Origin of the sequence: Haloprofundus halophilus, assembly GCF_003439925.1 — an archaeon.
GTDB lineage: Archaea > Halobacteriota > Halobacteria > Halobacteriales > Haloferacaceae > Haloprofundus > Haloprofundus halophilus.
In genome coordinates, this window is sequence record NZ_QQRR01000002.1 from 109,326 (window position 1) to 164,339 (window position 55,014).

Sequence of the window (55,014 nt, forward strand, 5' to 3'; positions counted from 1 at the left end):
TCAGACAGAACCGTGATTCCGGCCTTCGGCGATCTGAACCTGAACTACCTCGTCAGCGTCACCATCGTGTCGCTGTACGTGAGCACCGTCGCCGTCGGCATCAGCACGCTCGTCAGCCTCCCAGTCTCCGTCGGCGTCGCGTTCGGCGACTTCCCCGGAAAACGCCTCCTCACGACAATCATCAGCACCGGGATGGGCTTTCCGAGCGTCGTCGTCGGTCTCGTGGTCCTCCTGACGCTCTCGAACGCCGGCCCCCTCGGCGACCTCCAGTTGCTCTTTACGCCGCAGGCGATGATCATCTCACAGACGATTCTGGCGACACCCGTCGTCCTCAGCGTCTCCATCTCCGCCGTCGAGAGCGTCGGCGGCGACCTGCGCGACGCCGCCTTCGCCGCGGGCGGTACGAACACCGACGTGGGGCTACTCGTCCTCCGCGAGGCGCGCTACGGCATCGTCACCGCCGTCCTCGCGGGCTACGGCCGCGCCATCAGCGAAGTCGGTTCCGTGCTCATCGTCGGCGGCAACATCGTCTACCCGCCCGAGCAGACCTCCTTCACCCGGACGCTGACCACGGCCGTCACCGTCGAGGCCCGACGCGGGAACTACGAGACGGGGCTCGCGCTCGGCGCGGTGCTCCTCGTCCTCGTCCTCGTCGTCAACGCACTCGGCGGTCGCATCCGCGACGGAGGGCGGGCATGAGCGCGACGAAAGAAGCGACTGACCGCCTTCGCCTCGTCGCCGACGGCGTCTCTCACGGCTTCGACGGGAAGCCGGTCCTCGAAGACGTCTCGCTCACCGTTGAACCCGGCGAAGTGCTCGCCATCGTCGGCCCCTCCGGGACCGGAAAGACGACGCTGCTGCGACTCCTGGCGCTGTTCTCGCGGCCGAACGAGGGCCGAATCGCGCTCGACGACGCCCTCGGCGGAACCCACGGTGCGACCGACGGCGGCTCCGTCGCCACCGTTCGAGCGGACGGGCAGGCCGACGCATCGATGTCCGGGCAGGCCGACGCGTCGATGTCCGGGCAGGCCGACGCATCGATGTCCGGGCAGGCCGACGCATCGACGGACGGGCACGCCGACTCCGACGCCCGCGACGCGTGGTCGCTGTCGGACGAAGAGCGTCTCGGACTCCGGCGACGCATCGGCCTGGTCGCGCAGGACCGGTCGCTGTTCTCGGCGTCGGTCGGCTACAACGCCGCCTACGGCCTCGAAGTCAGGCGGTCGCGGTCGGCCCGGCTCCGCGCCTCGCTCGCGCGGACGGTCGGCGTCTGGTCGCCGCCGGACGCCGCGCTCGACGCGCTCGACACCGTCGGCATGGCAGACATGGTCGACAAACACGCGGAGTCGCTCTCGTCCGGCGAAGCCCAGCGCGTCGGCGTCGCGCGGGCGGTCGCGGTCGACCCCGACGTGCTCCTGCTCGACGAACCGACCTCGAATCTCGACCCGCGGAACACCGCCGTCATCGAGGACGCCGTGCGCGAGGCCAAAGCGCGCGGTATCGGCGTCGCGCTCGCCACGCACGACATGGCGCAGGCGCGCCGCGTCGCCGACAAAACGGCGGTCGTTCTCGACGGGACGTGCATCGAACACGGGCCCACCGAGCGCGTGTTCGAGTCGCCGCGCGACGACCGCGCCCGCCAGTTCGTCGCGGGCGAACTCGTCTACTGAGACCGAGGCGCTCGGGAGTGGTGGACTCATTACGGGGGCCCGCGAACGGGCGGTATGGACGGCGCGTTCGAGGCCTACCTCGCATCCGACGGCGTCACCTTCGGCGACGACGACGCCGACCTGCTCCGCGCGGTCGACGACTCCGGCTCCGTCAGCGCCGCTGCCGCCGCGCTCGGACGTTCCCGCGCCCGCGCGCTCTCTCGACTCGAAACGCTCGAAGGCGCCTTCGGCCCGCTCGTCGAGCGTCGACGCGGCGGGGCCGACGGCGGCGGGAGCGAACTCACCGACGGGGCCGGAGCGCTGCTCCACCGATTCGCGCGCCTCCGCGCGGCGCTCTCGGGGACGACGGGCGCGCGCGAAGCCGTGCTCTACGGCCGAGTCGCCGGCGTCGACGGCGAACTCGGCGTCGTCGACACCGACGCGGGACCGGTTCGCGCGCTCGTCGTCGGCGCCGACGGCCACGTGGCCGACGGGGTCGACCCACAGACGCCCGTGCAAGTGAGCGTCCGCGCCGACGCCGTGACGCTGCACGCGCCCGACGACGCGCCCCCGTCGGCGGCGACGAGCGCCCGCAACCGCTTCGAGGGCGTCGTCTCCGACCTCGACTCCGGCACCGCCGTCGCCACCGTCGCGGTCGATATCGGCGCGGACGTGCCGCTGTTCGCGCTCGTGACCGCAGAGAGCGTCGAACGGCTCGGATTGGGTGACGGTGTGCCCGTCGTCGCGTCGTTCAAGGCGACGGCGACGCGAGCGACGGTAGTCGACGACGAACGGTAGCGACTCCGTGGACTCGTCTTACAGTTCCGCGACGAGCGCTTCGAGCTCTTCCCGCGCCTCGTCGTCCACCGGTTGGTGCGGCGCACGGGCGTAGCCGGCGGGCGCGCCGCGGGCACGCATCGCCGCTTTCAGTCCGGGGACGCCGTGGACTGACGTCACCGCGCGGTTCAGTTCGACGAGACCGGCGTTCAACTCGCGGGCGCCCTCGGCGTCGCCCTCGCGGTGGCGTTCGTATATCTCGGCGCACGCTTCCGGGGCGACGTTCGCGAGGCCCAAGATGCCGCCGTCGGCCCCCGCGTCGAGCGCGTGCGCGGCGACGCTGCCGGCACCGACGAAGAACTCGAACTCGTCGCCGGCGAGTCGTCGGGTGCGGCCGAACGCTTCGAGGTTCCCGCTGGAGTCTTTCATCCCGGCGACGTTCGGGTGACCGGCGAGTCGACCCGCGGCGTCGGACGGGAGCGTGACGCCCGTGTACGCCGGGACGCTGTAGAGGTACACCGGAATCTCGGCGTCGTCGGCCACCTCGCGGTAGTGCGCTTCCAGCGCCGCCTCGTCGTGCGGGAAGTAAAACGGCGTGACGACGAGCGCGCCGTCGGCGCCCGCGTCGGCGGCCAACCGCGTCTGCCGCTTCGTCTCGCGCAGGCCGGGGTGGCCGGTTCCGGCGAGCACCGGCACGGAGGCCTCCTCGACGACGAGTTCGACGACCCGGGCGCGCTCTTCGACGCTCATCAGTTCGGCTTCGCTGTTCGACCCGCAGGGGACCAGAAAGTCGACGCCTCGGGCTTCGACCCAGGCGACGAGCGCTCTGAGCGCCTCCTCGTCGAGGTCGCCGTCTTCGTCGAACGGGGTCGCAAGCGGTGGTCCGATTCCTTCCATGGCGCCCGGTCACGCGCGGCGAAATTGTAGCTTTGGGTCGGGGTCGCACGGTCCGCTTTCTCCGTCGTCGCGGGCGGAAACGTGTCACACGTCTGAATGGCCGAATTCGGCGTCGTACAGCAGTCACACGTCCGTCTGACGCGGATTTAAGTCCGTCCACAGGCTCCGTTCATTCGGGCGCGTAGACGGCATCTGTTCCCATCCTCCCACCCGTTCGCGCCCGGATGCACGCCGAACCCCACCCGACTGCATCCGAGTTCGCTCCGGGCCGGCCGTCCCCCGCGACCGACCCCGGACCGACCACGTTTTCACGTACTCCGACTCGATTCCACTGCCGACTCGACTCCACTGCCGACTCGACTCCACTGCCGACTCGATTCAGGCGCTCTCGACCGCTGCGTCTCCGAGTAGTTGTCTGCGGACGTCTTCGAGTGACTCCTGCTCGACGATGAGCGCGACTCTGTCCCCGACTTCGACGGTCGTCTGCGGCAACGGAATCGTCATCGCCTCCCGGTCGTCGCCGTGAGCGTAGATGCGGGCGGTCGACGGCAGCGCTATCTCGCTGACTCGCTTGCCGACGACCGGCGAGCCGTCGGGGATGGTGACCGCCGACAGCTGGAGATTCTCGGTGAGCTCGCCGATGGCGTTGAAGTTCCCGCCCAAGAGAGCGGTTTTCGCGCCCGCCGCGCCGAGTCGCTCGGGGTAGATTATCTCGTCGACGTCCTCGGCGTACTCTTTGTATATCTCCTCGCGGTAGTCGGCGTCGATGCGGAGGACGGTCCGACAGCCGTACTCTTTGGCGATCATGCAGACCGCGTAGTTCGTGTTCAGGTCGCCCGTGATGCCGCCGACGGCGACGGCGTCGTCCAGTCCGGCGCGCTCCAAGACGGCCTCGTTGCTCCCGTCGCCCTCGATGACCTCGAACCCGGCCTCTCGGGCGCGTTCGACTTTGTCCCTGTCGTTCTCGACCAGAACGACTTCGTGGCCCTCTTCCGCGAGGATTCGCGCGGTTCGAGAGCCGACCCGACCGTACCCGACGATAACGAATCGCATGCCTCTGTATACCGCGCTCCGCCTCAAAAAGCTACGTCCCGTCCGCGACTCGTCGTCGCTCGTGTCTCGTCGTCGCTTCCGTCTTGTCGTTGCTCCCGTCTCGTCGTCGCTTCCGTCTCGCTGCCGCTCCCGTCTCGCTACCGCTCCCGTCTCGTCGCCGTTTCGTCTCGCCCTTGTCGCTCGTCGGTTCACCGTCCGCGCCGCTGTTCGAGTCGTCCGACGAGCGAGTCGACCGTCGCCGAGAGTCTGTGCGTACCGAACAGCGCGACGAGCGCCGCGCCGACGGCGTCGAAGACGAGGTCGGTCAGCGTGTCTTCGAGGCTGTACTGGACGAGAACCGCCTGGAGACCCAGCAGGTCGGTGACTCCGCGTACGCTGAACTCCAACACCTCCCAGAACACGCCGAAGGCGAGTGTCACGACGAGAACGAACACGGAGAGAAACGGCGGCGGGAAGTACACCACTCGCGTGTGCTCGTCGATGGCACGTACCGTCGCGTAGCCGACCCCGGCGACGACCGACGCCGACAGCGTGTGCGTGAGGCTGTCCCACCACGGTATCGCGGTGTAGAGACCGAGCATCCCGAGCGAGTGCAGCGAGACGGCGAGCGTCACCCAGAGCGTCACGCCCGCGCCGAGGCTGATGTCGGTGTCGCGTTCGAGCAGCGCCGGCAGAAACGTCACCGCGAGCGCCATCGCCGCGTTGACGACGACGCTGAGGTTGCGTCGGGCGACGCCGACGACCAGCGCCCCCGCGATGACGAGTTGGAGACCGCGGCTGAGTCGTCGTTGTCGACGCACCGACAGTGGGAACAACGCCATCGTACCGTGTTCTCGCTCCCCGGCTTAAACGGTGTTCCGTCGGCCGACGAGCGCGGTTTCCGGCGGAGACGCGGTCGTTCGCCCCCGCCGTATCGTGCGCCGCGTTCCCACGGTTCCCGACACGGTTTTTGTCTCGTACACCTTACTCGGGGGCGATGATGGCCACCACGCACGCCCTGATAGGGGTGGTGCTCGCGCTCGTCGTCGCTCCCGACGGCGGTCTCCTCCCGGTCGCAGCCGCCGGTCTCGGCGGACTGTTCCCCGACTTCGACCTCTACGTCGACCACCGAAAGACGCTCCACTTCCCGGTGTACTTCTCGCTCGCGGCGTTCGTCGCCGCCGTCGGCGCCGCGCTCGTCGCGTCGCCGGTCGCGCTCGCCGTCGCGCTGTTTCTGGCGGCGGCGGCGATCCACTCCGTGATGGACATCTTCGGCGGCGGCCTCGAACTCAAACCGTGGGAGGCCACCTCCGACCGCGCGGTGTACGACCACTTCAACGGGCGGTGGCTCGCGCCCAGGCGCTGGATTCGATACGACGGCGCACCCGAAGACTTCCTCCTGGGGGCCGTCTTCGGTATCCCGGCGCTCCTGGTGCTCTCGGGCACCGCGCAGACGGTCGTCGCCCTCGCGCTCGCCGTCTCGGCGGCGTACTCCCTGCTGCGGAAGGCGCTCGTCGAGGTGGCAGAGCGCCTCGTCGGCACAGCACCGCCGGAACTGCTCGTGTACGTCCCCGAACGCTTCGTCGAGGACTTCCGGTAGACGGTCGTCGATTACCCGATTTCGCGCTCGCAGAACGTGAACCGCCAGCGTTCGCCGTCCGAGAGCCGCCGTCCGCCGACCGTCCACTCGTCCACCGACTCGTCGGTGAGCGGCCGCGCGACGAGGTAGTTCGGACTCGTCACCCGCGAGAGCGGCCCCTCGTCGTTCCGGGCGAAGCCGTACTTGCCGAGCAGTCGCTCGGGGAGCGCTTCGCCGAACACCGACAGCAGGTCGGCGTCCTCGTTGTCGGCGACGACGCGCGCGAGCAGCGCGTCTACCGCGTCGACCCACGCCTCGCCGCCGGTGAGCGGAGCGACGTCCGTGACGTGGACGACGGCCGAATCGAGACCCAGCTGCGTGCCGACGACGAACGCGGCGACGGGACTGCCTCTCCGCTCGGCGAGGAGCGTCTCGTACTCGAACCGCGGGTTCGCGTACCGCCAGGCGTAGAACTCGGCGTCTCTGTCCGCGTGTACGTGCGAGAGCGGCGACGCGGCGACGAGGCCCGCCAACTCCTCGGCGGGGACGCCCGTCTCGCGGCGAACGCTCACGTCGGCGTCCGCGGGGGTGCCGGTCCGGAGCGAGAGATATCCCCGAGTCGCCGCCGTCGCGAGTTTGCCGAGCGTCTTCCCCGCTCGCTCCCCGCCGAGCGACGCCAGTGCGGTCGGGTTCTGCACGCGGTAGTACACCGGGAACTCGCGCGTGACGCCGCGGTGCAGCGACAGTCGCTCGCCCAGTTTGTCGAGCGCGCCGAGCACCGCCTCGTTGGGAAAGCCGATGGAGACCTGCGGCTCGCGGGTCGCGTAGTGGTCGTAGACGTGGGTCACCATCTTCGAGAACAGACCCCGCCGGCGGTGGTCGGGGTCGACCATCGGGTCGACCTGCACCACCGCGAGGACGCGCTCGTCGCCGGCGCGGAGCGGAATCGGGACGCTCGGGCGCGCGCCGACGATTTCGCCGTCGCTCTCGGTTTCGGCGACGGCGACGGGGGTCTCGTCGAGGTACGGGTTCTCGACGTAGCGCCAGTCGAACCAGTTCGGGTCGGTGCGGTCGAACACTGTCTCGTAGAGCGACAGTACCGCCTCTCGGTCCGTCGGTTCGTACTGCCGTACGCGGTAGCTCTCGCGCTCGTCGTCCTCGTCGTCCATCTCGTATCGCCCTTACGTCGACTGCTGACATAGTTGCACGGTGCGACTACCCTTTCTGTCCGAGAGTAGAGGCCCGCTACTGGCATAAATGTCAACTTTAACCCACTCCTTAGTTAGCGGACGCTCGCGGAATCCGTGTCGTAATCTCGTAACGGACATCGTTCTTTTACCCGACTTCGGCGAAACGAGGGTGTGATGCACCCTGGCGCGTTCTCCCCCGCTGCACGGTCCGGTAACGCGGCGCGCGTGTACGACGAAACCGCCGCCGAGCGCGGCGACGCACTCGCCCTCGAAACCGGGAACACGCGGTACAGCCACGCCGAACTCAGCGACCGGTCGGCGCGGCTCGCCGGGGCGCTACACGAACGCGGCCTCGACCCCGACGACCGGCTCGGTATCTTCCTCTCGAACCGTCCCGAACTCGTGCTCACGGCACTGGCCGCACTGAAGGCTGGACTGCCGTTCTCTCCGGCAAATCCGCAGTTCACGGCGTACGAACTCGCCTCGCAGTTGGACGACAGCGACGCCGAGGCGCTCGTCACCGAACCGTCGCTGCTCCCGAAGGTCGAAGACGCGCTCGACCGCCTCGACGCCGACCCGCTGGTGATTCTCGTCGGCGACGAGCAGCCGCCCGACGCCGGCGGAACCGGCGTCGACACCGTCGCCTTCTCGGCGCTCGACGCCGAGCCCACGATGGTCCACCGCGATGACGACGACGTGGCGATGCAACCGTACACCAGCGGGACCACCGGGGAGCCGAAGGGCGTACTGCTGACGCACCGAAACCTGCGCGCACAGTCGTTCATCGCCTTCGAGCGCTCGGCGCTCCGCGCCGACGAGGAGCGGTTCCTCTCGGTGTTGCCGCTGGCGCACATCGCGGGGTTCGTCAACCGGACGTGGCAACCGCTGATTCGCGGGGCGACCGTCTACCTGCGGGACCCGAGCGAGTGGGACCCCGAGGCGGCGATGGAAACCATCGAGCGCGAGCGGATCACGAAGTTCGGCGCGGTGACCGCGATGTACGTCGACCTCGTCAACCACGAGCGGTTCGGCGAGTACGACCTCTCCAGCCTCGAAGAGGTGATGGAGGGCGGCGACCGGATGCCGTCGGCGGTCCAGGAGCGCTTCGAGGCGACGGCGGGCGTCGAACTGTTCGAGGCGTACGGGCTGACCGAAACCGGCGGCGGGACCCACGTCGGTTTCGGGTCGACGTTCGGTCCGCGACTCGGCAGTATCGGTCAACCGCTTCGGGCGACCGACTGCAGGGTCGTCGACGACGAGGGCCGGGAGGTACCGCCGGGTGAGACGGGCGAACTGCTCGTCCGCGGCCCGCACGTGTTCGAAGGCTACTACGACCGGCCCGAGGAGACGGAGGCGGCGTTCACCGAGCACGGCTACTTCCGCACCGGCGACGTGGCCCGCCGCGATGCGGACAACTACTACGAGATCGTCGACCGGAAATCGGACGTCATCGTCACCGCGGGCTACACCGTCTACCCGCGCGAGGTGGAGAACGCGCTGTACGAACACCCGGACGTCGTCGCCGCCGCCGTCGTTGGCGTCTCGGACGAGCGCCGCACCGAGACGGTGAAAGCCTACGTCGTTCGCAGGCAGGGCTCGGCCGTCGACGCCGAAACGCTTCGGGAGTTCTGTCTCGAACGCGTTGCGCCGTACAAGCACCCGCGGACCGTCGAGTTCGTCGAGGAACTTCCCCGGACACACAACAGCAAAGTTCGGCGCGTAGAGCTGCGGGAGGGGACGTAGTTTGAGAGGCTCTCAAACTCACGCGTCACTCATCGCTGTCGTCCGTCTCGCGAGTTCGTGAGAAAAGCCTAGGCCGGGATTTGAACCCGGGCTCTCGTCCTTACCAAGGACGCGCTTTACCGCTAAGCTACCCAGGCGCTTGCTGCGCATTCAGTCGTTTGCCCGATTCGTCTTTAGGCGTTTCGATTCGGCTCAGCTATCGGTAGGCGATGCCACGGGGTCGTCTTCCCCGCTGCCGGTCGCCAACCGCTTGGCGGCCGTCTCGGACAGGGTAGAGGGAACGGGTGGAAACGCCGTTCCGTGTTCGGCGGCGAGTTCGTCGGCGTACGTCGAGAGCGACTCCGGCACCGACTGTCCGACCGCCGTCGCGCCGGCGAGCACCGCGAGGTCGAGTACGTCGGCCTCCAGTCGACGGTCGAATGTTTCGGTCTCGCGGTCGGACTCGCCGTCGTCGACGCTCGAAGCCGGTCGACGACCGAGCGTCTGGTCGCGTCCGAACGCGCGGACGGTGTCGACGGCGCGCGTCGCCGCCTCCGTCCGCGCGAGTACGAAGAAGCCGCGAGCGACGAGTACGTCGGCGGCGAGAACGAGCATATCCGCCTCGATACCCGCGATAAGGTCGCCAGCGCCGTTCTGTCGCGCCGAGACTCCGTCGGCCCACGGTTCCTCTCGGGCGAGGTCGCGAGTGAGACGGAGGCCCTCGTAGATCAGTTGGACACCGGCGGCGCGTTCGGCGAGCGCGTCGGCGTTCACGTCGGGGTCGAGCGCCCGCGCGCTCCCCAGTGCGAGCGCTCCCGGCAGCATCGAGGCGTCCGCCAGGCGCGCATCTAGCGCGTCTAACAGTTTCGGAGGGTCGATATCCGAGAGCGCTTCGCGCGCGGCATCGCGGGTCCGCACGGCGTCGTCCATCAGTGGACGGTAGCGACGGGAAAGGCAAAGACCTTTGGAAACTCCCCCGCAGAACCGGTATGGTTCGCTTCACCGACCGCGAGCGCCTCCGCGTGGTCACCCTCGACCGACCCGAGCGGCGCAACGCGCTCCGCCCCGAGGACCTGGACGCGCTGGAGGCCGCGGTCACCGGTGCCGACGCCGCCGACGTTCCGGTCGTCTACCTCCACGGCGAGGGACCGGCCTTCTGCGCCGGAGCAGATTTGGACGTGGTCGCCTCGCTCTCGGACCCCGAAGCGTTCGCCCGCCACGGTCAGCGCGTCGCAAACGCCATCGAAACCGCGGACTGTGTCGTCGTCGCCGGTATCGACGGTGCGGTCCGCGGCGGAGGTGTCGAACTCGCGTTGGCCTGCGACCTCCGCGTGGCGACGCCGGAGGCGACGTTCGCCGAACCCGGCGTCCGCTTCGGGCTGTTCGGCGCGTGGGGCGGGACGGTCCGTCTCCCGCGGGTGATGCGCGAGGGCGACGCGCTCGACTTCGCACTCTCGGGGCGCGCTATCGACGCCGAGGAAGCACTGCGGACGGGGTTAGTCTCTCGAATCGAGGAGGAACCGCTGGCGGTCGCCGAACGCCTCGCGGCCAACGAACCGGACGCACTGGCAGCGGTGAAAGCGCGGATGCGAGACCGGCGGGGGAGAGACGCACAGGAGGCCGCAGAGGCGGAGGCGTTCGGCGACCTCGTGCGGGCGCACGCCGCCGACATCGCGGCGGACAGAGGGTGAGATTACAACTCCAGCGCGTCGGGCGCGGGCGGCATCGACCGCTTGTGAGCGCTCTGAGCGACCAACTGTTCGACGCGCGCTATCTGTGATTCGGTCACGTCGAGGTGCCGCGCCGTCGCCGCCGTCGACAGCGGGCCGTCGACGTGCAGCGCGAGAATCGCGTCGAGCGCGTCGTAGCTGATGCCCATCTCCTCTTCGTCAGTTTGTTCGAGCCACATCTCGGCGGAGGGCGTCTTCGTCACGAGGTCCTCGGGGACGCCGACGTGGGCGGCGAGCTGGCGAACCTGCTGTTTGTATAGGTTGCCGATGGGGTTGCAGTCGACGGCCTGGTCGCCGTACTTGGTGAAGTAACCGGTCATCGCCTCGCTGCGGTTGCCCGTCCCCAGGACGATTCGGTTCTTGTGGTTGGCGACGAAGTAGCCCAGCACGCCCCGAGTGCGCACGTAGACGTTCCCGGCGGCCATCCGGTCCTCGGCCGCCTCGGGGAAGGCGGCGAAGAACTGCTCGGCGATGGGCTGAATCTCGATTACGTCGTAGGAGATTTCGAGCATCTGCGCGACGCGCTCGGCGTCGCTCATGTTCTCCTCGGTGTTGACCGAACTCGGCATCACGAGGCCGTGGAGCCCCTCCTCGCCGAGCGCCTCCACGGCGAGGTAGGCGGTCAGCGTGCTGTCGATGCCCCCCGAGAGACCGAGCACCGCGCCCTCTGCGCCGGCGTCGTCGACGACGCTCCGGATGAACGAGACGACGTGTTCGCGCGTCGCTTCGAGTTCCTCGTCGGAGAGGCGGAGGTCCAGCGGTGCAGTGTCGTCGAGAATCGGCGTGTCGCTACTCATCGGGTAGTCGTAGACGCGTCGGTGACTAATAGGCATCTCTTCTCGGGATTTGCTGGACGCACGTCCAGTTCCGCGAAACGCTATCTTGAAGTGTTCCCGTCCGGTACTTTCGGCCGCACTCGACGCAGTGAGCGCCGATGATTCACTGAACGCAGTCCGTCGAGGTACGGTGCGAACGCAGTGAGCGCCGATGGTCCAATGGTAGGACAGTGGCTTCCCAAGCCACCGGTCCGGGTTCGATTCCCGGTCGGCGCACTCCCTTCGGTCGTTTGCCGACCGACGTTCACCTCGCTTCGCTCGGTGAACTCCCAGTCACTCCGTGTACGGCTTCTCGATGTCGGGATCGGCAGTGATGAGCGCGCTGATCCGCCGAGTTATCGCGTCGAACACCGTGATGATGGGCGAGAGCGCCCGCTCGACGAGCCGGATGGGTGACGCGACGCGTAGCGACCAGTTTTCCGCGTTGCCGAGCCCGTAGGCTTTCGGGACGATTTCGCCGAATATCAGGACGAGACAGCTCGTGAGAAGCGTCGTCGCCGCGATAGCCACTCCGGGCGGGAGATAGCTGGCGATGAGAACGGTCACGATACTCGAAATCGCGATGTTCACGACGTTGTTGCCGACCAGCAGCGTCACCAGCAGCCGATGCGGGTCGTCGCGCAACGTCCGAAGCAGTTGCGCGCGGCGGTCTCCCGTCGTCGACTGCTGCTCTACCCACTCCGTCGACAGCGAGAAGATGGCCGTCTCCGAACTCGAAAAGAACGCGCTGCACACGAGCAAGACGCCCGTCGCTACGACTCCGAGAACTGCTACGGTCGAACTCTCCATAGCCCGCTCTTCTAGTCGTGCGTGAAAGAGCCTATCGCCGTCCTCCGTTCGGAGGGTCGACGCGGCCGAGTCCGTGGTGACCTGCACGTGGATCGACGCCGAGGCCGGTCACCGAACGACGAACCCGCGGTCACCGAACGACGTACCCGTCGTCTTTCATCGCCCCGACGACCAACTCGTCGAACGCCGTCGCCATCTCCGGGGCGAGTCGCTCCACCGCGGGGTCCTGGTCGTGGAACTCGACCGTCCGTTCGCCGGCGTCGACGAACCCGTATCGTCGCCCGTACTTCTCGCCGTTGTTGCCGTAGGCGAGGACGGTCACGTAGGGGTCGCGCCCGTCGTATCTCCCGATTTCGTGAACCACCACCGTTGCGAACTCGGTGAGGTTGGTCGCGTAGTTGCCGACGACCAACCCGCGTTCGAGCGTCTCGCGGTCCCACTCGCGGCGCTCGCCGGTTTTGATACTGCGGCCGACGACTCGCTCGGGCGTTATCTCCTCGACCTCCCACTCGTCGATGCGCGCGGAGGCGACGTCGCGGTCGGCGTTCTTGATTCGGTCGCCGACGCGGACGCCGAGATACACCGCCCGTCCGGGTCGCCACTCGACGCGAATCTCGTCGGGGTCGAGGTAGACGCGCGCCTCCTTTCCGGCGATGGTCCGCCGTTCGATTCTCGTATGACTGTCGATGTCTCTCAGCGCCATGGTGTCTCGGAGGCGCGCTGAGGATTTAACCCGCGCGCCGGACCGGTTTCGAGAGTGCCGGGTCCGCGCTGTCGACGTTTCGGCCCGCCGCGCTATCCGAACCACGGCGCACCGGCCGCCTCTCGGCCGCCTCCGTCGACAATCGCTCGAAGCTCCGCCGTCGCCGGCTCGTCGTACCAGAAGCGTCGCCGCCACCACGGACCCTTTCCGGAGTCGTTCGACAGTTCGGTGACGAGGCGGTTCGCCGTCGCCCCCGCCTCGCGCGAACTCAACGGGACGACGCGCTCGAACAGTCTCGACTTCTCGTCGCCTTCGACGAGCACCTTCGCGTCGAACGGGTCGCGCTTGACGTGGGCGTTCTCGGCGAATCGCTCCCGTTCGGTCGACGAGAGCGCCTCGTACTGCTCGCCGGTCACCGCCCGACGAACGCGGAACTCGCCGATGAGGTAGGTCCCCCAGTCGTCGTCGACGACGCGGTCCGAGGTGGGTGCGCCGCCGTGGAGACTCAGCGTCGCGTAGAAGAACAGCGAGTCGCCCGGCGACAGCTCCGAGAGCGGTCCGGCTTTGACGCCGTGCTCGTCGCCGTAGGTGTGCCGCGTCGCGCCGTGAACGCCCGCGAACGCCGGGTCGAGATGGACCGACGTATCGAGCACCGACTCCGGGAGGTCGAAGCCGAACGAGAGGTCGCCGTAGGTCGGCACTCGCTCGCTCGTCCCCGCTCGCTCCGGAATCGGGACGTACTCGAACCGACCGTCCGGATACACCGGTCCGCGGAAGCCGGGGAGGTTCGTGTTCGCGGCGACGTTGATGGCGATACTCCGAGTCACGCCGTCGCTACGGGAGCGCCCGGTAAAGAGTCGTCCGGTCGCTCACCCAAGCCGCTGGGCGCAGTTGCGGCAGAACGTGAACGTCGTGTCCGCTTCGTTCTCGACGCCGCAGTGCGGACAGATGCGCTCTGTCGCCGACTTCCGGAACGCCTCCGTCGTCGCCGCCGACATCGCCGGACTCAGGCTCGCGGCCGCGGTTCGATCGTGGGCCATCTCGCGCTCTGCGGATTCGTCGCCGCTCCCGCCGCGCCGCGCGATTGCGCTGTCGGCCTCGGCGAACGCGCCGCCCTCGCCCCCGAGATATCGGTAGACGAGCAGTTGGAGCACGACCAACCCGAGCACGTACACGAGTATCCATCCCCACAGTGCACGCATACTGTGCTATTTGTCATCATGGGACTTGTGTCTTCGGTTTACTTATAAACGAACGTCGCCGACGGCGCGCCGACAGCCGGCCGTAGTGGAGTCGAGAATAGCGGACGAGGGTCGCCGAGACGCGACGAAAGCGGCTGTCGAGCGAGACGAGTCCGTTCGACCGAATCGGCGGTCGTTACTCCGCTTCGGGGAAAAAGCGGACGACCCTGTCGTCGCCGTCGCGCGGCTCGCCCCGCCCGTCGCGGTTGCTCGTCACGGCGTAGAGGTGGCCGTCCGGACCGGTGAACACCGTCCGGAGCCGACCGAACTCGCCCTCGTACAGGGGTTCGTCTTCGACGACCTCCGTACCGTCGATGCGGAGGCGGCGGAGGTGTTCGCCGGCGAGCGTTCCGAAGAAGAAGTCGCCCTGCCACTCGCGGTACGGACCGTCGTAGAACGTCGCGCTCGCGGGGGCGATGGTCGGGGTGTACTCGGTGATAGCGCCGGTGTACTCGTCGGTGCTCTCGGTGCCGCCGACCTCCGGCCAGCCGTAGTTGTTGCCCGCTTCGAGCACGTTCACCTCGTCGTTCTCGGCGGGGCCGTGTTCCGTCGAGAAGATGGTCCCCTGCCGGAAGGCGAGTCCCTGCGGGTTGCGGTGACCGTAGGTGAACACCTCGTTGTCGAAGGGGTTGTCCGGATGCGGCTCCCCGTCGAACGTCAACCGGAGCACCTTCCCGTTGAGCGAGTCGGTGTCCTGCGCGCGGTCGCGGTCGTTCGCGTCGCCGACGGTGGCCAGGAGGCTGTCCTCGTAGACGGCGAGGCGACCGCCGTCGTGGATGACGTCGCCGGGGATGTCGTCGACGATGGGCTCCCACTCCCAGCCGTTTTCGAGGTCGTGGCGGACGATACGGTTCGTGAACTCGTACTCGCCGCCGGAGTACGTGTGGTACGTGTACGCCGCCGGTTCGTTCGGGTGAAACACCAGCCCCAGGAGGCCGCCCTCGCCGTCCTGGACGACGTCGTCGACGGTGAGCAGTTCCTCGGGGTTGCCCTCCCCGTCGGGGATTCGGACGATTCGCCCGAGGCGCTCGGTGAGGTAGAGGTCGCCGTCGCGCCACGCCGCTCCCCACGGAATCTCCAGCCCCGTGACCACCGTCTCGTGCTGGATGGTCTGCGGCGGCGGGGAGGTGGTCTCGGCGTCGTCCGTCGACGGCTCGGCGGAGTCGTTTCCGGGCGGGTCGGAAGTGGTCGGGTCGTCGAGGCAACCGCCGAGGGCGACGACGCCGGCGAGGCCGAGATAGGTCCGTCGGTTCATAGCCGAATATCTGCTTTCGCTAACCAAAAACTATCGCAAGAAAATCACGTTTCGACGTTCAAACCTCTCCGAACGTCGAGGGCCGAACGCTCGGCTCAGTTCGACGACTCGAAGTCGCGTCCGAACTCGTCGAACACGTCGACACCCTCGGGGAGGTCGTACGGAATCTCGCGCTCGGCCTGTCGGTTCTCGCCGCCGGCCTCCAGCGGTTCGGCTTCGTCCTCCCACCCCGGCTTGATTTTCACGCTCTTCGCGGGCGTGCCGACGGCGACGTGGTGGGCGGGAACGTCACCCTGTACGACCGACCGCGCCCCGACGACGCTGTTCTCGCCGACTCTGCAGCCGGCGCGGACCATCGCGTCGTAGGTGACGCGCGCGTCGTCCTCGACGACGGTGTGGAAGTTCTTCACCGCGGTCTGGTCGACGATGTCGTGGTCGTGGCTGTAGAGGTGGACGCCGTCGGAGATGGAGACGCGATTCCCGATAGTGAGTTTGCCCCGGTCGTCGAGGTGGACGTCGTCGTGGACGACGGTGTTGTCGCCGACGCGGATGTTGTGGCCGTACGTCATCGTGATGCCCTTGAACAGGCGGAGGTTCTCGCCGGCCTCCTCGAACAGGTGGTCGGCGAGCATCTGTCGGAACCGGAGGGCGAACTCCACGTTGTCGGCCATCGGCGTCGCGTCGAACTGCCGCCAGAGCCACTGGAGATGCTTCGAGCGCTTGAACTTCTCCTCGTCCTTCTCGGCGTAGTACTCGGACTCCAACGTCGAGTTACACGGGTCGTACCCCTGCAGGCGGACGCGCTCGGCGTTCGATACGTCTTCGCCCGCCTGCCAGCGCTCGTACGCCTCGCGGTCGCCGTAGAGGTCGATAAGTACGTCTTGGACCACGTCACAGGTGTCCTCCTCGCCGGAGAGTCGTTCGTCAACCTCGTCGATGAAGGCTCGAACTCCTTCCTCGGCCGCGAGGGGGAGCGAGATGTGACGTTTTGTCATCGGACCAATTTGGCTATCATCGCTCAAATCGGTTCGGGTGTGTGCGCGCCGGGTCAGACCACGCGAAACCGGGAGATACACTCTTGTCGAAGCGGATTCTCATCGAAGTCATGCGCAGACGGCGATTCTCGCGGGGCGTCGTTTCGGTCGCGGTCGGCACGGTTCTCGCCGGGTGCACTGACAGTACCGCGACAGATAAGCCGACCGCCGTCGCACACGAGCGGGCACCGCCTTCGGAGAAGTCGAGAAAGGTACTGCTGCAGAACGACGATACCAGTCGCCGTTCTCTCTCGCTCTCCGTCGCGTACGCCGGCGAAACCGTACTACACACCACCTACGAGTTAGAGCCCGCCGAGATGCGCGACGACAACAAAATTCCCGGAACGGACGAGACGACTCCCTTCGTCGACGCGACGGGAACGTACCGAATCGACGCCGAAACGAGCTCTCGCTCGAAACGGTGGAAGTGGTTCGTCTCGAACAAATCGAGAAACGGACAGCTACGTATCACCGAGGACGGCGAACTGACGTTCTCCGAAGTTCCGCAGCTGTAACCTCGCGTCGAGCGCTATCGGGAGAGATTAGAGCCTGCATCCGACAGGCTACAGCATGCAAGACGACTCCGAGCGGCGTTCCCCGGCCGAGGACCGCCGCACCCCGGCGTGGACCCGCGACCACGCCGCCGGCATCGAGCGCTCCGAGGACACCGTCGCGCCCATCATCTACCCGCCGGAGGCTCCCGTCGATCCGGACCTCCACATCTGGGACACCTGGTTCCTCCGCGAGCGCGACAACTCCATCGCCGAAATCGACGGCTACCGCGTCATCTTCGCGCTCACCTCCTCCTCGGAACTGCTGCCCGGCAAGCGCCACGACGTGGCGACCATCCGCTACTTCTACTCGCGCGACGGCGAGAACTGGGAAACCGGCGGCCCCGTCTTCGACGTCGACGAGAGAGGACCGCTCGGGTCGCGGCAGTGGGCCGGGAGCGCGCTGTACGACCGAGGCGAAGACGACGAAGGAACCGTCTACGCCTACTACACCGCCTCTGGCCGCCGCGGCGAGGAGGAACTCACCTACACGCAGCGGCTCGCCGTCGGCCACGGCGGCACGATAGAGGCGGACGAAAACGGCCTCCGCATCGAGGGGCCGTGGACCCACGAAGTCCTGCTGGAACCGGACGGCGAGTACTACGAGACCGAGAGCCAGTCGCGCGGAATGATCTATACCTTCCGCGACCCGTGGTTCTTCGAGGACGACGGCACGACTTATCTCCTCTTCGAGGCCAACACGCCGGTTCCCGAGGGCTCCGACACCTGCGGCGGTAACGCCGCCCAGCAGGAGTTCAACGGCAGCGTCGGCGTCGCCGAGTCGCCGACGGGCGACCCCGCCGACTTCGAACTCCGGCCCCCCTTACTCGACGCCGTCTGCGTGAATCAGGAACTCGAACGCCCGCACGTCGTCCGCCGCGACGGGCGCTACTACCTCTTCATCTCCAGTCACGACCACACGTTCGCGCCCGGCCTCGACGGCTACGACGCGCTGTACGGCTTCGTCGCCGACTCGCTGCGCGGCGAGTACGAACCGCTCAACGGCTCCGGGCTCGTGCTGACGAACCCCGCGAACGCGCCGTTTCAGGCGTACTCCTGGCTCGCCTACGACCACGGCGATGAGTTGCTCGTCACCTCGTTCTTCAACTACTTCGAGTTCGACCGGCCGAGTCTCGACGAGGTCGCGGTGCTCCCCGAGGCCGAACAACTGCGTCGCTTCGGCGGGACGCTCGCGCCGACAGTCCGGCTGAAACTCGACGGTAATCGGACGAGGGTGGTGGGCACGCTCGGCCACGGACACCTCCCGCTGCCGGACGAGAAGCTCCCGGAGCCGTGGTGGGAACGCGGCGAGGAACTGCCGAACGAGAGCGAGTACGGGCGGCGGACGTAAGCTGTCAGAGCCGCCGACTCAGGACCGTCGTCGCTTCCCGGCTGGGAACGTCGCTTCGAGTTCCCACACCCTCGCCGACCGGAGCGTCGCGCCGCCGCCGACCGCCGCCAGCGACACGCCCTCCGCGTCGTCGCGCGTCGGATAGACGCGGCTCGTGAGGCACCGGCGCTCGTTCGCGAACAGTTCCAGAACCGAGCCGTCGACGAACGCGCGAAGCGAGAGCGAGTCCCCCTCGACGGGCATCCGTTGTTCGCCTTTCGCCGCCGGACCGTGGCTCGACGCCGAGCGGTCGACAACGACCGACTCGCCGTCGTATCTGATCACCGTTCGCTCCGAGAGCGCGGGCGACTCGAACACGCCGAGTTCGAACGTCGCACCCTCTTCGAGCGCGACGTCGAACGCCAGTTCGTAGCTGTTGCCCGTCACCCCGAGCGCCCGGCGCTCGCCCGCCGACAGCGACACGTCGCCGGAGAGCGCGCTCCGCTCGCGGAGGCTCGCCAGTTCGGCGGCCGGTCGCTGGACGATGTCGCCTCCGGACACGTCGAGTTCCCGCGGCAGCGACATCGCGCCTGACCAGCCGGCGCGCCACTGCGCGTCGAGGTCACGGGCTTCGGGGAGCCACCCCCACGTCAGCACGCGGCCGTCGGGCGCGCGAAGCGACTGCGGGGCGTAGTAGTCGCCGTAGTCGAGCACGCCCTCGTTCGTCGGGGCGAAGTCGGGCGCGTCCAAATCCGCCTCGCCGACGAAGTAGATGGTCCGGTCGTAGTTCGAAACCTGCAGAAGCTCTCCCTCCTCGAACGTCAGCAGCTCCGGGCACTCCCAGACGGTTCCGGGGTCGGGCTCCTCGCGGCCGAACAGCGGGCCGACGTACTCCCACTCGTCGAGGCTCTCGCCGCGGTAGAGCAGCACGACGCCGCCGCCGGACTGCGAGCCCGCGCCGATGAGGTGGTACCAGACGCCGTCCTGTCGCCAGACGCAGTGGTCGCGGAACTCGGCGTCCCAGTCGTTCGTCGCCAGCACGGGCGGGTCCGTCGGCGCAGCCTCGATGACGGGGTTCTCGGCGTGCTTGGTCCACGTCCGGAGCTCGTCGTCGGCTGCGGTCGCCAGACAGGGCAGTTGGACGCGACCGCGGCCTCCGGTGTACAGGAGCCTCGGCGTTCCGTCGGTGTCGACGACGGTGCACCCCGACCAACAGCCGTCGCGGTCGGGGCCGTCCGGCGACGGCGAGAGCGCCACCGGTTCGTCGCGCCAGTCGACGAGGTCCTCGCTCGTCGCGTGCCCCCAGTGAATCGACCCGTGGAACGGCCCCGCGGGGTTGTACTGGTAGAACAGGTGATACCGCCCGTCGTGGTAGACGAGCCCGTTCGGGTCGTTCAGCCAGTTCGCGGGTGCGGCGAGATGGTATCCGGGTCGGTGGTGGTCGTCGGAAAGCGCCGCCCGGACCGTCTCGAACCCCTCGGTATCGTCGGGTCGTTCGGTGAACGTCGGCCACCGGTCGGAAGAGAGCGACGCCAGTAAGTTCCGTGCGAACCGGTCGCGTTCGCGCGTCTCGCCGCTCTCGCAGTCGAACTGGAGATGCTCGCCGACACCGGCGACCGCCCCCGCGCCGACGCGCCACGACAACAGCGACTTGTGACCAACCAACAGGTCGTCGCCGCGCAGTGAACTCCCGAGAACCTGCCCCCGTTCGGGGACGAGTGTCTCGTATCGCGCGAACTGTCGGCCGTCGTCGGGCGACGCCAGGTGGAACCGGTCGTCGAACGACTCGAACACCGGGTGGTCGGCGTAAAGCGCCTTCCGCGCGAATCCGGCGGGTTCGTGAACGTCTTCGACGCCGACGGCGTCCGGGCGGACGCTGTCGATGCCGAGGGGTTCGACCGCGGAGAGGGCGCGAAGCGAGAGAAGTACTCCGCCGCCGTCTTCGAGAAACGAGTGGATGCGTGGAGCGCTCTCGCGGACCACCGCCGGCCCGTCGTCGAGAGGCGCGTCGCGGTGCCACCAGACCGCGTCGTAGGCGCCGAGGTCGACGGCCCCCTCGGCGACGGCGGCGAACGAGACGATATCGGCGGTCGTCGCCGCCTCCGCGCACCACTCGTACGCCGCCCGCTGCTCCGGCGAACGGTCGGTTACGTACACACACGCGACGCGTGCTGGGAGCGTGTCCATCCTCTACGACTGACGTCGCTGGGCGATTAAGCGTTGCCGACTCCCGTTGGCGACCGGACGCGCTCCCGACCTGACTGTACGAGGGTTCAACAGACGGTAAGGCGAACGCCTCGGGGACGTACTCGCCGCCGGATAGTCGAGCACTCTCCCCTGGCGGGTGCCGGAAGCTCAATCGGCGGCCTGTTCGGCCTTGCGGGTCTCTTCTACTCGCAGCGGGTCGGCCGTCGAGGTCGCGGTGACCAGTCGCAGGACCTGTCCCGCGTTCGTGAGGAGTTTGTTCTCCGCCTTCCGGAGGTGTTCTTCGTACGTCGAGCGAGCGACGGCCGTCTTGCCGGCCAGTTCCCGGAGGGAGGTCTTCCGCGGTTGCTCGTAGTACCCGCTTTCCAGCGCTAACTGGAGTGCCGCTAACTGTCGGTCGGTGAGGTTCTCGAACAGCTGATTCGCCGGGGCTAACATGCTGTGAGGTATCTGCGTCTCCGAAATCGAGGTTTTCGAGAGCAACTCGATTTCTCTATCGGCTCGCAGGTCACCAAGTAGGTCCCGAATGTCTTCGCTGTCGAACGCGACCACTGTGTAGTGCTCCCATCCCTGGCGGTAGATCGTCGGCGACTGGTACAGGCAGTTGTGCTCCTCGAAGCGGTCGATGATGGACTCCTCGAGCGAACAGAGACAGGACTGCGTGACGACGTGATACCCGCTGTCGTCCTCCGACTCGTGCAGGACGGTCCCGATCTGGCCGATCTCCTCGAGTAACTCGTCGGTCGGCGTCGTCTCCGAGGAGATTTCGAGCACCTGGCAGTCACTCAGCGGCCACTCGCGTATGGTCAGGTCCGGGTGCCGTTCCGAGATCTTCCGGTACGGACACTCGTGTTCGACCCGAATCGAGGCCTCGTACAGACTCATGCGAACGATTTCGGTCTGGTAATGATTAAGGGTGCCGGCCATGTCCGGCAGCGCCTATATGCAAATACGAATCTTATCCGGGAACACCGATGCGAGAGCCACCGGCGGAAGAACTCGACGAACAGCTACGAGACGGCGACGGTAAGCCGCTCGTCCTCGACATCCGTCACGAAGACAACGAGGAGTCGCGCGTTCCGGACAGTCTCGGCGTCGGCGTTTGCGACGAGCGAACACCGTCCGAGAACTCGCGTCGAACGCCCGGAGCATCCCGAGAGCGCGTCGAGCGGACGAACGTCGGGCGGGAATCAGCCCCGTCGACGAGTCGGCCGAACCGGGTCCCAACAACTGCGCGACTGAGTGATTCATGAGTACGGAAACCGAACTCAAACAGGGCATCCGCGAGCACCTCGGGCAGTTCTCGCTACACGTCCTACTGGTGTTTGCGACGGGCCTGACCATCGGGTCCGAGCGCGCCGTCGTGCCTGTGCTAGGTCGTGACGTGCTCGGCGTCGAGTCGCTGCTCGTCATCGGCTCGTTCGTCGTCTCGTTCGGGTTCGTCAAGGCGCTGCTCAACCTCTACGCCGGCAAGTGGGGCGGCGAATACGGCCGCAAGCCGGTGCTCGTCCTCGGGTGGGCGACTGCACTACCGCTTCCGGTCATCCTGATCTTCGCGCCGAGTTGGGGCTGGATCACCGTCGGAAACATCCTCCTCGGCATCAACCAAGCGTTGACGTGGAGTATGGCGATCAACGCCAAGATAGACATCGCAGGTCCCGAGCAGCGAGGGCTGGCCGTCGGTATCGACGAGGCGTTCGGTTACAGCGGCGTCGCCGCCGGTGCCTGGGTCACGGGGGTCATCGCCGCCCGGACGAGTCTCCGACCCGAGCCGTTCTACTTCCTCGCTGTCGTGGTCGTGTTGGCGTTCCTCATCTCGATCTTCCTTATCAAGGAGACGGTCCAGCTCGCGGCGGTGGAAGTCGACGACGACGACCACCACGACGCGAATCTCCCGTTCATCGAGGTCCTGAAGCGGGCGACCTACGGAGACAGAACGCTGTTCGCCGCGGCACAGGCGGGTCACATCGAGAAGTTCGTCGACACGCTGTTCTGGCTCGCCGTCCCACTGTATCTCACCGGTCGGGGGCTCGGAATCGCGGCTGTCGGGCTCGTTATCGGAATCCACAGTGCGATGTACTTCTTTCAGATCGCAACCGGTGGCCTCGCGGATCGGATTGGTCGCCGCCCGCCCGTCGTCGTCGGCATGTTCCTCGCCGGCGCGGGTATCCTGGGAATGGTACTCGTCGAAGGGTATCTCCCGTGGGCCGTTCTCTCGGGCGTTTCCGGGCTCGGAATGGCGCTACTCTACCCGAATCTGATGACCGTTCCGGGCGATGCGGCTCATCCGACGTGGCGTGCGACGGGGATGGGCGTCTACCGGATGTGGCGTGACGCTGGCTACGGAGTCGGTGCGATCCTGATCGGACTCTCGATGGAGTTCGTGAACGTCGAAGCCGCGTTCTACACGACGGCGCTCCTGATGTTCGTCTCCGGCGCAATCGTCTACGTCTGGATGGAAGAGACCCATCCCGACTTCGGGACTCACGAGCCACCCGCTCCGGCTACTGAACCGCCAACTCGTGTCGTGTCTGAGGACTAGTGTTGTGGCCCGGGCCCTTTCTGGACTCGTTCGTCCTCAGTCTGTTTTGTCACGTCGGGAAATCCCGGCTGTCGAGAACCGATGCGGAAAACCCGTCCAACCGAGTCGCCGAAAAGAGCTGTTTGTAGAACCGCGGACCGGCCTTCGAGAGATTTCGTATCTCAGTATGTGGTTTACTCCTGGGTGCCCGCCGACGACGGCGACGGTCGCCCTCGACCGCGAAACGTCGACGGCACGTCGGTTCTGCCGGTTTCGACGGTCGAACCGGTTCCGATAAGTGTCGTCTCACCTTAGCTCGCGGTATGAACTACCGAACGCTGGGCGATTCGGGAGTGGAAGTGAGCGAAGTCGGCTTCGGCGCGTGGGTCGTCGGCACCGACTGGTGGGGCGACCGAACCGAACAGCAGGCCATCGAGATGATCGAACACGCCCTCGACCGGGGGATCACGTACTTCGACACCGGCGACGTCTACGGTCACGGCGACAGCGAGAAACTCGTTGGGAAGGCGCTTTCGGACCACCGCGACGAGGTGACGCTGTCGACGAAGATCGGCTACGACTTCTACAACCACCCGCAGGCGGGCCACGGCGAGTTGCCCAAGCGGTTGGACCCCGAGTGGATTCGAACCTGCGTCGAACGGAGCTTAGACCGGCTCGACACCGATTACGTCGACTTCCTCCAACTGCACAACGCGAACGTCGACGAAGTGACGCCGGAAGTGGTCGAGACGCTCGAATCGCTGCAGGAGGAGGGAACCGTCGACGCCCTCGGTTGGGCGCTCGGCCCCTCTATCGGGTGGCTCGCGGAGGGTGACCGCGCCGTCGAACTCGACTTCGACGCCGTTCAGACGGTGTTCAACGTGTTCGAGCAGACTCCCGGACGCCACTTCCTCGACACCATCGCACGCGAGGGGGCGGACACGTCGGTCATCGCCCGGGTCCCCCACTCCTCGGGACTGTTGAACGAACAGGTGACGCCCGACACCGAACTGGATGCCGGTGATCACCGCGGGTTCCGCCCCGACGAGTGGTACGAGACGGGATGGGAGAAGGTCGAAGCGCTTCGGTTCCTCGAGCGCGACGGAGAACGGACGATGGGCCAAGCGGCGATTCAGTGGCTACTCAGCCACGACGCCGTCGCGTCGGTGACGCCGACGTTCCGGACGGCGGACGACATCGACGAGTGGGCGGCCGCCTCCGAGACGCCGCCGCTCTCCGAGGCGGAAGTCGAACGCGTCGAGACGCTGTATCAGGATAACTTCGGCGTATCCCGCGACGACGGCATGGATAGCCTTCGCTCCTCCGTCGACGGTGCGGACCTGGTCGGCACCGGAAAGCAGAACGCCGGGTTGTAAACCCTCTACTGCGATACGAATTCTCGAAGAACGAGCAAGCGACGTTCCGCCTGTACTATAGCGACCACGGCCGCGACTTCGAACTCGACGACATCGCCGAAGACGCCCGGCCGAGAGCCGCCCAGTGCGACCTCCGGTGAGGTAGCAGACCACTTCGACTCTCGACGAACGCGGTCTTCGAACGGCTCCGTCGCGGACGGACGGATCTCGTCGCAAAGACACTCTCGCTGTTCTCACTAGGTCGGACGGCCGTCGAAGGAGCGCGACGCGCCGCGTTCGCGGTTACTTAATACCCTCCCACACGAGGCCCCGGTTATATATCGTCGGCCATTATAGTAACTAACTGACAGTATGTGGTCCAGCCTTCAGCGAAGAACGAGCGTCGCTACGTGCTCGGTGAAACAGTTCGGTCGGCACCTCGACGTCGACCACGCCTCACCACAGTAATGTCCGCGAACGACCCCGAACGATCGCTCTCACCGTCGACGGTGTTCGAGTTGCTCGCCGACCCCTCGCGCCGGGGCGTGCTGTACGCCCTCTCCGAGTCGGACGACGGTATCCGGTACGAACGACTCGTCGACGGCCTCCTCCGTCGAGAGATCACACCGTTCGACGACCGACGCCGACTCCGCCTCGAACTCCACCACACCGTGATACCGAGACTGACCGCGTCCCCGTTCGTTCAGTACGACCGCCGGACTCGCCGTCTCCGACTGACCGACCCGCAGTCGGAACTCGAACCGTATCTCGAGTTTGCACGGTCGATGGACCGTTCCCGGTAGTCGCGTGCTCCGGCCATCCGCATCCCGCTCTCGCACCCCTCCGTTTCGCTTCGAATCGGACGGCAGGCGACGGTGCGTGCGCTCACCCACCCACTTTCACTGCGCACCCTCGACAACCGTCGGAAAGTAATACGTTCATCGACGTCGTCGGTATCGTATGACCGACTCACACGTCCACGTCTCGGTTTCGGTCGTCGCCGACGGCGAGACTATCGGCCGGTACGACTCCGACTCGCAATCGACCGCGAACGCGTCGGAGACGACAGAAGACGCCGACGAGCGGGGTCGAGCCGCCCCGGCCGAAACGACCGAAGCCGCCGAGACGCACCAGGCGGTCGAGACGCCCGAAACGGACCACGAACCGGACGCCGATGCCGGAACCGATTCTGACGACTCCGAATCGGACGCGGCGGCGACGTTCGAGCTGTACCGCGACAGAGCCGACGAGTGGCGCTGGCGGCTCCGACATCGAAACGGCAACATCATCGCCGACGGGGGCGAGGGTTACTCGTCGAAGGCGGCCGCGAAAAACGGTATCGAGAGCGTCCGAAGGAACGCGCCGGGAGCGACGCTCGTGACGCGCTGAGCCGACTGGGTCGTGCGACTCGACCGAATCAACCGGGTCGTCTCAGGCGAGGAAGACGTGTCGCGGTCGGTCCGCCAGCACGTCGCGGCCCCACTGGACCGTCTCGCGGAACTCGTTGCTGCGGAAGAAGCCCATCGCGTCCTCCTTCGAGCGCCACTGACTGGCGATGAACATGTCGTCTTCGTCCTCGACGTTCACCATCAGGTCGGTCTCCTGGTGGCCCTCCATCTCGTCTAAGAGGCCGCCGACGGTGCCGAACTTGTCGACGAACTCCTCTCGGTGGTCGGATTTGACCGTGTAGAACATCCCCATCGTGCCGAACCCGGACTCTTCGCCCGCGCGCGAGACGATGCCGGGGAGCTCCGAGAGGAAGCCGGCGGCCGTCTCCGCGGCGCTCTGGGTCTCCCAGATGCTGACGACGGCCGACCGACCCCGCTCGTTCGCCTCGTAGACGGCCGTCTTGACGTGCGTCCCGTAGTGTTCGAAGTTGCCGCGGAGGCCGTCGACCTCGTCGAACACCTCGTCGGTGTCGGCTTCCGAGTACAGCACCGTCGCGTACACGTCCTCGCCGTGGGGCTGTCCGGCGTAGATGTTCAAGTCGGTGAGTTCGCCGCGAATATCCTCGTCGTCCGTCGACTCCTTATCGTGGCCGTCGTCACCGTGGTGGCCACCGTCGCCGCCGTGGTGACCACTGTCGCCGCCGTGGTGGTGACCGCTGCCCTCACCGTGACCGTGGTGTCCGCCGCTCTCACCGTGGTCGTGACCGTGGTGGTCGCCAGCGCCGTCGTGTTCGCTCGTCGGCACCGGTTCGCCGTCGAGGTACGCGCCGAGGTCGGTCGGCGGGAAGCGTCGCCCGACGTAGAACTGCCCGAACTCGCCGTAGCGAGACGACGCTTCGTCGAAGCGCATCTCGTAGACGATATCCTTGATGTCGGTCGGGTCGCTGCCGAACAGGGTGACGCCCCACTCGTAGTCGTCGAAGCCGACGCTAGAGGCGATGACCTGCTTGATTTTGCCCGCGTACTTCCGTCCCACGTCGCCGTGGCCGGCCATCAACTCGGCGCGCTCCTCGAAGGAGAGGTCGTACCAGTTGTACTCCTCGCCGCGGCGCTTGCTCATCGGGTAGAAACTGACGTACTCGTCGTCGGGGATGTCGGGCTTCATCTTCCCCTCGATGTAGCGCCGGAGACCCTCGTCGACGGCGTCTGCGCCCTCCTCGAAGTACTCGTCGGAGACGTAGCCGCTGACTTCGGTCACCGAGACGTACGACGTCGGTTGGTCGGTGAACCCGGCGAGCGCGGTCCGCTCGAAGCGGCGCTCGGCGGTCGACAGCGCGTCGAGCGTCGGCCGGAAGTGCAGTACCAGGAGGTCGGCTTTGTGACCGACGACGGAGAACACCGCCGACGCGCCCGCCTCGTCGTCCTCGACTGCTTCGTGCGACTGGAGGTAGTCGACCGCTTCCTCGACGGCGCGGTCGCGCTCTCGCTGGGGTGCGTTGCGCCACGCGTCCCAGTCGATGCTCCGGAAGTCGTGCAGCGCGTACCACCCTTCCTCGGTCTGCGGCGCTCGTGGCATGCCCCGACGTTGGACCCCGTCGACTAAGGGCGTTTTGAGTCGCGACGCGGAGAGCCGCCCCCGCACCTGATTTCACCCCAACTGGTTTTACATCAGAGAGCGTCGGTCGAGCCACTATACGATGTCCTCTACGACCGACGACCCGACGGGTGCGACTCTCTCGTACCGACACATCATCGAACGGGAGATGGAGAACGCGCTCACCGAGATGCACCGCCCGGTGAAAGGCGTCGCAATCTCCGGGTTCGCCGCGGGTCTCACGGTGAGTTTCGGCGCGCTGTTCATGGGGATGGCGCTGACGTTCCAGCCGAACTTCGGGTCGACGCTCGCGAAGCAGCTCACCCTCGGCGGCGTCTCCGCCGTCGGCTTCCTGTTCGTCATCATCGGACAGACCGAGCTGTTCACCGCGCACACGACGATGGCCGTCCTGCCCGTGCTGACCGACCGCGCCTCGGTCCGCGACCTCCTCGAACTGTGGGGGGTCGTTCTCGCGGCCAACCTCGTCGGCTGTCTCTGTTTCGCCGGACTCATCGCCGCCCTCGGCCCGTCGATGAACATCGTCGACCCGGCGGCGTTCGGGTCGATGGCTGAGGCACTCCTCCCGTTCCCGTGGTGGGTCATCACCGCCAGCGGTGTCGTCGCCGGGTGGCTGATGGGGCTCCTAACGTGGCTCGTCGCCGCGAGCCGAGACACCATCAGTCGGGTCGTCATCATCCTCGTCGTCGCCGCGACTATCGGATTCGCGCCGTTTCACCACGCGCTGCTGGGGACGACGGAGGTGCTCGCGGCGATGTTCCTCGGACAGGGCGTCACGCTCGGACAGTTCGCGCACTTCCTGACGTGGACGACGCTCGGTAACGCCGTCGGCGGCGGCGTCTTCGTCGCGCTGCTCAACTACGGCCACGTCGCGCTCGCGGGCGACGACGTCGATGTCGACTACGATGCCGGGTCGACGTCCGGGTTCGGCGACGACACGACCGACAGGGAGTGACACGACAGCTGTTTGACCGACCAGTCGAAGTCCTACTAACCGAAACGCTTTCACAACGCCACCCTGATGGGCAACCAATGCGGAAAAGCGGCCCACCGAAAGGCCTCATCTCGTATCTGGTTCTGGAGTTGTTGGGCGAGAGACCCCGGTACGGGTACGAGATTCTCAAGGAGATACGCGAGATAAGCGGCGGACACTGGGAACCGTCGTACGGTTCCGTCTACCCGATTCTCTACAAGTTCGAAGAGAAAGGCTGGGCCGAGCGGGTCGACCGCGAGGACGAACCCGACCGGAAGTACTTCGCGCTGACCGACAGCGGCCGCGAAGAGCTCCGCGAGAAGCGGGTCGAAACCGGCGGCAAAGCCGAGGAGTTCGCCGACGTCATCCTCGGCTTCTACCACGTCTACGTCGCGTTCGCCACCGACGGTCGGTTCGACGTCGAGAGCCCCGAGGAGGCGTGGCAGTTCGACGAGACGTTCAGTTCGTGGATCATCGAGCAGTTGATTCGCCACCACGAACGCGACTTCGAGACGTTCGAACGAATCGACGACACACCCGCCGAGTTCTACGAACGCTACGGCATCGACTTCGAGTCGTAAACGCCCGAACGAAGCAGCGACGGGAAACGAGAGGCCGCCCGCTCAGGAGAGCAGTTGCGGCCCGAACATCAACAGCAGGAGACTGACGAGCATCAGCAGACCGATGCCCGTCGTAATCGTGCTCGTCAACTGCTGTTTTCCTTCGACCGGCAACCGCGAGACGACCGCCTCGGTCGAGGTGCGGAGGATGCGGCCCCCGTCCAGCGGGAACGCCGGGATGCAGTTGAAGAACGCGAGGTTGAGATTTATCCACCCGACCCAGAAGAGGACGTTGGCGAGGACGAAGACGCCGCCGCCCAGCGCCGCGAGCGGACCGCTGATGGTGTAGAAACTCGTGTTCGCGGCGACGAAGCCGGCGAAGTTGGTCTCTAACCCCGGGACGACCGTCCCCGCGAAGGGGAGAAAGAGGATGAACAGCACCTGCGAGAACAGTCCTCCCTGCACGTCGCCGCCGAGGATACCGAGGAACTGCTGTGCGGGGTACGAGACGACGCCCAGGCTGTTGACGCTGATGCCGCTGAGTTCGGGCCCTTGCGTCACGCCGACGAGGCCGCGGTCGGTGCCGTCGTTCGCCGGCGCGAGCGTCACGGTGTACGTCTGCAGTTGTCCGTCGACGTAGGCGGTCACGTTCACTTCGTCACCCGGTTGTCCGCCGTCGAGCGCCGCCTGTACGTCCGAGTAGTCGAGCGTCCGTTCGCCGTCGATGCTCGTGACGACGACCTGTTCGCCGCCGGGGACGTCCGTCTGCTCGCTCAGCGGTCCGTCCGGCGAGACGCCGAGAAGAACGCCGATCGGGCCGGTCACGTTCGACTCCTCGCCGCGCTGGTCTTCGACGGTGAGCGTGACGACGGGGTCGTCGGAGACGGCCTGACGCAGCCCGGACTCGGTGTTGACCGTCGTTCCGTCGACGGCGACGATGGTGTCGTTCGTCTCGACGCCGGCGCTGCCGTCGGCGGCCAACGGCGAGTTCGGCGACATCGCGGTCACCAGAAGCGAGCGCTGCACCGTCCGCTCGGTTCCGTCCGCGAGCGTCACGGTCACGTTCGCGGTGTCGCTCTCCTCGAGCGCGTTCTGGAGCTCCGCGTCCGAGGTGACGTTCGCGCCGTCGAAGCCGACGATTCGGTCGCCGGCGTCGATTCCGGAGGCGGCGGCCGCCGAGTTCGGGAACGTGCTGCCGACGGCCGCACCGGGCGCCGCCGCGATTGCGCCGGTCACCGGACCGAACAGCAACACCAACGCGATAGCGGTGACCGCGAGGTTGTTCGTCACGCCGGCGGCGAACATCCGGGTCCGTCCGCCCCGACTCGCCTTCCGCTGGCTCTCCTCGTCGGGTTCGACGAACGCGCCGATGGGGAGAATCGTGAAGAGGACGACGCCCATCGACTCGATGTCGATGCCCTCGACCCGGCAGAGCAGGCCGTGGCCGCCCTCGTGGACGACGAGGCCGACGAGCAGGCCGAACGCGATCTCGGGAGCGACCGACAGCGGGAGGAAGTCGTTGACGCCCGGGATGACGAGGACGTTCCGCGGGGCGTTCACAGCCGTCGGCGCGGGGGGATTCTGGAGGATCTGGACGCCGCGGAGCACGAGGAGGACGAACGTGCCGAACATCACGACGAGGGCGATGCCGACACCGACGTTGCTCCACGCCCGCCAGAACCGTTTCGGTGTGGCGAGCCAGTCGAGAAACGCGCGGCCCCGACGCGTGTGTATCGTCATCAGGGGACCTTGCATCTTCACCGAACTCGGGAGGACACCGAGCTGTCGCAGGACGAGGGCGAGTACCGTGTAGAGGATCACGCCGATAAGTATCCACAGCAGCGTGTTCATTGGCCCAAGAAAGGGATGGTAGCGGGAAAGACGTTCGGATTGTATCGGCGAGTCGCCGCCGCCGCAACGACGGCGCCACGCTCCCCTCTTCGGCCGACGGGGCCGCCCCGCACTGCGACCGCCAACAGAAATCAGCTCTCTCGACTCTCCGCCTCACTCCTCGCGCCGAAGCCGCTTCACCACGAACGCCGCTTCGAGTTCGCCGAGGAACTCGCCAAGGCGCGGTCCCTGCGTCTGGTCGAAGAAGAGCAGATAGCCCGCCTGGAACAGATCGCCGGTCTGCACGTCGTGCGCCTTCGCCGCCTCGTAGATTTCGCCCTGAATCTCCTCGCCGGTGTGGCCCTCTTCGACGAAGTCGGCGAGGTCCGAGAGCGCGGCGGCCACGTCGTCGTCGAGGTCCACCTCGGGCAGTTCCGTCTGGAGGCGGTAGTTGTACTCGTTGTCCATCCGCTCGGCCCACGTCCGGGCCTTCTCGACGCGCTCCATCGCGTCTTCTACGGCCCACTCGGGCGTCTCGTCGGTGATGTGACCCTCGTTCTTCGCCATCTGTACCCGGAGTTCGGGGTCGTCGACCATCCCCAGCACCGCGGCGAACGTGTAGGGTAGGCGGACCCGGTCTTCGCGAACCTCGTCGACGAGGAGCGGGTATGCCCGGTCGGCCAGCGCCTCGATGTTCTCGTCGGTCTCCTCGCCGAAGTAGACGCGCTCGAAGCGGTCGAAGTCGTTGACGAGGAGGTCTAACCGGCGCAGGTCGAAGTCGCGCGCGCGGCGCGGATTGAGCGCGAAGAAGTACCGAAGCACCTCGGGTTCGGCGAGTTCCAGCACCTCGGCGACGGTGACGATGTTGCCCGCCGACGAGGAGAGCGGTTCGCCGTTGAGCGTGAACCACTCGTACGTCATCGGCACCGGGGGTTCGATACCGAGGACGTTCCGCGCGATGTCCTCGCCGCTGGGCCACGAGCCCTCGGCGTGGTCCTTGCCGAACGGCTCGAAGTCGACGCCGAGCACCTGCCACTGGGCGGGCCACTCGAAGCGCCACGGGAGTTTCCCCTCGCGGAACGTCGCCGTCCCCTCGTGACCGCAGCCGGAGATGGTGTTGTCACCTGCGGTCATGTCGGTGCAGACGTAGTCGACGGTGCCGGCGTCGAGGTCGATGGCCGTGACGGTCTCGGTTATCTTCCCGCAGTTTCCGCAGACGGGGTTGAACGGGACGTAGTCGTCGTCTACCTTGCTCTGGTACTCGGAGAGCACTTCTCGCGCGGTGTCGGCGTTTTCGAGCAGGTGCCGGACGACCGGTTCGAACGTGCCGTCCGCGTAGAGTTCGGTGTTCGATATCATCTCGACGGGGACCCCGAGTCGCTCGGCGTCGGCCTCGATGAGCGCCGCGAAGTGCGCCGCGTACGACTCGGCCTCGCCGAACGGGTCCGGAATGTCGGTGTACGGTTTACCCAAATTCTGACCGAGCGCGCCCGCGTCGACGTCGCCGAGACCGACGATGTTCCCCTCCTTGTCGGCGAGCTTTCGGGGGAGCTTCCGGAGCGGGTCCTTGTCGTCGCTCGTGAACACCTGCCGGACCTCGTAGCCGCGCTCTCGGAGCACCTCCGCGACGAAGTAGCCGCGGAGAATCTCGTTGAAGTTGCCGAGATGCGCGACGCCCGAGGGCGAGATGCCGCCCTTGACGACGATGGGTTCGTCGGGGTCGCGCGCGAGAATCTCGTCGGCGACCTCGTCGGCCCAGAACGCGTGGTGGGCGTCGTCACCCTCTTCCCGCCCACCTTCGTCGTCGGCGGCGGTCGTCGGTTGGTCGTCGACGGTCGTCGGTTCGGTGTCGTCGTCGACGCTCATCGCTGGGACCAGTACGTCGGTTCGGTGCCCGCGCCCGCGGGAACGATGTCGGTCCCCTCGTGGTCGCCGCGGAGCACCGCGCGTTCGAGTCGCTGCGGTTCGGTGCCGTCGAGGACGATGGTGCGCATCCCGGCGCGTTCGATGAGTTTCGCCGCCAGCAGGTCGACCGGTGCGGAGGAGCCGGCGTCGGTGCTCATCGGCGCGATGACGCCGACCAGTTCCTCGGGCGTGAGCTCCTCGAACTTCTCGGCGCCGTCGTCGCTTCGGGGGTCGGCGCTGTAGACGCCGTCGACGCTCGTCGCGTAGACGAGCAGGTCCGCGTCGACGTACTCGGCGAGCGCCGCGGCCACCGCGTCGGTGGTCTGTCCGGGGACGACGCCGCCCATCACGGAGATGTCGCCGCGACGGATGGCCTCGCCCGCGTCCTCGTAGCTGTGCGCCGGAGCGGGGTTGACGCCCGCGCCGAGGCCGGCGATGAGCAGGCGCGCGTTGATGCGCGTCACGTCGATACCGATCTGGTCCAACTGGACCTCGTTCGCGCCCAGGCCGCGCGCGGCGTCGATGTACTCGCGAGCGACTCCGCCGCCGCCGACGACGGTGCCGAGTTCGCAGCCCTCGCGGGCGAGTGACTCGATTGCGGCGGCGTGGGCCTCGACCCGGCGGGCGTCGAGCTCCGGCGCGAGGACGCTTCCGCCGATAGAAATGACGACTCTCATTGCAACCGGGTTGCTGGGATTCGGTCTTAAGGGTTATCAACTCCGCCACGTTCCGCGGTGCGAGAACACCCGTCTCGCGTGGTGTCGGTTCGCCCCCGAGCGTCGTCGACGCCTCGCTGAGCAACACTAAAGCCGTTCGGTCCCCCGTCTTCCGGGTATGCGCACACTCTGCGTCGTCGGTCCGGGCGCAACGACGCTCACCGAGCGACTCGCCGCGCGACTCGACGGCCGCGTCGCGACGGTCGAACGGCTCCCCGACGGCAGCGACCCCGCACCCGACTCGGCGGCGTCGTACGGTCTCTCCGACGACGGCGTCTGGGTCGGCGCGGGCCGCGACCGCTCGCGCGACGAACTGCTCGACCACCTCGCCACCGACTACGACTTCGCGCTCCTCGCCGGGTTCGAGTCGAATCGTCTACCGACGGTGGTTCTCGGCAGCGAGTCGGCGCCTGACGACAGTTCGCGCGCTCCGCTTCTCTCGGCACGGTCGCTCGACGAGGTCGACCTCGACGACCTCAGTTCCCGTATCGAGGCGCTCGAACCGTACGTTACGCTGGAATCACTGGTCGAGCGGGTCAAGCGGGACCCGCGCGCCGATCGCGCCGGTGCGATTGCGACGTTCACCGGTCGCGTGCGGGCGAAGGACGCGGACGACGACCCGCGGACGACGCGGCTGACGTTCGAGAAGTACGAGGGCGTCGCCGAGGAACGACTCTCCGAGATCAGACGCGACATCGAAGCCCGCGACGGGGTCGAACGCGTACTGATGCACCACCGAACGGGCGTCATCGAAGACGGCGAGGACATCGTCTTCGTCGTCGTCCTCGCCGGCCACCGAACCGAGGCGTTCCGCGCCGTCGAAGACGGCATCAACCGTCTGAAGGACGAGGTCCCCATCTTCAAGAAGGAGACCACAGTCGAGTCGGACTTCTGGGTTCACGACAGATAGCCGCTACTTTCGTGTCGAGGCAACATTCTCCTCGTTCGACCACTGTTTCGGGGCGGTTGGGAGTGCTAAAAGCCGCTATTGTCGCCCGTAAACGGTCCAGCAACCAGCTAATCTGACCTTTCTTTTTTGTATTATAGATATCGAATAATAGGCTCAAAACCACTTGTAAAAGTTCTAAGGGGCTGAAAAAACGTCGTAAAACGAATCCTTTGCGTCGCTTCAGCCTGAAAGAGGCCGAACTGTGGCTAACGTTCCTGCCTTTATAACATCTCTACCGGCCATGTGGTGAACGAGGTCAGAACGAAAATGAGCGCAACAGCAAACCCCTCCACCGACGGACGCTCGAAAGAGACCCGACTCAAGCAGTATCTCGTCGAGAAAGCCCAAGACGGGGAACTGTACTTCAAGGGTAAGTTCATCGCGGACGAGGTCGGTCTCTCGCCCAAAGAGATCGGCGCGCTGATGGTGAAACTCCGCGACTCTACCCACGAGCTCACCATCGAGAAGTGGTCGTACACGAGCGCGACCACCTGGCGCGTCGCCCCCACCTCGTAAGCGTAACACCCCGGTCCCCGCGACCCGTTTCGGCGACGGTCCTCGCCTTTCGACACCGCTCGCGAACCATGCAACTCCTTCGTCTCCGGACGACGGCGGCCTACTTCCCACCACTCCGCTGACGACACGCACCGCCTCTCCCGTCGCCGATACACGCACTTCTCCCGACGCTGATACACGCACCTCTCCCGACGCCGACACACCCGGCGTCGTCGGGCCTTCGTCGGCATCGACACCGGATTTATACTCCTCTGTGCGGTAGACGTAGTATCAGATGGACGAGGCCGATAGCCCTCCGTACGGCCCCGCGGCCGCCCCCGCAGACGGTCCCTCGCTCGAACAACTCGGCTCGGTGTTCTACGTTCGTGAGGTACGTACGGACGACGAAAGACTGCTGTACTACGGCGAGTCGCTCGTCTCGCGCCGCTCGCTGCTCGAAGAGGTCTGGCCTTCGTTCCGACAAGCGGGCTACGACGTTCGGCTCGCACGGACGAACGACGGACTCGACGTGCTCGTCGCCGAACCCCTCTCGGTCGGCCTCGAGGGCGTCCCCTGGAAGAACCTGTTGCTGTTCGTCGCGACCGTCACCTCGACGCTGTTCGTCGGCGCGTACGCGTGGTACTACATCCCCGTAAGCCAGATTCAGGAGAACCCGCTGGTCGCGCTCGAAGCGTGGCCCTTCACTGCCGCCGTGCTCGGCGTCCTCTGCGCGCACGAACTCGGCCACTACGTGATGGGTCGCTACCACGGCGTCGACGTCTCGCTGCCGTATCTCATTCCCTTTATCTTCCCGTTCGGCACGATGGGCGCGATAATCCGAATGCGCGGGCAGATGCCCGACCGGAAGGCGCTGTTCGACATCGGCGTCGCCGGGCCGCTCGGCGGGTTGGCGGCGACGGTTCTCGTCACCGCTATCGGCCTGTCGCTCGACCCGATCACGATTCCCGAGCGCGTGTTCGTCGGGAGCACCGAGGTCATCCAGTTCAACAACCCGCTGCTGCTGGACCTCATCGCGACGTTCCTCGGCCAACCGAGCGACTACAGCTATCCGCAGACGGTGAACCCGGTCATCATCGGCGGCTGGGTGGGGATGTTCTTCACCGTGTTGAACCTCTTGCCGGTCGGTCAACTCGACGGCGGCCACATGGTCCGCGCGATGCTCGGACGGAGACAGGAGACCGTGGCGACGCTCGTTCCGCTCGGCCTGTTCGGCCTCGCGGGCTACCTCTACTACGTTCGCGACCTCGGCCTCCAGGAGTCTGTCGGCCTGTGGGCCTTCTGGGGGCTGTTCTCGCTGTTCATCGCCATCAACGGCCCCGCCCACCCCATCGACGAGTCCGGTATCGGCTGGAAGCGACAGCTCGTCGGCGTGTTCACCTTCGCGCTCGGCCTGCTGTGTTTCATGCTGGTGCCGATTCAGCTGATGAGCGCGTGAGAGTCCGAGAGCCGGGGAGCCGAGACGCTCGCGTCGGCGGCGCTACGCCGAGTGCGTGTACCCGCGGTCCGGAAGCGACTCGTCGTCGAGTGTTACCCCCGCACTCGACTCGGTGGCGCGTCCGATGCGTGCGACCGGCACCGGTGAAGCCGACGTCGCGCGGTCGAGCGCGGACTCGGGGAGCGTGAACACCAACTCGAAATCCTCGCCGAAATGAAGCGCCGACTCCCAGTAGTCGCTCTCACCGTCGGTCGCGTCCTCGACGGCGGTGTCGACCGGAATCGGCGCGGAGTCGAGCGCGAACCCGCAGTCGCTCGCCTCCGCCAGCTGGTGGACCGACCGCGCGAGCCCGTCGCTCGAATCCATCATCGCCGTCGCGTAGTCGGCGAGTACCGCGCCCGCGGTCACACGCGGTTCGAACCGGAAGAGGTCGTTGCCCCGCTCGATGTCGCCGCGCTCGAAGGAGCGAAGCGCGGCCGCCGACCGCCCCAGCGTGCCGGTGACGCAGAGCAGGTCGCCCGGCTTCGCGCCGGACCGAAGCACCGGGTCGTCCGTCCGGCCGATGGCCGTCGTCGCCGTCGTGAACTCGTCGTGCGTGTCGAGGTCGCCGCCGACGTACTCGGTGCCGACGAGTTCGCAGACGTCGCGGGCCCCGCGGACGAACGCACCCAGTTCGTCCTCGTCGAACGTGGGCGCGGCGTACGCGGCGACGGCCGCCACGGCGTCCGCGCCCATCGCGGCGACGTCAGAGAGCGACGCGCCGACGGACCGCCACCCGGCGGTGTAGCGCGTCGTTCCCGCCGGGAAGTCCGTCGTTTCGTGGAGCATGTCGGTCGTCACGACCAGTCCGTCGACGACTGCGGCGTCGTCACCGGCCGCCGGGAGTTCCGCCGCCAACGTTCGCAGCGCCGTCCGCTCGTCCATGCTCGGCCTTTCGGCGTCGGCGCGAAAAAGCCACCGAGGCGTCCGGCGTCGCGTTCTCGTGCGAGTCGATCGCACAGTACCACGGCTACCGCGTCGGAAGCGAGGCGTAAGTTATCGCTACCACTGCTGTCGGTTCCGGTGGCTTAATGCCGGCAGTTGACGTTCGGGTTGATATGTCTACGGAGAACCTCCGGGCCACCGTGCTCGGCTTCGCCGGTGCGTTGGTGGTGTTCGCGGTTCTCTTCTCGTTCATCGGCGTCGACGACCTCGCCACGCAGTTACAGAACGCCGACATCCGGTTCGTCGCCCTCGTCGTCGTCGCGACGCTCGGTTGGCTGTTCGCGTGGGGGCTGTCGCTTCGGACCGTCCTCTCGGTGCTCGGCGTGGAGATTTCGGCGCTGAAGTCGTTTCTCGTCTTCTCGGGTGCGATGTTCTCGAACAACATCACGCCGTTCGGACAGGCCGGCGGCGAACCGGTGACGGCGCTACTCATCTCGCAGACCTCCGACGCCGAGTACGAGACCGGCCTCGCAGCCATCGCCAGCGTCGACACGCTCAACTTCGTCCCGTCGATAACGCTCGCGCTCGCGGGTGCCGTCTACTTCGCGACGGAGACGACGCTCGGACAGAACCTCGAACTGGCGGTCATCGCCGTTGTCGTCCTCGCGACGGCGGTCCCCGGCCTCGTCTACGTCGGGTGGCAGCGGCGGTACCAACTCGAACACAAAGCCGTCAGCGTGCTCACGCCCGTCATCCGACGCGTCGCCGATTTCGTCCCGCGGATTTCGAAACCGACCGCGGAGAGCATCGAGGGGCGTATCAGTCGCTTCTTCGCCGCCATCGAACGCGTTGCGACGAACCCTCGCGGGCTGCTGCTGGCCGTCTCGCTCTCGGCGGCCGGCTGGCTCGCACAGATGCTCGGTCTCTGGCTGGCGTTCCACGCCGTCGGCACGCCCGTCTCGCCGTCGATTATGCTGTTCGTCGTCCCGATCGGGGCTATCGCGGGCGTGACACCGCTCCCCGGCGGCGCCGGCGGCATCGAGAGCGTTCTCCTCGTGCTCCTGCTGGCCGCGACGGGCCCCGCCGTCACGCAGTCGGCGATTCTGGCGGCCATCGTCATCTACCGCGGTGCGGTGTATTGGCTGCCGACGCTCATCGGTGGCGTCGTCGTCAGCGTTCTGGGTCTCAACAGCGCCTGACCGCCGCTCGTACCGGGACCGAAAAGCCCGCTGGATAGGGGCGACGACGCCAATACGATGCTTTTAAACAGCGCTACGCAGAACTCGTAGCCATGGTAACCCTCTATGACGTTCCGGCGGACGACCTCATTCAGGAGGTCGCCGACCGACTCGAGGACCGCATCGAACAGCCCGACTGGATTCAGTTCGCCAAAACCGGCTCGAGCCGAGAGCTCCCGCCCCAGAACGACGACTTCTGGTTCGTTCGCGCGGCCAGTGTCCTCCGGAAACTCGCCACGAAGGGTCCGTTCGGCGTCGAACGTCTCGCCGTCGAGTACGGCGGCCGCAAGCGCGGATCGACGCGCTACCGCGTCGCCAAAGCTCACACCGACACCGGCAGCAAGAAGATCATCCGCGTCATCCTCCAGCAACTCGAAGAAGAGGATCTCGTCGAGAGCGCCGGCGGCGACGGCCGGCGTATCAGCGACGAGGGCCGCGCGTTCCTCGACGACGCCGCCGCCTCGGCCTTCGAGTCGCTCGACCGTCCGGAACTCGAACGCTACGCGTAGAGGATACACACGCTTTTTCAGAGGTTCGAGACCGCCAGCCGTCTGGCTGTCCGTAATCGTTTTCTGCCGCGCGCGAAAAGTTCGTGTATGAGCGGAAATCCCGACGACGAACGGCTCGACGAACTCCGTCGAGAACGCCTGCAGGAGCTCCAAGACCAAGCGGAAGGCCAGCAGCAACAGCAAGGCAACGAGGAAGCCCAGCAAGCCGCCGAGGAGCGCGCACAGGCGCAGAAAGACGCGATTCTGCGCCAGTATCTCACCGACGGCGCGCGGCAGCGTCTCAACGCCGTCCAGATGAGCAAACCCGACTTCGCCGAACAGGTCGAACAGCAGCTCGTCGCGCTCGCACAGAGCGGCCGCATACAGTCGAAAATCGACGAAGAGCAGATGAAACAGCTGTTGAAGGAACTCCAGCCCGACAAGAAGCGCTTCAACATCCGCCGTCGCTGATGGAACTGGCCCTCCTGTACAGCGGCGGCAAAGATTCGACGCTTGCCGCCCTCACGCTCGATTCGTTCTACGACGTGCACCTCGTGACCGCACACTTCGGGTTCACCGACGACTGGACGCACGCGAAGACGGCCGCGGAGACGCTCGGTTACCCGTTCGAGACGGTCGAACTCGACGAGAACGTCGCCGCCGACGCCGTCGACCGGATGCACGCCGACGGCTACCCACGAAACGGCATTCAGCAGGTCCACGAGGCGGCGCTGGAGGCCGTCGCGGGACTCGGCTACGACGCTATCGCCGACGGCACGCGCCGCGACGACCGCGTTCCGACCATCTCGCGCGCGCAGGCGCAGAGTCTCGAAGACCGTTACGACGTCGACTACCTCGCGCCGCTGTCGGGATTCGGTCGCCGGGCGGTCGACCGACTCGTCGAGGAGACGCTCGACATCGAGGTCGGTCCGAGCGACACGGTTCCGAAAGCCGATTACGAGGGCGAACTCCGGCAGTTGCTCGTCGAAACGTACGGCACCGACTCGGTCGGCGAGGTCTTCCCCGAACACGAACAGACGTACGTCCACGGGCTGTTAGACTGAACGCGGCAGTCGACGGGTTGTCCCGCCGGCGGCGCGCGCCCTCGCTCTCCGAACCCGGAACGTTCGACCCCCGGAACACCGTCGAGGGGAGGCTTCAGCCTGAACGTACCCGCCCGATATCGGGTGCCTCTATCGGCGGTAATCGAACCGCTCATGTCGTCGTAGACGCGAGCGGTAGCCGTGACTTCGGGAATCTCGTACTCGCTCGTCGCGGCCGTCGTCTGGGGCGTCTACCTGTTCGTCCTCAAACGGTACTTCGACGGGATTCCCGGTTCGGTTCTCACCGTCCTCGTCAACGTGGCGGCGATCGCCTGGTACGTTCCGGTGCTTCTCACGTCCGTGTCGCCCTCGGAGACGCCGTCGTTCGCGTCGCTCGGCGTCGAGGCGCTGGGCGTCCTCGTCGGGACAATCTGCGCGACGGGCGCGGCGTTTCTCATCTTCCTCCGGGCGCTCGACGCGGGCGACGTCTCCTACGTCGCGCCGATAAACAAGGTGGTCCCCGTGTTCGTCCTCCCGATAGAGATACTGCTGCTGCACGAGCGACTCGCGCCGATTCAGATGCTGGGCGTCGTCGTGGCGACGCTGGCCGTCTACGTCGCTAACTACCGGGGAGGACGCCTGGCCGACCCGATCCGTGCAGCGTCGTCGTCGACGGCGGCGCAGCTCGCGCTGTTGAGCGCCGCCTGTTACGCCGTCAGCGACGTGGGAAAACGCGTCGTGCTCCAGGAACTGAGCCTCCAACCGCAGCTGTGGGTCGTCGTTCTACTCGGCGGCGTCACGGTCGTCGTCCTCCCCTTCGCAGTTCGGTCGTGGTCCGACGGCGCGCTCACGCGACGAACGCTCGGCGAACTCGTCGTCGGCGGGTTCCTCGTCGCGCTCGGCGAGCACGTCACGTCGTTGGCGTTCGCGGCGGTGCCGGCGAGTATCGCCTCGCCCATCATCAACACGCAGGCGGTGGTCGCCGTCGTTCTCGGTGGCGTGCTCCTCCGCGAGGAGTTCTTCGGGACGCGACTCGTCGCCGCGGCGCTGGCGGTCTTCGGCGTCGGCCTCATCGCGCTCGATTCCGGGACGTTCGGTGCGGCTCTCGGCTGGTTCTGAACGCCGATTTCGAGCGGCTATTTTGCGTGGCTAACAGGCGACTCCGTCTCGGGTCCGCAAGCGGCGCGTCGCACACCCGCCTCGGCCGCGTTGCGTCGAATCGTCAGTACACCCGCGGGAGTGGTTCCGTCACCGTATTTGAACGTTCACTCCCGTCGTTCGCCCGACGAAAGGACAGGCTTCAAGCGACCGCTCCGCAAAGCACCGTGCATGTACGACCGACTCAAGGGGTTTCGTGACTTCTACCCCGACGAGATGGCTCCCCGACGGGAGGTCATCGACACGCTGGAGGACGCCGCCGCGCGGTACGGCTTCCGCGAGGTGGGAACGCCCGCGCTCGAACGGACGCAGATGTACGTCGACAAATCCGGCGAGGAGATCGTCGACGAACTCTATGCATTTACCGACAAAGGCGGCCGCGAGGTCGCGCTGACGCCGGAATTAACGCCGACGGTCGCGCGGATGGTCGTCGCCAAACAGCAGGCGCTGTCGAAACCCATCAAGTGGGTCTCTACTCGTCCATTCTGGCGCTACGAGCAGGTCCAACAGGGCCGCTTCCGGGAGTTTTACCAGACGAACGTCGACATCTTCGGTTCGTCGGAGCCAGAAGCCGACGCCGAGATTCTGGCCTTCGCGGCCGACGCGCTGACCGACCTCGGTCTCTCAGCGGAGGACTTCGAGTTCCGCGTCTCGCACCGCGACATTCTCGGCGGTCTCCTCACCTCGTTCCGCCCCGACGTCGACACTCGCGCAGCCATCCGCGCCGTCGACAAGCGCGCGAAAGTCGACGAGACCGAGTACCTCGGGCTTCTCACCGACGCGGGTCTCTCGTGGGACGACGCCGAGCAGTTCGACGCCCTCGTCGCGGGCGGCGACCTCGACGAGATCGCGGAGTTCGGCGGCGACGACGTGGAGACGGCCGTCGACAACCTCCGCGAGGTGCTCGCCGCCGCCGAGGACTTCGGCGCGCGCGAGTACTGCACCGTCTCGCTGACGACCGCCCGCGGACTGGACTACTACACCGGCGTCGTCTTCGAGTGCTTCGACTCGACGGGCGAGGTCGGCCGCTCGGTGTTCGGCGGCGGGCGCTACGACGACCTCATCGAGAGCTTCGGCGGCCAGCCGACGCCCGCCGTCGGCGTCGCGCCCGGCCACGCGCCGCTGAACCTCCTCCTGCAACGCGCGGGCGTCTGGCCCGAGGGAGCGGCCTCGACTGACTACTACGTCCTCTCGGTCGGCGACACCCGGTCGGTCGCCAGCCGCGTCGCCCGCGACCTGCGCGCGGCGGGCAACACCGTCGAGACCGACGTCTCGGGGCGGAGCTTCGGCGCGCAGATGGGCTACGCCGACAGCATCGGCGCCGAGACGGTCGTCATCGTCGGCGAGCAGGACCTCGAGAACGACGAGGTGACGGTGAAGGAGATGGAGAGCGGCGAACAGACGACCGCGCCCGTCGACGACTTCCCCGGCGACCGCGACGCGCCGCGGTACGACGACTACGTCTGAACGGCGGTCCGCGGGGGCGCGTGTTCGCTCTCCGAGTCGTAGACGAGAAACCAGTTCTGGGAAATAATTATGTTTCGATTACACGTATCGCCGACGGATGGTCCTCTCGCATCCGACTGCCCTCCTCGTTCGGTGGCTCCACGTCGCCGGGGTTGCCGTCGCCGTCGGCGGTGCTGCCCTGACGTGGGCGGCGAGTCGCCGGGCGGGTTCGACCGGCCGCGCCGAATCCGCACACACCGCTCTCGCCGTCGCAGAGGCCTACGAGTGGCTCTTCTGGGGCTCGCTCGGCGTCGTCGTCGCCGCCGGTGTCGGGAATCTCGGTTCGCTCGGACTCGGTGTCTCCGCCTTGGAGACGACGTGGGGGACGACGCTCGCACTCAAGCTAGCGATACTGACGGCGTTTCTCGCGGGGTCGGCAATCCGGACGCTGTGGATATCGTTCGCGGCGGGGCGACCGAGTGACGACGCGATCTCGGTTACTCGTCTCCGAACCGTCTACGGCGTTACGACCCTCACGCTGCTCGCACTCGTCGGCTTCGGGGAGGTGCTAGCGCATGGCTGAGCCGCCGGTTGACGAGTGTACCAGAGGACGGAGCCGACACGAACCGGACGCAGAGACCGAAGAGAGACCACCGCTCCCCGCGCTGGCCGTCTGGGGTCTCGCGACGTTTCACGTCACGGCGCTGGTGGTCGTTCTCGTCGTCGCGCTCCACGTCGCCGGGCCGCTCGGAGAGCTCCTCTCGGGGCTGAACACCGCGGTCGGACTGGGCGTCTTCGCGTACCTCTGGGCGCTCACGTGGTGGACCAACCGGCGCGCGCTCGCCGGCGCGTGGGACGGAGACGGGTTCGACTCCCGAGCGGCCGCGAAACGGGCGACGCTCTGGGGCGGCGTCACCGGCGTCTGCTTCCTCCTCGCTCCACTGGTGGCCTCTTCGGCTTTTCTGGTCATCGGGGGTGCGTCCGTGCTCGCGGTGCTCGCCATCGGACTGCTCGCGGCGCTCGTCTCGGCCGTCATCGGCGCGCTCGTCGGCGGCGTGTTCGGCGCCGTCGACGTAGTGCTACTGCGCGCGGTCGACGCCGTTCGCGGTCGACCGTAGCGCGACCGACCAGCAAACACACACGTATCTCCGTGCTGTAGGCCTCCATGGTGATCTACGATGTACGATACGATTCTCGTCGCCACCGACGGCAGCGACCCTTCGGAGGCGGCAGTCGACCACGCGCTCGACCTCGCGAAACAGTACGGAGCGACGCTCCACGCGCTCACAGTCGTCGACACGAGGGTGTACACCGACGTCGACATCCGGGCGACGCCCGTCTTCGACGCGCTCGAAGAGCAGGCGCAGGAGACCGTCGACGCCGTTGCGGAAGCCGGAGCGGCCGTGGACGTCCCCGTCGTGACGGCCGTCGAACACGGCTCTCCCGCCAGCGCCATCGTCGACTACGCGACCGGTCACGACGTCGACGTCGTCGTCGTCGGCACGCACGGCCGCCGCGGCGTCAGGCGCGTGGTGCTCGGGAGCGTCGCCGAGCGCGTCGTCAGAAACGCCCCCGTTCCGGTGTTGACCGTCCGTGACACCGAGAGTGAAACCGACGACGCGAGTCGTCCTCGTTAAAGTTCTCTCGTCCGAACGGTCGGCTATGCGCGCGTTCCGCCTCGCCTACGACGGCCAGCCCTACTACGGCTTCCAGCGCCAGCCCGACGTGCCGACGGTCGAGGGGGCCCTGTTCGACGCGCTGGCGAAACTCGGCGTCTACGACGAGACGCGCCATCGGCCGTCGGGCTACGCCGCCGCGGGACGTACCGACGCTGGCGTCTCCGCCGTTGCGCAGACCGTCGCCTTCGACTGTCCCGACTGGTGTACGCCGGGAGCGGTCAACAGCGAGCTCCCGGGAACTGTCCGCGCGTGGGCTGCAGCCGACGTTCCCGACGACTTCCACGCGACGCACGACGCGACCCGGCGCGAGTACACGTACCACCTCTACGCGCCGTCAGGCAGTGGACGCGACGGCGGCGATGGCGACGACGCCGACTACCCGACGCCGGACCCCTACGCCGCCGTCGACGACGACCGAGCGCGGGCGGCGCTCTCGGCGCTCTGCGGCGAACACGACTTCGACAATCTCACGCCCGACGACCGAAACACGGTTCGAGAGCTGTCGGGGTCGCTCCGGCGCGACGGCGAGTTTCTCGTTCTCACCGTCTCCGCGCCGGGGTTCGCCCGCGAACTCGTCCGCCGGGTCGTCTCGCTCGTCCGTATCGTCGGCTCCGGAGCGCCGACGGAGCGAATCGAGCGAGCGTTCGCCGCCGACTCGCTGGAGGGCCGCGAGGGAATTCCGCCCGCACCCGCGGGCGGGTTGGTGCTCACCGACGTCGACTACCCGGGCGTCGAGTTCGAGCGCGACGAAGACGCGATAACGACAGTGAAAGAGGTGTTCGGCGCGTCGCGCGTGGAGAGCGCGGTCAGAACGCGCGTCTGCGAGACGGTGCTCGACGGGACGAGAGCGTAGTCACTCCCACTCGGCCGGCCAGAGGTCGGCCGCGCGCATCCCCACCTCGAAATCGTTCTCGCGGAACGTGGCGGCGAGGTCGTCGAGGTCCAGTCGCGGGGCGTCCGCCGTCGCCAGGTCGTCGACGAGCAGCGCCGTGAGGATGGCGTGCTCACGGATGTTGCGGTCGTCGACCTTGTCGCGGGTGTCGGCGTGGGTGTGACCCCAGCCGCGGCCCCGCTCGCCGCTGTCGCTGTGGAGTTGGAACGCGGGGACGCCCTCGCGCACGAACGGCCAGTGGTCGCTGAACGGGTGCGGCGCGTCGTCGACGTTTATCGGCTGACGGGTCGACTCGTCGATTCGCTCGGCGGCGGCGCTCATCGCGTCGGAGTTGTGCGTGAGCGCGACGAGGTTGCGGAACCGCCCCGCGCCGTCGACGTTGACGACGGCCTTAATCCCGCTCAGGTCGGTCGTCTCCGCGACGCGCTCGGCACCCAAGAGCCCGATCTCCTCGCAGCCGACGCCGGCGACGCGGACGCCGACGTCGAGGTCGACCTGCGCGAGAATCCGGGCGGCCGTGACGACGGTGGCGATGCCGCAGCCGTTGTCGAGCGCGCCTTCGGCGATGTCGTGGGCGTCGTAGTGCGCGAGCAGGAGCAGTTCCTCGTCCGTGTTCGGTCCGACGTGCCCGACGACGTTCTGACTTTCTCCCGGTGTGGTCTCGGCTTCGACGGCGATGCGGAGGCGACCGGTCTCCCCACTGTTGTTCGCGGCGTACTCCTTCAGCCACGCGCCGGTCTCCTTACTCACGCCGACGGCCGGGACCGACCCCTCGTCGCCGAAGGTGAGAGAGCCCGTGGGCGGTAGCTGGCCCTCGATGTGGTTGACGAAAACGAACGCTTCCGCGCCCGCCTCGACCGCACAGCCGTACTTCTCCATCCGGTGGATGAACCGGCCGGAGGGCGTCGTGGTGCTCGCGACGACTATCTTCCCGTCGACGTCCTCGGCTGCTATCTCGTCGGGCGTGCCGTAGCCCACGTCGACGAGTTCGGCCTCCACGTCGCCCGACGGCGAGTACGGAAGCGCGATGGCGTCGAACGGCCGTTCGACGGGTGCGGTGAGTTCGAGCTCGGTCCACCCGCGGGTCCACTGGTTCATCTCGAACGTGTCGAGTCCGACGTCGTCGACGCCCGCGTCCTCGAACGCGTCGGCGACGAGGTCGGCCGCTCGTCTCTCTCCTGCGCTGCCGCCCATCCGGTCGCCGAGTGCGGTGAGGTCGGTGATGAAGTTCCACGGCCGGTCGTCGGTCCACGTGCGGCCAATCGCGGCGGCGAACCCGTCTGTCGTCTCGCTGGCGTTCCCGGCGTCGCCCGCGCCTGCCGCGTCGCCCGGCGTCGTCTCCTGTTCGGACATAGCCCGCGGTTGGGCACACCGTGGCATAGGTGCTCGGTTCGCGGAAGTCGCTGTCTCGCCTCGGCTCCGTCGTCCGCCGCTCTCCCGTCCGGCGTTCCTGTCACCGAGAACTCCTCGGCAACTGTTGCCGTGTTTCGACTTGGCAAAGTTTACCCTCGCACCGGCTAACCTCCGACCATGAGTTCGGTTCCCGAACGCGGCGACATCGACGAGGAGTACAAGTGGGACCTGGAGAGCATCTACGCCTCCGACGACGACTGGAACGAGGCGTACGCGGATGTCGAGTCGCGCATCGACGACATCGCGGCCTACGAGGGTCGAGCGGCCGAGGACGCCGAGACGCTGTACGAACTGCTCGAACTGCTGGAATCGGTGATGCGCGACGTCTCGAAGGTCACCTCCTACGCACAGCTCCGAGCCAGCGAGGACACCCGGAACCAGGAGTACCAGGCGCTGTCGGCGCGGGCGCAGTCGTTGGCGGCGAACGCTCAGAGCGCCGCCAGTTTCGTCGAACCCGAACTGCAGGAACTCGACGAGGACGACGTGCGAGCGTACGTCGACGACGAACCCGCGCTCGCTGAGTACGAACACTACTTCGACGACGTGCTCCGGGCGAAGCCGCACACGCGCTCGAAGGAGGTCGAAGAACTGCTCGCGGACCTCTCGGAGGTGATGGGCGCGCCGAGCGACTTCTACTCGATGCTCGCCAACGCCGACCTGACGTTCCCGACGGTGGAAGACCCCGACGGCGACGAGATAGAGATTTCGCAGGGTAACTTCACGAAGCTCCAGAAGCATCCGAACCGCGAGTTCAGACAGGAGGTCCACGAGCAGTTCTACGACGAGTGGGAGGACGTCCGCAATTCAGTGGGTAGTTCGCTGAAAAACAGCGTCAAAGCCGACGTGAAACTCGCCGAAGCCCGTAACTACGACACCGCCCGCGAAGCGGCGCTCGACGGGCCGAACGTCCCCGTCGAGGTGTACGACAACCTCCTGGAGACGGTCCGCGACAACCTCGACAAACTCCACCGACACGCCGACCTGAAGCGGCAGGCGCTCGGCGTCGACGACCTCCAGATGTGGGACCTCTACATGTCGCTGACGGGCGAGGAGGGCCCCGAAATTAGCTACGAGCAAGCGAAGGAGTACGTCGTCGAGGCCGTCGCACCGCTCGGCGAGGAGTACCAACAGCGGATGGCCGAAGGATTAGAGGACCGCTGGGTCGACGTGTACGAGAACCGCGGTAAGCGCGCCGGGGCGTACTCCTCGGGCACGTACGACACCCAGCCGTTCATCATGATGAACTACCAGGACGACATCACCTCGATGTTCACCCTGGCGCACGAACTCGGCCACTCGATGCACTCCGAGTTGGCGAAGGACGAACAGCCGTGGCAGTACGCCGACTACGAGATTTTCGTCGCCGAGGTGGCGAGCACGGTCAACGAGACGCTTCTCACCCACTACCTGCTCGAAAACACCGAGAGCGACGAACTGCGCCGCCACGTCCTCGACGAGTACCTCGAACGGTTCCGCTCGACGCTGTACCGCCAGACGATGTTCGCCGACTTCGAACTCCAGATTCACGAGGCGATCGAGGCGGGCGAACCGCTCACCCCCGACGCGTTCGACCAACTGTACGGCGACCTGAAAGCCGAGTTCTACGCGCCTGCCGAGGTCGACGACCGCATCGCCCGCGAGTGGATGCGCATCCCGCACTTCTACTACAACTACTACGTTTACCAGTACAGCACGGGCATCAGCGCCGCCGTCGCCGTCGTCGAGCGCATCCTCGACGAGGGCGAGGACGCGGCCGCCGACTACCGCGAGGCGCTCGCGATGGGCGGCAGCGCGTACCCGATGGACGTACTGGAGACCGCGGGCGTCGACATGACCTCGCCCGAACCCATCGAGGACGCGCTCGGCGTCTACGGCGACTACCTCGACCGCGTCGCCGAGTTGCTCGACCTCGAATAGCTGTTAGGTAGCGGGTCTTATTTTGCTGTGGCTTGGCTGAAAATGTAGATTCAGTTCATCGACTTTGTTACTCCAATCCGAGCGCTGCCGCGACTATCGTAGCAATAATCAGTAACGCAATCACGCCACCCGATAGCCATGAAAAGGCAGGGGATGACGCCAATGATGACTGAATATCAAAGGCAACCGTGATTAGTGGTCCAGCGAGGACGAAGAGTACAAAGACGCCCATGATAGTTTGTGGGTCAGCCTGGCCCCGTTGCATTCCGCTCACGGAGGCGTTTTGGCTTGCTAACTGTGTTCGTTGTCGTGGTGTGTCTTGTCTATCTACCATTGCGAGAGAAAATATTCCTGGAGAGCATAAAAAGCAGAGAGACCGTTCAGAGTTGCTCTAACCCCAGTTTACAGTCATCAAGAGTCCCCCTTATGCGCGTAAACCCAACGTCAATACTTTTGTTTGTCTGCTATTTCAAGATGTTATGGCGCGGATTCCCGATGAGTTCTGTGAGGAGTTTGATTCAAAGGGGGAGACTTTCTTCAAGATTGCAGAATTGTTGTACACCCACCCCGACCGACGGTATACACAAGATGAACTCGCTGAGAGGATGAATTGCTCAAATACGACTATTAGCACACACACCCGCACTATGGTTTCTGAAAAGTGGCTGGACCGTCAAGATAACCAGACTACATTTGCATGGAATTCAGAAACTCACAATCCAGCCAGTACTGAGGGAACTACTGCTATCAGAAGGTTCTACGCGGACCTCTGGAATCTTCTGAAGAAACACTCCGATACGGTCCCCGGTACATTCGCCCTTTTCGGGTTCGCTATGTTTCTCGGGGCCATTGTAGTGTTCGCGTTTTTTGTGGGATATTCGTTGAATTTCACTCAGGAGTCTTCCTTCCCACCTGTAGTTTATCTCGCAATTACCGCTGGATTGCTCCTCACCGGTTTTATTGTGACCATCCTTTCCCCGCTGCAAGCTGAGTTAAATCGAGTCGTCTTCCGTATCCTTCCGGATAACCTTTCGCAGAAAAAGAGGTGATTGTATCTCAGACTCTCCTTTCTCTTGCGTTGACTCTATTCTTGCCTTCTATTCAAATATCCGCATCTCATTAGAGTCTCCTCCATCTTCCGGATTGTTGTCTGTTAACATCCATCACTTAAACACCTCTTACGCGAAATAAGCCATTAACAAATATTATCATTATCAATCATTACCTTTATTGCTCATTTCCCAGTCCCTCCTGGTGCGGTGAATCAGCATGGCAGTACACGTACACCCCACGACCCGCACAGCGCCCGACTATCGAACCGACAGCCGACCGATTCAGCGACCGAGACCACCCATATGACCTACACCGACCCGACGCGACGCGACCAGAATACGAGAACCGACCGCCGAACGCCGCAGACCACCATTCGAACCACTTCGATGCGACCTACTGAGAGCGAGGCGGACGCGCCGCTGGTCCCCTTCATCCAGACCGACGAGACGACCGACACGCGACGCGAGTTCCGGACCGAGTTGACGAGCCTGAAGCGTCAGATTACGCGTCTCGAACGCGCATTGGAGCGGCAGAAGCGACCGAGTGAGACGACTCGGCAGGAGGAACGACGATGAGTCAGAACGGCGAAACGCCGCCGGGCGATAGTGACGAGCGGCCCACCGGCGACGCCATCACGACCCGCGACCTCGACAACCCGATGGGCCGCGAGTTCAGGCGCAAATTAGACGAACAGCCGTACGTGTTCGCCCCCGGCCTCTATCACGCCCTCGACGCGCGCCTCGCCGAGATGACCGGCCACGACGCCGCCTACATGAGCGGTTACTCCACAGTGCTCGGCCAGTTCGGCTTCCCCGACCTGGAGATGGTGTCGATGACCGAGATGGTCGAGAACGCGAAGCGTATCGTCGACGCCTGCAACATCCCGGTCGTCGCCGACTGCGACACCGGCTACGGAGGGGTTCACAACGTCCGCCGGGCGGTCCGCGAGTACGAGAAGGCCGGGGCCGCCGCAATCCACATCGAGGACCAGACGACGCCGAAGCGCTGCGGCCACATCGCGGGCAAGCAGATCGTCTCCCGAGAGCAGGCCCGCGCGCGCTTCGAGGCCGCCGTCGACGCCAAGCAGTCCGAGGACACGGTCATCATCGCCCGGACCGACGCGTACGGTTCGGCGAACGGCGACTGGGAGGAACATCTCGAACGCGGGCGCATCTACGCCGACGCCGGCGTCGACATCGTCTGGCCGGAGATGCCGGACCCGAGTCGGGAAGACGCGATTCGCTACGCCGAGGAGATTCACGAGACGCACCCCGACCTGACGCTGGCGTTCAACTACTCCTCGTCGTTCGCGTGGTCCGAGGAGGACGACCCCCTCACGTTCGCCGAACTCGGCGAGTTGGGGTACGGTTACATCTTCATCACGCTGTTCGGCCTCCACTCGGGCGCACACGCCGTCTACGAGGACTTCCAGAAGTTGGCCGAGGACGGCGAGGAGGCGCAGTTCGATCTCGAATCGCGCTACCTCGGGCACCCGACGGAGTCGCACCACGAACTCTCGTTCGTCGACCGGTATCAGGAGACCGAGATGCGCTTCGACGCCGAGGCCCGGTCGCGCATCGAGGAGTCGGCGGGCTACAGCGAGGAACAGACCGACCCCATCGGAACGGAGGGGGGCGATTAGATGCCCGACGTCACGCTGCGCCGGAGCCAACTGGCGACGCCCGGCAGCGACCCGAAGATGATAGAGCGAGCGCCCGATTCGGGGGCCGACGAGGCGTTTCTGGACCTCGAAGACTCGGTCGCGCCGAACGAGAAGATAGACTCGCGCCGAAACGTCGTCGAGGGCCTCGTCGACTACGACTGGAGCGAGACGCGCCCGTGCTTCCGGATGAACGGCGTCGACACCCAGTGGTGGTACGACGACGTGATCGAGGTCGTCGGCGAAGCGGGCGAGTACCTCGACAGCATCATGGTGCCGATGGTCCACGACCCGGCCACGGTCAGAACGGTCGAGAACCTGCTCGCGCAGGTCGAGGCGAACAACGGCCTCCCGGTGGGCGAAATCGGGCTGCAGACCCAGATCGAGAGCGCCGAGGGGATGAACAACGCCCCCGAAATCGCCGCCGCGAGTGAGCGAATCGAGTCGCTCGTGTTCGGTCCCGGCGACTACACCGCCAGCGTCGGCGCGGCCGGACTCACCATCGGCAGCGGTGAGAACTACCCGGGCCACTACTGGCACTACCAGCTGGCTCGACTCGCCCACGCCGCGAAGGCGCAGGGGCTCCAGCTCATCGACGGGCCGTTCGCCGACATCGAGGACACCGAGGGATTCCGCGACTCCTGTCGGCACGCGAGTCTGCTCGGCTGCGACGGCAAGTGGGCAATCCACCCGAGCCAAATCGAGCCGGCCAACGAGGTGTTCGCTCCCGACACCGAGGAGGCCGAGAAGGCGCGGCGCATCGTCGACGCCTACGAGACGGCGACCAGCGAGGGCCGCGGCGCGGTCTCCGTCGACGGCGAGATGGTCGACGAGGCGACGAACAAGATGGCGAAGAACGTCGTCGCTCGCGCCGAGCAGGCGGGCGTGCTCTAGCGTCGGCGGCGTTCGGAAACCCGAAGCTCTCGGCCGCTCGCCGGTTTTCGTGTAACTTCGCTGCCGAGTTTCGTGACCCAAAGGCCCATTTACGCGCATCCCCATGGTTCGGGTAGATAATGTCTCGGAGTCCCTCGCTCCCCGACCGCCCCCGGCTCGACCTCGACCCAGAGATGTCGGACGCCGAGCGGCTCGCCGCGATGCAGAAACACTTCGCACGCATCGTCCAGGTCAACGAGGAGTTAGACGAACGGTTGACAGAAGCCGACGACCGGATGGGCGACCTCCAGTCGGAGGTCGACCAGTTGAAACGCCGCAACGACACCCTGAAGAAGGCGTCTCTGTACCTCGCGTCCGTCGAGGAGGTGACCGGCGACGGCGTCGTCATCAAACAGCACGGCAACAACCAGGAGGTGCTGACCGAGGTGTCGCCGCAACTGGAGAACAGACTGGAGGCGGGCGACCGCGTCGCCATCAACGACTCCTTCGCCGTCCAGCGAATCCTCGACGACGAGACCGACGCCCGAGCGCAGGCGATGGAGGTCGACGAGTCGCCCGACGTCGCCTACGACGACATCGGCGGCATCGAGGAGCAGATTCGGGAGGTCAAAGAGGCCGTCGAGGACCCGCTGGCCTCGCCGGAACTGTTCGAGGAGGTCGGCGTCGACCCGCCGTCCGGCGTGCTCCTCTACGGCCCGCCGGGCACCGGCAAGACGATGCTCGCCAAAGCCGTCGCCAACCAGACCGACGCCACCTTCATCAAGATGGCCGGCTCCGAACTCGTCCAGAAGTTCATCGGCGAGGGGGCGCGACTGGTCCGCGACCTGTTCTCCCTGGCCGCCGAGCGCGAACCCGCCGTCATCTTCATCGACGAGATAGACGCCGTCGCCTCGAAACGGACGGACTCGAAGACCTCCGGCGACGCCGAGGTCCAGCGGACGATGATGCAGTTGCTCAGCGAGATGGACGGCTTCGAGGAGCGCGGCGACATCCGCATCATCGCGGCGACGAACCGCTTCGACATGCTCGACGAGGCCATCCTCCGACCGGGGCGGTTCGACCGCCTCATCGAGGTGCCGAAACCGAACGAGGAGGGCCGTCGGCGCATCCTCGAAATCCACACGAGTCGGATGAACGTCGCCGACGACGTGGACCTCGAAGCGCTCGCCGACGACCTCGACGGGTTCAGCGGCGCGGACATCGCCAGCCTCACCACCGAGGCGGGGATGTTCGCCATCCGCGACGAGCGCACCGAAGTGAGAATGGAGGACTTCGAGGACGCCCGCGAGAAACTCGTCGAGACCGACGACGACCCGGTCGGCGAGTTCACCGACTACCAGTACTAACCACCGACCTGTTTTCGCAAGCGCTTACTTCTCGCCGCCTCGTCTTCCGGTAATGAGCACGATTCGCGTCGTGAGCGGCGTCGCCACGGGCCCGACGCCGATGTCGTCGTACGACGCCGCCCTCGCCGAAGCGAACATCCACAACTACAACCTCGTCGCCGTCTCCTCCGTCGTCCCCGCCGACGCCGACGTGGAGTACGTCGGCACCGCGCCCGACCTCGGCCCGGCCGGTGAACGGCTCACCGTCGTTGAGGCGCGCGCGACCGCCGCCGGACCGGGTCGCGTCTCGGCCGGCCTCGGCTGGACGACCGGGCCCGGACCGGGGCTGTTCTACGAGTCGGCGGGCGAGACCGACGCCGAGACCGTCCGCGAGCGGGTGACGGCCGGTCTCGACGCCGGGCGCGACCTCCGAGAGTGGACGTTCGAGGAGGAACGCGTCGAAGTCGCGTCCGCGGAGGCCGACTCGGGCGAGTACACGACGGCGCTCGTCGTCGCGGCCTACGGGGAGAGCGAACCGATCCTGTAGGTTTGCTCCTGCCGACGCCTTTTTAGTCGGATACCGCCTAAAGCGGACGATTGAGTTAGTATGAACGGAAACACCCCCTTTGCGGGCGTTCCGGACGCCGTCGACACCGACCAGCCGAGCCTGTCGACGGAGCTTACCGGCGACGAGCGCCAACAGCTCCGCCGAGCGGTCGCCAGCATCGTCGCCCAGACCCGCGAGTATCTCCCCGACGGCTACGCTATCGGCTCCGAGCTCTCCTACGACTCGAACGGTCCGCGAGCGACCGTCGCCGTCCACCCCCCGGCGGGCCACGCCGTCAGCGCCGGATTCACCCCCGACGTCGACGACCTCGAATCCGGCCTCGACGACGACGACCGCCGCGAGGTCGCCCGCGGACTCGCCGCGAGCGCCGCGATGCAGGCGATGGCCGCCGTCGGCGACGGCATGACGCCGACAGCGCGATAAACAGTCGTTCAGGTCTTCTCTCCGGTATCCCGACCGCCGAGAGCGTTCTCTCGGCTCGTCGGTCACGTCACAGGAGAGAGGACGCCGCGCGACGCCGCGTTTTCGCTACCGTCGATATCTGCCGTGGCTCTTCGCACGGCGTGCGCCGCCCGGCGGTCGGGTCGTGGGGTCGACCGGCGAATCGACAAACAACCCGTACCCTACCAGCGTCGCGGCGACGAGGCCGCCGAGTGCAGCACCGTGTGCGAGCGAGAGTGTCGACAGCAGTCCGGCGAGGAGGCCGGCCAACAGCAACGTCGGGATGAGTGCCAACAGCAGGTCGTAGCGCGAGACGCGCGTCGTCGGAACGGCGGTACTACCGGGTCTGTCGATTTTGACACTCATTACTCACCACCTCACGAGACAGTAACGGGAGCGGACTACTAAAATTTCACTTCACGTCACGCACTCGTGACCAACTGGGTGGTTTTGCGTAACGTACGAACCGTCACCGCCGCAGTCGTCACGTCTCGCCGGCTACTCGGCGGTCGATTCGACCGGTCTACTTCCCCCAGAACGGGTCGCGCCGGCGGTGTTTGTCGAGGTACCCCTGTAGCGCCTCCAACTCGTCGCC

At 66.4% G+C, this 55,014-nt stretch carries 57 protein-coding genes, 2 tRNA genes and 1 pseudogene (1 of these 60 cut by a window edge); 37 read left to right on the forward strand and 23 right to left on the reverse strand.

What is annotated here, in order from left to right:
• Positions 1-15: 15 nt before the first annotated feature.
• From DV709_RS10165 to DV709_RS10175, 3 genes are read left to right on the forward strand one after another with little or no spacing between them, the layout of a single operon-like run.
• Positions 16-699 (forward strand): ABC transporter permease, encoded by a 684-nt coding sequence (locus DV709_RS10165; RefSeq protein ID WP_117595278.1) that lies wholly within the window; start codon positions 16-18, stop codon positions 697-699.
• Positions 696-1,670, forward strand: a complete 975-nt coding sequence (locus DV709_RS10170) for an ATP-binding cassette domain-containing protein (protein ID WP_117594341.1) — start codon at positions 696-698, stop codon at positions 1,668-1,670. The genes DV709_RS10165 and DV709_RS10170 overlap by 4 nt, the downstream gene beginning before the upstream one ends.
• A gap of 54 nt (positions 1,671-1,724) precedes the next feature.
• Positions 1,725-2,447 carry a TOBE domain-containing protein gene (locus tag DV709_RS10175; RefSeq protein WP_117594342.1) on the forward strand — a complete coding sequence of 241 codons (723 nt, stop codon included), beginning with the start codon at positions 1,725-1,727 and terminating at the stop codon, positions 2,445-2,447.
• An 18-nt stretch (positions 2,448-2,465) separates the two neighbouring features.
• Here the strand turns inward: DV709_RS10175 and DV709_RS10180 are convergent, their stop codons facing one another.
• The 3 genes from DV709_RS10180 to DV709_RS10190 form a co-directional block, all read right to left on the reverse strand.
• Positions 2,466-3,323: a dihydrodipicolinate synthase family protein gene (locus DV709_RS10180; RefSeq protein ID WP_117594343.1), complete on the reverse strand. Its 858-nt coding sequence runs from the start codon at positions 3,321-3,323 to the stop codon at positions 2,466-2,468.
• A gap of 378 nt (positions 3,324-3,701) precedes the next feature.
• Positions 3,702-4,376: a potassium channel family protein gene (locus tag DV709_RS10185; RefSeq protein ID WP_117594344.1), complete on the reverse strand. Its 675-nt coding sequence runs from the start codon at positions 4,374-4,376 to the stop codon at positions 3,702-3,704.
• A gap of 188 nt (positions 4,377-4,564) precedes the next feature.
• Complete coding sequence (locus DV709_RS10190; protein ID WP_117594345.1) at positions 4,565-5,197, reverse strand: hypothetical protein; 633 nt, start codon at positions 5,195-5,197, stop codon at positions 4,565-4,567.
• A 155-nt stretch (positions 5,198-5,352) separates the two neighbouring features.
• On the opposite strand from DV709_RS10190, the gene DV709_RS10195 reads away from it, so the two are divergent.
• Positions 5,353-5,955: a metal-dependent hydrolase gene (locus DV709_RS10195; protein WP_198665697.1), complete on the forward strand. Its 603-nt coding sequence runs from the start codon at positions 5,353-5,355 to the stop codon at positions 5,953-5,955.
• Positions 5,956-5,966: 11 nt separating this feature from the next.
• On the opposite strand, the gene DV709_RS10200 is transcribed toward DV709_RS10195, so the two are convergent.
• A complete protein-coding gene (locus DV709_RS10200) occupies positions 5,967-7,103 on the reverse strand; it encodes a GNAT family N-acetyltransferase (protein ID WP_117594346.1) in 1,137 nt (378 codons plus the stop codon).
• Positions 7,104-7,298: 195 nt separating this feature from the next.
• Here DV709_RS10200 and DV709_RS10205 point away from each other — a divergent pair, with 195 nt between their 5' ends.
• Positions 7,299-8,867 (forward strand): class I adenylate-forming enzyme family protein, encoded by a 1,569-nt coding sequence (locus tag DV709_RS10205; protein WP_117594347.1) that lies wholly within the window; start codon positions 7,299-7,301, stop codon positions 8,865-8,867.
• Between the two features lie 65 nt (positions 8,868-8,932).
• On the opposite strand, the gene DV709_RS10210 is transcribed toward DV709_RS10205, so the two are convergent.
• Together DV709_RS10210 and DV709_RS10215 are read right to left on the reverse strand one after the other, a co-directional pair.
• Positions 8,933-9,004 (reverse strand) — tRNA-Thr (locus DV709_RS10210).
• A gap of 55 nt (positions 9,005-9,059) precedes the next feature.
• On the reverse strand, positions 9,060-9,776 hold the full coding sequence (locus tag DV709_RS10215; RefSeq protein WP_117594348.1) for a DUF7114 family protein: 717 nt from the start codon (positions 9,774-9,776) through the stop codon (positions 9,060-9,062).
• 59 nt (positions 9,777-9,835) lie between these two features.
• Between DV709_RS10215 and DV709_RS10220 the strand changes: the two genes are divergently transcribed.
• On the forward strand, positions 9,836-10,537 hold the full coding sequence (locus DV709_RS10220; RefSeq protein WP_117595280.1) for an enoyl-CoA hydratase/isomerase family protein: 702 nt from the start codon (positions 9,836-9,838) through the stop codon (positions 10,535-10,537).
• Between the two features lie 2 nt (positions 10,538-10,539).
• Here DV709_RS10220 and DV709_RS10225 read toward each other — a convergent pair whose 3' ends face one another.
• Positions 10,540-11,373, reverse strand: a complete 834-nt coding sequence (locus DV709_RS10225) for an NAD+ synthase (RefSeq protein ID WP_117594349.1) — start codon at positions 11,371-11,373, stop codon at positions 10,540-10,542.
• 184 nt (positions 11,374-11,557) lie between these two features.
• Here DV709_RS10225 and DV709_RS10230 point away from each other — a divergent pair.
• Positions 11,558-11,628: transfer RNA gene (locus DV709_RS10230), tRNA-Gly, on the forward strand.
• A gap of 57 nt (positions 11,629-11,685) precedes the next feature.
• On the opposite strand, the gene DV709_RS10235 is transcribed toward DV709_RS10230, so the two are convergent.
• The 6 genes from DV709_RS10235 to DV709_RS10260 form a co-directional block, all read right to left on the reverse strand.
• Positions 11,686-12,201 (reverse strand): CNNM domain-containing protein, encoded by a 516-nt coding sequence (locus DV709_RS10235; protein ID WP_117594350.1) that lies wholly within the window; start codon positions 12,199-12,201, stop codon positions 11,686-11,688.
• Positions 12,202-12,331: 130 nt separating this feature from the next.
• Positions 12,332-12,904, reverse strand: coding sequence for a hypothetical protein (locus DV709_RS10240; RefSeq protein WP_117594351.1), 573 nt, complete (start codon positions 12,902-12,904; stop codon positions 12,332-12,334).
• Positions 12,905-12,996: 92 nt separating this feature from the next.
• Positions 12,997-13,731, reverse strand: coding sequence for an Nmad3 family putative nucleotide modification protein (locus tag DV709_RS10245; protein ID WP_117594352.1), 735 nt, complete (start codon positions 13,729-13,731; stop codon positions 12,997-12,999).
• Between the two features lie 42 nt (positions 13,732-13,773).
• Entirely contained in the window at positions 13,774-14,106 is a 333-nt protein-coding gene (locus DV709_RS10250; RefSeq protein ID WP_117594353.1) for a DUF7577 domain-containing protein, read from the reverse strand.
• 175 nt (positions 14,107-14,281) lie between these two features.
• Entirely contained in the window at positions 14,282-15,400 is a 1,119-nt protein-coding gene (locus DV709_RS10255) for a PQQ-dependent sugar dehydrogenase (protein ID WP_117594354.1), read from the reverse strand.
• Positions 15,401-15,495: 95 nt separating this feature from the next.
• Positions 15,496-16,395: an acyltransferase gene (locus tag DV709_RS10260; protein WP_117594355.1), complete on the reverse strand. Its 900-nt coding sequence runs from the start codon at positions 16,393-16,395 to the stop codon at positions 15,496-15,498.
• 110 nt (positions 16,396-16,505) lie between these two features.
• Between DV709_RS10260 and DV709_RS10265 the strand changes: the two genes are divergently transcribed.
• Complete coding sequence (locus DV709_RS10265) at positions 16,506-16,949, forward strand: hypothetical protein (RefSeq protein ID WP_157972707.1); 444 nt, start codon at positions 16,506-16,508, stop codon at positions 16,947-16,949.
• Positions 16,950-17,004: 55 nt separating this feature from the next.
• On the forward strand, positions 17,005-18,336 hold the full coding sequence (locus DV709_RS10270; protein WP_117594357.1) for a glycoside hydrolase family 68 protein: 1,332 nt from the start codon (positions 17,005-17,007) through the stop codon (positions 18,334-18,336).
• An 18-nt stretch (positions 18,337-18,354) separates the two neighbouring features.
• Here DV709_RS10270 and DV709_RS10275 read toward each other — a convergent pair whose 3' ends face one another.
• Positions 18,355-20,502, reverse strand: a complete 2,148-nt coding sequence (locus tag DV709_RS10275; RefSeq protein WP_117594358.1) for a GH32 C-terminal domain-containing protein — start codon at positions 20,500-20,502, stop codon at positions 18,355-18,357.
• Between the two features lie 168 nt (positions 20,503-20,670).
• Positions 20,671-21,405, reverse strand: a complete 735-nt coding sequence (locus tag DV709_RS10280) for a helix-turn-helix domain-containing protein (RefSeq protein ID WP_117594359.1) — start codon at positions 21,403-21,405, stop codon at positions 20,671-20,673.
• An 89-nt stretch (positions 21,406-21,494) separates the two neighbouring features.
• On the opposite strand from DV709_RS10280, the gene DV709_RS10285 reads away from it, so the two are divergent.
• The 5 genes and pseudogenes from DV709_RS10285 to DV709_RS18190 form a co-directional block, all read left to right on the forward strand.
• On the forward strand, positions 21,495-21,773 hold the full coding sequence (locus DV709_RS10285; protein WP_117594360.1) for a hypothetical protein: 279 nt from the start codon (positions 21,495-21,497) through the stop codon (positions 21,771-21,773).
• Entirely contained in the window at positions 21,770-23,062 is a 1,293-nt protein-coding gene (locus DV709_RS10290; RefSeq protein ID WP_117594361.1) for an MFS transporter, read from the forward strand. Before DV709_RS10285 ends, DV709_RS10290 begins: the two co-directional genes overlap by 4 nt.
• 302 nt (positions 23,063-23,364) lie before the next feature.
• Positions 23,365-24,417 carry an aldo/keto reductase gene (locus DV709_RS10295; RefSeq protein ID WP_117594362.1) on the forward strand — a complete coding sequence of 351 codons (1,053 nt, stop codon included), beginning with the start codon at positions 23,365-23,367 and terminating at the stop codon, positions 24,415-24,417.
• A 446-nt stretch (positions 24,418-24,863) separates the two neighbouring features.
• Positions 24,864-25,199, forward strand: a complete 336-nt coding sequence (locus tag DV709_RS10300; protein ID WP_117594363.1) for a DUF7344 domain-containing protein — start codon at positions 24,864-24,866, stop codon at positions 25,197-25,199.
• Between the two features lie 409 nt (positions 25,200-25,608).
• Positions 25,609-25,785: pseudogene (locus DV709_RS18190) on the forward strand (HVO_2922 family protein); the annotation flags it as partial.
• A gap of 42 nt (positions 25,786-25,827) precedes the next feature.
• Here the strand turns inward: DV709_RS18190 and DV709_RS10310 are convergent.
• Complete coding sequence (locus DV709_RS10310) at positions 25,828-27,360, reverse strand: heme-binding protein (RefSeq protein ID WP_117594365.1); 1,533 nt, start codon at positions 27,358-27,360, stop codon at positions 25,828-25,830.
• Between the two features lie 121 nt (positions 27,361-27,481).
• Here DV709_RS10310 and DV709_RS10315 point away from each other — a divergent pair, with 121 nt between their 5' ends.
• Together DV709_RS10315 and DV709_RS10320 are read left to right on the forward strand one after the other, a co-directional pair.
• Positions 27,482-28,351: a formate/nitrite transporter family protein gene (locus tag DV709_RS10315; RefSeq protein ID WP_117594366.1), complete on the forward strand. Its 870-nt coding sequence runs from the start codon at positions 27,482-27,484 to the stop codon at positions 28,349-28,351.
• A 77-nt stretch (positions 28,352-28,428) separates the two neighbouring features.
• Positions 28,429-28,950: a PadR family transcriptional regulator gene (locus DV709_RS10320; protein WP_117594367.1), complete on the forward strand. Its 522-nt coding sequence runs from the start codon at positions 28,429-28,431 to the stop codon at positions 28,948-28,950.
• Between the two features lie 42 nt (positions 28,951-28,992).
• On the opposite strand, the gene DV709_RS10325 is transcribed toward DV709_RS10320, so the two are convergent.
• From DV709_RS10325 to pyrH, 3 genes are all read right to left on the reverse strand, one after another.
• Positions 28,993-30,780, reverse strand: coding sequence for a site-2 protease family protein (locus DV709_RS10325; RefSeq protein ID WP_117594368.1), 1,788 nt, complete (start codon positions 30,778-30,780; stop codon positions 28,993-28,995).
• Positions 30,781-30,933: 153 nt separating this feature from the next.
• The gene (lysS, locus tag DV709_RS10330) at positions 30,934-32,625 is read right to left on the reverse strand and encodes a lysine--tRNA ligase (RefSeq protein ID WP_117594369.1); all 1,692 of its coding nucleotides are present in this window, start codon (positions 32,623-32,625) and stop codon (positions 30,934-30,936) included.
• On the reverse strand, positions 32,622-33,341 hold the full coding sequence (pyrH, locus tag DV709_RS10335; RefSeq protein ID WP_117594370.1) for a UMP kinase: 720 nt from the start codon (positions 33,339-33,341) through the stop codon (positions 32,622-32,624). The genes lysS and pyrH overlap by 4 nt, the downstream gene beginning before the upstream one ends.
• 157 nt (positions 33,342-33,498) lie before the next feature.
• Between pyrH and DV709_RS10340 the strand changes: the two genes are divergently transcribed.
• The 3 genes from DV709_RS10340 (at position 33,499) to DV709_RS10350 (ending at position 36,280) form a co-directional block, all read left to right on the forward strand.
• Positions 33,499-34,290 (forward strand): molybdopterin synthase, encoded by a 792-nt coding sequence (locus tag DV709_RS10340; RefSeq protein WP_117594371.1) that lies wholly within the window; start codon positions 33,499-33,501, stop codon positions 34,288-34,290.
• A 306-nt stretch (positions 34,291-34,596) separates the two neighbouring features.
• Positions 34,597-34,845, forward strand: coding sequence for a DUF7123 family protein (locus tag DV709_RS10345; protein ID WP_117595281.1), 249 nt, complete (start codon positions 34,597-34,599; stop codon positions 34,843-34,845).
• Between the two features lie 274 nt (positions 34,846-35,119).
• Positions 35,120-36,280: a site-2 protease family protein gene (locus tag DV709_RS10350; RefSeq protein WP_117594372.1), complete on the forward strand. Its 1,161-nt coding sequence runs from the start codon at positions 35,120-35,122 to the stop codon at positions 36,278-36,280.
• Positions 36,281-36,322: 42 nt separating this feature from the next.
• On the opposite strand, the gene thiL is transcribed toward DV709_RS10350, so the two are convergent.
• Positions 36,323-37,204, reverse strand: coding sequence for a thiamine-phosphate kinase (gene thiL / locus DV709_RS10355; RefSeq protein ID WP_117594373.1), 882 nt, complete (start codon positions 37,202-37,204; stop codon positions 36,323-36,325).
• 173 nt (positions 37,205-37,377) lie between these two features.
• Between thiL and DV709_RS10360 the strand changes: the two genes are divergently transcribed.
• The 10 genes from DV709_RS10360 (at position 37,378) to truA (ending at position 45,109) form a co-directional block, all read left to right on the forward strand.
• Entirely contained in the window at positions 37,378-38,403 is a 1,026-nt protein-coding gene (locus tag DV709_RS10360; protein ID WP_117594374.1) for a lysylphosphatidylglycerol synthase transmembrane domain-containing protein, read from the forward strand.
• A 92-nt stretch (positions 38,404-38,495) separates the two neighbouring features.
• The gene (locus DV709_RS10365; protein WP_117594375.1) at positions 38,496-38,951 is read left to right on the forward strand and encodes a 30S ribosomal protein S19e; all 456 of its coding nucleotides are present in this window, start codon (positions 38,496-38,498) and stop codon (positions 38,949-38,951) included.
• Positions 38,952-39,038: 87 nt separating this feature from the next.
• Positions 39,039-39,401, forward strand: a complete 363-nt coding sequence (locus tag DV709_RS10370; RefSeq protein WP_117594376.1) for a DNA-binding protein — start codon at positions 39,039-39,041, stop codon at positions 39,399-39,401.
• Entirely contained in the window at positions 39,401-39,994 is a 594-nt protein-coding gene (locus DV709_RS10375; protein ID WP_117594377.1) for a DUF7411 family protein, read from the forward strand. The genes DV709_RS10370 and DV709_RS10375 overlap by 1 nt, the downstream gene beginning before the upstream one ends.
• Positions 39,995-40,174: 180 nt before the next feature.
• Positions 40,175-41,092, forward strand: coding sequence for a DMT family transporter (locus tag DV709_RS10380; RefSeq protein WP_117594378.1), 918 nt, complete (start codon positions 40,175-40,177; stop codon positions 41,090-41,092).
• Between the two features lie 210 nt (positions 41,093-41,302).
• Positions 41,303-42,598, forward strand: a complete 1,296-nt coding sequence (gene hisS, locus DV709_RS10385; protein WP_117594379.1) for a histidine--tRNA ligase — start codon at positions 41,303-41,305, stop codon at positions 42,596-42,598.
• Positions 42,599-42,695: 97 nt separating this feature from the next.
• Positions 42,696-43,160: a hypothetical protein gene (locus tag DV709_RS10390; protein ID WP_117594380.1), complete on the forward strand. Its 465-nt coding sequence runs from the start codon at positions 42,696-42,698 to the stop codon at positions 43,158-43,160.
• Positions 43,153-43,695, forward strand: coding sequence for a hypothetical protein (locus tag DV709_RS10395; RefSeq protein ID WP_117594381.1), 543 nt, complete (start codon positions 43,153-43,155; stop codon positions 43,693-43,695). Before DV709_RS10390 ends, DV709_RS10395 begins: the two co-directional genes overlap by 8 nt.
• A 60-nt stretch (positions 43,696-43,755) precedes the next feature.
• Complete coding sequence (locus DV709_RS10400) at positions 43,756-44,214, forward strand: universal stress protein (protein WP_117594382.1); 459 nt, start codon at positions 43,756-43,758, stop codon at positions 44,212-44,214.
• A 25-nt stretch (positions 44,215-44,239) separates the two neighbouring features.
• Positions 44,240-45,109 carry a tRNA pseudouridine(38-40) synthase TruA gene (truA, locus tag DV709_RS10405; RefSeq protein ID WP_117594383.1) on the forward strand — a complete coding sequence of 290 codons (870 nt, stop codon included), beginning with the start codon at positions 44,240-44,242 and terminating at the stop codon, positions 45,107-45,109.
• Here the strand turns inward: truA and DV709_RS10410 are convergent, their stop codons facing one another.
• On the reverse strand, positions 45,110-46,501 hold the full coding sequence (locus tag DV709_RS10410; RefSeq protein WP_117594384.1) for a M28 family peptidase: 1,392 nt from the start codon (positions 46,499-46,501) through the stop codon (positions 45,110-45,112).
• A gap of 177 nt (positions 46,502-46,678) precedes the next feature.
• On the opposite strand from DV709_RS10410, the gene pepF reads away from it, so the two are divergent.
• The 8 genes from pepF (at position 46,679) to DV709_RS10450 (ending at position 54,401) form a co-directional block, all read left to right on the forward strand.
• Complete coding sequence (gene pepF, locus DV709_RS10415) at positions 46,679-48,478, forward strand: oligoendopeptidase F (protein WP_117594385.1); 1,800 nt, start codon at positions 46,679-46,681, stop codon at positions 48,476-48,478.
• 479 nt (positions 48,479-48,957) lie between these two features.
• Complete coding sequence (locus DV709_RS10420; protein WP_117594386.1) at positions 48,958-49,527, forward strand: MarR family transcriptional regulator; 570 nt, start codon at positions 48,958-48,960, stop codon at positions 49,525-49,527.
• A 306-nt stretch (positions 49,528-49,833) separates the two neighbouring features.
• Complete coding sequence (locus DV709_RS10425) at positions 49,834-50,106, forward strand: hypothetical protein (RefSeq protein ID WP_117594387.1); 273 nt, start codon at positions 49,834-49,836, stop codon at positions 50,104-50,106.
• Positions 50,107-50,189: 83 nt separating this feature from the next.
• The gene (gene aceA / locus DV709_RS10430; RefSeq protein ID WP_232819757.1) at positions 50,190-51,173 is read left to right on the forward strand and encodes an isocitrate lyase; all 984 of its coding nucleotides are present in this window, start codon (positions 50,190-50,192) and stop codon (positions 51,171-51,173) included.
• On the forward strand, positions 51,174-52,085 hold the full coding sequence (locus DV709_RS10435; RefSeq protein WP_117594389.1) for an HpcH/HpaI aldolase/citrate lyase family protein: 912 nt from the start codon (positions 51,174-51,176) through the stop codon (positions 52,083-52,085).
• 119 nt (positions 52,086-52,204) lie between these two features.
• Positions 52,205-53,431: a proteasome-activating nucleotidase Pan2 gene (gene pan2 / locus DV709_RS10440; protein ID WP_117594390.1), complete on the forward strand. Its 1,227-nt coding sequence runs from the start codon at positions 52,205-52,207 to the stop codon at positions 53,429-53,431.
• A gap of 52 nt (positions 53,432-53,483) precedes the next feature.
• Complete coding sequence (locus DV709_RS10445; RefSeq protein WP_117594391.1) at positions 53,484-53,957, forward strand: pyruvoyl-dependent arginine decarboxylase; 474 nt, start codon at positions 53,484-53,486, stop codon at positions 53,955-53,957.
• 60 nt (positions 53,958-54,017) lie between these two features.
• Positions 54,018-54,401: a DUF5811 family protein gene (locus DV709_RS10450; RefSeq protein WP_117594392.1), complete on the forward strand. Its 384-nt coding sequence runs from the start codon at positions 54,018-54,020 to the stop codon at positions 54,399-54,401.
• Positions 54,402-54,506: 105 nt separating this feature from the next.
• Here DV709_RS10450 and DV709_RS10455 read toward each other — a convergent pair whose 3' ends face one another.
• Entirely contained in the window at positions 54,507-54,785 is a 279-nt protein-coding gene (locus DV709_RS10455; protein ID WP_117594393.1) for a hypothetical protein, read from the reverse strand.
• 157 nt (positions 54,786-54,942) lie between these two features.
• On the reverse strand, positions 54,943-55,014 hold the final stretch of the coding sequence (gene infB, locus DV709_RS10460; protein WP_117594394.1) for a translation initiation factor IF-2. Its footprint extends 1,731 nt past the window's final position; 72 of the gene's 1,803 nt are visible here — the last part of the coding sequence; the start codon falls outside the window, past its right edge — the gene reads right to left on this strand; the stop codon is at positions 54,943-54,945.

Excerpts from the sequence above, each read along its gene's own strand:
- DV709_RS10260 (WP_117594355.1), bottom strand. The coding sequence starts at position 16,395 with ATGACAAAACGTCACATCTCGCTCCCCCTCGCGGCCGAGGAAGGAGTT.
- DV709_RS10395 (WP_117594381.1), top strand. The coding sequence starts at position 43,153 with ATGGCTGAGCCGCCGGTTGACGAGTGTACCAGAGGACGGAGCCGACAC.
- DV709_RS10455 (WP_117594393.1), bottom strand. The coding sequence starts at position 54,785 with ATGAGTGTCAAAATCGACAGACCCGGTAGTACCGCCGTTCCGACGACG.
- DV709_RS10225 (WP_117594349.1), bottom strand. The coding sequence starts at position 11,373 with ATGAGTAGCGACACGCCGATTCTCGACGACACTGCACCGCTGGACCTC.
- DV709_RS10240 (WP_117594351.1), bottom strand. The coding sequence starts at position 12,904 with ATGGCGCTGAGAGACATCGACAGTCATACGAGAATCGAACGGCGGACC.
- DV709_RS10420 (WP_117594386.1), top strand. The coding sequence starts at position 48,958 with ATGGCGCGGATTCCCGATGAGTTCTGTGAGGAGTTTGATTCAAAGGGG.
- DV709_RS10400 (WP_117594382.1), top strand. The coding sequence starts at position 43,756 with ATGTACGATACGATTCTCGTCGCCACCGACGGCAGCGACCCTTCGGAG.
- truA (WP_117594383.1), top strand. The coding sequence starts at position 44,240 with ATGCGCGCGTTCCGCCTCGCCTACGACGGCCAGCCCTACTACGGCTTC.
- DV709_RS10190 (WP_117594345.1), bottom strand. The coding sequence starts at position 5,197 with ATGGCGTTGTTCCCACTGTCGGTGCGTCGACAACGACGACTCAGCCGC.
- DV709_RS10350 (WP_117594372.1), top strand. The coding sequence starts at position 35,120 with ATGGACGAGGCCGATAGCCCTCCGTACGGCCCCGCGGCCGCCCCCGCA.
- DV709_RS10235 (WP_117594350.1), bottom strand. The coding sequence starts at position 12,201 with ATGGAGAGTTCGACCGTAGCAGTTCTCGGAGTCGTAGCGACGGGCGTC.
- DV709_RS10450 (WP_117594392.1), top strand. The coding sequence starts at position 54,018 with ATGAACGGAAACACCCCCTTTGCGGGCGTTCCGGACGCCGTCGACACC.
- pepF (WP_117594385.1), top strand. The coding sequence starts at position 46,679 with ATGAGTTCGGTTCCCGAACGCGGCGACATCGACGAGGAGTACAAGTGG.
- DV709_RS10360 (WP_117594374.1), top strand. The coding sequence starts at position 37,378 with ATGTCTACGGAGAACCTCCGGGCCACCGTGCTCGGCTTCGCCGGTGCG.
- DV709_RS10320 (WP_117594367.1), top strand. The coding sequence starts at position 28,429 with ATGCGGAAAAGCGGCCCACCGAAAGGCCTCATCTCGTATCTGGTTCTG.
- DV709_RS10375 (WP_117594377.1), top strand. The coding sequence starts at position 39,401 with ATGGAACTGGCCCTCCTGTACAGCGGCGGCAAAGATTCGACGCTTGCC.
- DV709_RS10185 (WP_117594344.1), bottom strand. The coding sequence starts at position 4,376 with ATGCGATTCGTTATCGTCGGGTACGGTCGGGTCGGCTCTCGAACCGCG.
- DV709_RS10270 (WP_117594357.1), top strand. The coding sequence starts at position 17,005 with ATGCAAGACGACTCCGAGCGGCGTTCCCCGGCCGAGGACCGCCGCACC.
- DV709_RS10425 (WP_117594387.1), top strand. The coding sequence starts at position 49,834 with ATGACCTACACCGACCCGACGCGACGCGACCAGAATACGAGAACCGAC.
- pan2 (WP_117594390.1), top strand. The coding sequence starts at position 52,205 with ATGTCTCGGAGTCCCTCGCTCCCCGACCGCCCCCGGCTCGACCTCGAC.
- hisS (WP_117594379.1), top strand. The coding sequence starts at position 41,303 with ATGTACGACCGACTCAAGGGGTTTCGTGACTTCTACCCCGACGAGATG.
- DV709_RS10265 (WP_157972707.1), top strand. The coding sequence starts at position 16,506 with ATGCGCAGACGGCGATTCTCGCGGGGCGTCGTTTCGGTCGCGGTCGGC.
- DV709_RS10410 (WP_117594384.1), bottom strand. The coding sequence starts at position 46,501 with ATGTCCGAACAGGAGACGACGCCGGGCGACGCGGCAGGCGCGGGCGAC.
- DV709_RS10315 (WP_117594366.1), top strand. The coding sequence starts at position 27,482 with ATGTCCTCTACGACCGACGACCCGACGGGTGCGACTCTCTCGTACCGA.
- DV709_RS10220 (WP_117595280.1), top strand. The coding sequence starts at position 9,836 with ATGGTTCGCTTCACCGACCGCGAGCGCCTCCGCGTGGTCACCCTCGAC.
- DV709_RS10285 (WP_117594360.1), top strand. The coding sequence starts at position 21,495 with ATGCGAGAGCCACCGGCGGAAGAACTCGACGAACAGCTACGAGACGGC.
- DV709_RS10170 (WP_117594341.1), top strand. The coding sequence starts at position 696 with ATGAGCGCGACGAAAGAAGCGACTGACCGCCTTCGCCTCGTCGCCGAC.
- aceA (WP_232819757.1), top strand. The coding sequence starts at position 50,190 with ATGGGCCGCGAGTTCAGGCGCAAATTAGACGAACAGCCGTACGTGTTC.
- DV709_RS10205 (WP_117594347.1), top strand. The coding sequence starts at position 7,299 with ATGCACCCTGGCGCGTTCTCCCCCGCTGCACGGTCCGGTAACGCGGCG.
- DV709_RS10175 (WP_117594342.1), top strand. The coding sequence starts at position 1,725 with ATGGACGGCGCGTTCGAGGCCTACCTCGCATCCGACGGCGTCACCTTC.
- DV709_RS10200 (WP_117594346.1), bottom strand. The coding sequence starts at position 7,103 with ATGGACGACGAGGACGACGAGCGCGAGAGCTACCGCGTACGGCAGTAC.
- lysS (WP_117594369.1), bottom strand. The coding sequence starts at position 32,625 with ATGAGCGTCGACGACGACACCGAACCGACGACCGTCGACGACCAACCG.
- pyrH (WP_117594370.1), bottom strand. The coding sequence starts at position 33,341 with ATGAGAGTCGTCATTTCTATCGGCGGAAGCGTCCTCGCGCCGGAGCTC.
- DV709_RS10435 (WP_117594389.1), top strand. The coding sequence starts at position 51,174 with ATGCCCGACGTCACGCTGCGCCGGAGCCAACTGGCGACGCCCGGCAGC.
- DV709_RS10215 (WP_117594348.1), bottom strand. The coding sequence starts at position 9,776 with ATGGACGACGCCGTGCGGACCCGCGATGCCGCGCGCGAAGCGCTCTCG.
- DV709_RS10195 (WP_198665697.1), top strand. The coding sequence starts at position 5,353 with ATGATGGCCACCACGCACGCCCTGATAGGGGTGGTGCTCGCGCTCGTC.
- DV709_RS10445 (WP_117594391.1), top strand. The coding sequence starts at position 53,484 with ATGAGCACGATTCGCGTCGTGAGCGGCGTCGCCACGGGCCCGACGCCG.
- DV709_RS10295 (WP_117594362.1), top strand. The coding sequence starts at position 23,365 with ATGAACTACCGAACGCTGGGCGATTCGGGAGTGGAAGTGAGCGAAGTC.
- DV709_RS10340 (WP_117594371.1), top strand. The coding sequence starts at position 33,499 with ATGCGCACACTCTGCGTCGTCGGTCCGGGCGCAACGACGCTCACCGAG.
- DV709_RS10180 (WP_117594343.1), bottom strand. The coding sequence starts at position 3,323 with ATGGAAGGAATCGGACCACCGCTTGCGACCCCGTTCGACGAAGACGGC.
- DV709_RS10280 (WP_117594359.1), bottom strand. The coding sequence starts at position 21,405 with ATGAGTCTGTACGAGGCCTCGATTCGGGTCGAACACGAGTGTCCGTAC.
- DV709_RS10250 (WP_117594353.1), bottom strand. The coding sequence starts at position 14,106 with ATGCGTGCACTGTGGGGATGGATACTCGTGTACGTGCTCGGGTTGGTC.
- DV709_RS10370 (WP_117594376.1), top strand. The coding sequence starts at position 39,039 with ATGAGCGGAAATCCCGACGACGAACGGCTCGACGAACTCCGTCGAGAA.
- DV709_RS10325 (WP_117594368.1), bottom strand. The coding sequence starts at position 30,780 with ATGAACACGCTGCTGTGGATACTTATCGGCGTGATCCTCTACACGGTA.
- DV709_RS10390 (WP_117594380.1), top strand. The coding sequence starts at position 42,696 with ATGGTCCTCTCGCATCCGACTGCCCTCCTCGTTCGGTGGCTCCACGTC.
- DV709_RS10310 (WP_117594365.1), bottom strand. The coding sequence starts at position 27,360 with ATGCCACGAGCGCCGCAGACCGAGGAAGGGTGGTACGCGCTGCACGAC.
- DV709_RS10365 (WP_117594375.1), top strand. The coding sequence starts at position 38,496 with ATGGTAACCCTCTATGACGTTCCGGCGGACGACCTCATTCAGGAGGTC.
- thiL (WP_117594373.1), bottom strand. The coding sequence starts at position 37,204 with ATGGACGAGCGGACGGCGCTGCGAACGTTGGCGGCGGAACTCCCGGCG.
- DV709_RS10255 (WP_117594354.1), bottom strand. The coding sequence starts at position 15,400 with ATGAACCGACGGACCTATCTCGGCCTCGCCGGCGTCGTCGCCCTCGGC.
- DV709_RS10275 (WP_117594358.1), bottom strand. The coding sequence starts at position 20,502 with ATGGACACGCTCCCAGCACGCGTCGCGTGTGTGTACGTAACCGACCGT.
- DV709_RS10290 (WP_117594361.1), top strand. The coding sequence starts at position 21,770 with ATGAGTACGGAAACCGAACTCAAACAGGGCATCCGCGAGCACCTCGGG.
- DV709_RS10300 (WP_117594363.1), top strand. The coding sequence starts at position 24,864 with ATGTCCGCGAACGACCCCGAACGATCGCTCTCACCGTCGACGGTGTTC.
- DV709_RS10345 (WP_117595281.1), top strand. The coding sequence starts at position 34,597 with ATGAGCGCAACAGCAAACCCCTCCACCGACGGACGCTCGAAAGAGACC.